Consider the following 57504-nt stretch of genomic DNA (forward strand, 5'->3'; position numbering starts at 1 on the left):
CTCACAAACAATCACCACCGCGATTCACATAAATCACACCCTCCCGCACCAAAATTCCCAGAAACGCACCCAAAAAAACCAAAAATCCCAGCCAATAGGCCGGGATTATTGATTCTTGGTCCAACTTTCGCGCCCTCAAAGGAATCGCTGTTCCTCTAAGAGATCAGGAAGGTCGTTTTCATAAAGCACAACATCCTGCGCCGTTATGTCTGCGTCGATCTTGGCGCGTGCCTCATAAAAGGACGCCACTTCGATTACATTCACACGGCCGCTATCCAGCCCATCCGCAAAGGCACGAATGCGACTTGGGTTCACTATATATATAGTGTCGCAAAATTCATTGCAGGTTTGTGCGAGCCGCGCGTGCACCGCGTCATGTTCCATCCCAAGTTCCGCGACGCCCGGCGTGACCAAGATAGCACGCCCCCCGCGTTCCTTTGCAAGGTCATGCAATGTGGCGACCGCAGACTTAAAGCCCAGCTCGTTCGCATTATATGCATCATCAAGGACCAGTGGCGCGCCGAGGCTTTCGACTTTTTGGAGGCGGTGCGGGATTTGCGAGACAGTTTTGGTGAAATAGGGCAGATCACCCAGCAACCCCGGATCAACATGTAATGTCAGCACAACAGCCAAAGCCGCGTTCATCACGTTATGATCACCAAGCAGTGGCAATTCAAAACTGACACCGCCATGTGCGCCATCGGCCCAATGCAGACCAATTGTCCAACCACCGCCTGCGGCAGGCTGTGCATTCACGATTACATCAGCGTTTTCGGCGGCGACCGTGATAACCTGTGCACCGTATTTTTCCTTCAGCGCTGCAAACGGCGCGTGGCGCAACACCTCGGCATTGATCACAGCAGTGCCGCCGTTGCCACAAACATAAGCAACCAGTTCCGATTTCGCGCGCGCAATCGCATCAATACTGCCAAAGCGTTCAGTATGCGCATCGCCTACTGCCGTCACGATACCCAGTTTGGGCTGCGCAAAATCGCAGAGTCGGTCAATCGAGCCTTCGCCATATGCCCCCATCTCGGCGATGAAGTATTTATGCGACCATTGCAGACGCCCGCGAATATGACGGGTCAGCCCCAAGACAGTGTTAATACTGCCGCGGCTATAAAAGACGGGTGCAGAGCCTTCGAGGATTTCGGCCAGGATATGTTTCACCGTGGTTTTGCCAAAGCTGCCGGTGATCCCAATCCGCTGCGGATCCATCCGAGCCAGTTTCTCGCGCGCCTCTACTATATACTTGTCATTGATGCGCTGCTGGAAAGGGGTCAGCACTTGGTTCGCGGCGATCAATGCAAATGGGGCCAGCTGAATGGCGACCACCGCAAAAATGATCCAGTAAAAGCTGATTAGAAGCGGCAAGATCAGGAACCCACCCGCAAGCAGGTAAATTCGCCGCGCCCGCTCGGTCATCGCCAGAGGTTTCTTAAAACGATACTGGTTTTCCGACCACGCGATCACCCCCAGCGCGCCAGCCGCGATCAAAAGCACAACGGAGGGGGCATTCAACAGCATCAGTCCAAAGGCGACCAGAATGACCACGCTTGCGCGGACATCATAGAGGCGCACCGTTTGCAGGGCACCCACATAGCGCGCGCCGTCGTATTCCTCTTGCTGGAAATAGGCGAGCAAAGTGCCCAAGCGGACCTTCAGCAAATACCCCAAAGCCCCAAGAAATATCAGTTTCACGAGAATAATCATGTACGGGCCTCGGTCAGGATGTCTTTGATCACGTTAGCGATCTGGTGGCGGCCACGGGTGAGGATCGACAGATGATCAAACGCGGGACACTCTATATAGACGGAATTCGGAATATGCGCATGTAGCACCCGCCCTTCGGCAGGTGGGGTGGCAGTATCCTTACCGCCGTAAATCAGATGGGTTGGGGCGATAATGCGGCCAACCTCATTTGTTTGGTCTTCTTTGACAGTCTGCAAAAAGATGTCACGCATACCAATCTCGCGACTATGTATATAGTCAGCGCTGCCATAAATCTTTTCAAGCGCGATGATCGCGTCTTCGTCACCGGTGACCTGCGCCTTTTTACGCTTGAACTGGGCGCTGCGCCATTGGCCACGCAATTGCTGCCATAGCGGGCGGGGCAGTTTCACCCCTGCCCCGGCGGCAACAACCAATTGCGAAATCGGGCTGTTTGTTTGCGCTGCAAGCCGCAGACCGACCCGCGCACCGAAACTATGACCGACCCAAATACAATGCCGATCACCGATTTTTTCGATCAGCACATCACGCATATAGTCTGCATAATCAAGCGTATCCCATGCATTATCAGGGCGTGGGGTGTCGCCAAAGCCCGGCAGATCAAACAAAATGCAGCGCGCTTGCCCCGCGATCAATTCGGCAACAGGCAGGAAATCTTCATGGGTACGCCCCCAGCCATGGGCAAATACAACAACTGGCCCGTCAGGGTTCCCCAACTCGACGCTTGCGATTGGCTTCATGCGCATTCACCTTTTATCTTCTTGGCACCGGTTGTGTGGTGCTTGCCTGCCCGTGCCCCTACAACTATCACTGAGCCAAATGATATTCTAGGACAGTAGACCGTGACCAAGCTAAATATCGCAGTTGTCTTTGGCGGCCCCACCCAAGAACATGACGTAAGCGTTGTCAGCGCCCAACAGCTGATGGATGCCGCCGATTTACGCAAACTCAACATCATACCCGTCTATCTCGATTTCGAGGGCCGGTTTATGCATGGCGACCGTCTGCGTGACTTAGGCGCGTTTCGGCCACGCCCCGGCGGGTTGAAACAGATCGATTTTGCTTGGGGCGATAATGGCCCCTGCCTGCGCCATATGGATGGCAGCGATTTTCAAAATATCGACTGCGTTCTGCCGGTGTTCCACGGGCCTTACGGCGAAGATGGCCGCATCCAAGGCATGATGGAACTGCTTGGCATTCCTGTCACAGGGTTTAATGCCACAAATTCCGCCATCGCCATGCGCAAAGACGCGACCAAGGCGATTGTGAAAACCGTGGGCGTCAATGTCGTGGACCACGTGGTCGCGAACCACGACACGCTGCAAAACCCCGAAGCGTTCTGCCAAAAAGTCGCCCAAGAGATCGGCTACCCCGCGATTGTGAAACCCGCCAACCTTGGGTCCAGCATTGGCGTTGGGATTGCCACTGACGACGAAACGCTCATCGCGCTTAGTCAGGCCGTGCTGCGCCAAGATGGGTTCGCGCTGGTAGAACCCAAGGTGCAAAACCTTGTGGAATATAACATCGCTCTGACCTACCGCGACGGGCAAATTTATCATTCCGCGATCGAGCGCCCCAAATCATCGGCCGACTTGCTGGACTTTAAAGAAAAATATCTGGCCTCTGGTGACGGCGGCCCGCCTAAAAAAGGCGGCAAGTTGGGCAATGGGCCGGTGCCTTCGCAAGGCATGCTGTCACTGACCCGCGATATTAACCCGGATATTCCAGCGGGGCTGCAAGCACGCATCTATGAATACGCATCCGCCGCGTTTTCGGTTCTAGGGCTGCGCGGCGCACCGCGCATCGATTTCATGGTCGACGATCAAACAGGCGAGCTGTGGTTCAACGAAATTAACCCGATCCCCGGATCATATGGGTTTTTCTTATGGGAAGCCGCCGATCCGCCGTTGTTGTTTTCCGAACTGATCCAACACCTTGTCGAAGAAGCGATCAAAGACAGCTTAAAATCATTCGATGATCCGGTGCCCCAAGGCGCGCATCTACTTCCGCGCTAGATCGAAATAATGAAACCCATCGTGAAAGCTGTCGCCGTCAAAGGTCGACAGTTTTTTGCGGTTTTTGTCGGCGGTGCAAGACACATGCACCCAGCCGTATTCGCCGCAACGCGGATCAAACTTTTCGAGGATAATTTCATCAAAATCCGTATTCTTAGCCAACCAAAATGCCAGTGTATCATTGGCAATCCCACCCATCATGATATCTGCGGCCTCACCATATAGATGTTGCGACTGTGGCAAGCCGCCAATCTCGACATTCAGTTTTGGGCAACGATAGCCGCTGGTCACAAATAGCGGCAGATCAAAATGGGTGATCGCGGGCTGCAAAACCTCTTTGCATAGCCGGGTCAGGTTTGTGATGACGGCGGCATCTTGCGGTAGGTTATTAATCTTCAGTTCAGCCGCAGTATCACTATGACACAGCGTAAACAGATCAATATCTACGCTGAGCATCGGGTTCAGCGGGTTGGTCTTATACATCGCGATTTGTCCTATGGCTTACGCGCAGCATAGCGGGCGGGCCATCGTGGGCAAGTCAGCGTGTGCCAAAGTAATCTTGCTGAATGTTCTGCCAGATTGGGTCATCCAAGATGGTCAGCAATGTGAGATTGATCGGTTCGCGCAGCGCACTATTTGGTGGCAAGGCAACAGCGTAGCGGTTCGGCGCAACGGTCAAAGGGGCTAGCTTCACACCCGTCAAAATCCGATCATTCACCAAATACCGCAAAACCGCATCATCATGCATAAAGGCGTCAATCGCACCTTCGTCAATATCACGCTGCACCTGAGAAAACGCACGCATCGATTTTACGGTGATACCCGCCTCATCGGTCCATGCGGCTGCTTCGCTTTGGCTAATCACCGCAATGCTACGGGTTTCAAGATCGGCAACGGTGTTCAGCTCTGGCTCAAGCGCCTGCAAGGTCAGGCTTGACGTGATAATCGCTGTGAAACTGGAAATAATCGTAACCCCGACAAACATCAGCAGCAGCACGAACAACTGCCCAAACCGGGACCGCAGTTCAAACGGGTTGCCCTGCCCCTGAAACACCAAAAGCGCGGACCATATCAGCGCCCGGTAAAGTCCCGAAAGCGGCCCTTGCGTGAAAAATTCATTGCCGCTGCGTCGCTCCATCCACCAATAGATCAACGCAACAAAGACCATAAAGCCAAGAAGGCCCGCGACAATCATCAAGATATTGGAGTGGAAAATACGCCCAAGAAGAACTGCAAAATTAGCGCCCCTGCTCCGATCAGGCACGATTAACCCAAGCGAGGCTTCGAAATAGGGAAATGCAAAATCAACGATCTGTTCGTGCGCAACGTTCAGCGGCAGATTCGACAGCGCCAAATCCACGTGCCCCGCAGAAGTTGCCAGAACGAGTTCGGCGTTGGTGCCGAATTCCACATAAGAATAATCAGACGGCCCTAACCCCAAGCAACCCGCAATAAGTTCCCAAAAATCAACCGAAAGCCCTTCGGGCGCATCTTTTGATCCCATCACAAATGGCGGCGCAAATTTGGTCCCGATAATCAGCGGCCCATCTGAGACATCCACCGCGACATCCGGGCAATGCTGCTGTGCCACCGCAGGCCCTACGGTGACCATGAACGCGGCGCAAATCGCAAAAATCCATTTCATCTTTGGGCCCATTCTTGTGAAAGCACCATCGGATCAAGCTGCACCTGCGCATCGGCTGGGCTGTCAAACACATAGGTGGGGCCAAGCGCGCAAAGCGTAGATCGCGCTGTGTAGCCCCAAGCCGCGGCAGCCGTGCGGCACCCAGCAGCTTGACCGCACCGAATATCCGCAGAAGCATCGCCAATAAGAATGAAATCCGACATCGTCAGTTGATTATCGCGCGCGAACCGCTGGGCCATTTCGGGGGCCGGTTTAGGCGCCCCCACGCGATCGCTCGCATAGACCGCACAAAAATAGTCGCGAATGTGTAATTGCTCGAGCAGTTCAATAGTGCGCTCGTAATCCTTGCCCGTCGCAATACCCATCAGCAAACCTTTACCGTGCGCCCATGAAAGCAGATCGACCGCGCCATCGTAAAGCCGCACATTGGGGGCTAGTTTACGACTGTGTTTGCGAAACGGCTCGAACATGTCGTGCGAAAGCCCAAGGTTCCGCATAATTTGCGGAAATCCCATACCAAGATAGTTTTGATACTCCGCGAATAACGCCTCATGCGGCATGGTTCGGTTTGGATAAACCTCCTCCAGCGCCGCGAAAAACGCGCGCTTCATCACAGGAAGACTGTTTATCAGCACCCCGTCAAAATCAAAAAGCAGGGCTTTCAAATGCATCGGTGGGATCGGGTCAAGCGCGCTCATTCACTGTCTCCATCTTGTACGACATAAAGTTGGGCAACGACGGGCACAAAGCTTCCAATTTCACGGCTAAATGCCTCGTAAATTGCGGGCAGTATCAAACCGCGCTTGCGAACCAGGCTTTGGTTCATTCCAATCAAGAATTGCTGGGCGTCGCGTTGCGGCCGCGCTGTTGCGCCATTCAAAGCCGCCAAAGCAAGCTCCATCGCGACCTCTCCTTGTTCTGATCCCGCGATTGCCACGGTCATCATGCCGCCATCCGCCACAAATCGGGTGTTCACCCCTAACACCGGCAAATTCGCATGCAATTCGGTCCATGCGATCAGATCTTCTGCTGCGACTGGCTGACCATTCGCGTCCGACACGTTTTGATAGTTCGCGATCAACAGCATTAGATCACGCTCATTTGCCAGTGCGACAGCATCCTCCCATTCTGCAATACTGGCAGCATTGACTGGCGGCTCAGCGACGAAGGGCGACCAATCTTCCGCCCGGTAATTTTGATTTTCTGTGATCGCCGTCGGGGAGGCGTCGTTAAGCATCATGATTCCCGCCACATCGCCCGGATATGCCTGTTCAAGCGAGATAAGCGTTTCGATCAAAGCGGCGTAATTTTTACGTTCAAAAATGCCCGATACATTGCTTGCCTGATCGTAACCGTAATGCGCAACGCTGCCGTTGACCCCCGCAAAAACAAGCTCGGGCAGTGGCGTGTCGCCCGGATCATCAAGCCCAAAGAAATCGAGTGCTGGCGTGGCACAGCGCCCGCCGGAAATCCAATCGTTCAAGTCTTGAGCCAAGGCGTAACGGTCCGCGGTTTCGTCCAGCATTAGCTGGTTAAATCCAACGAGGGCCTGCGCAAGATCATCAACCAAAATGATGACTTCTGGCTTCCAATCATCTAGCGTAAACCGCACTTCGGCCGCTGCGTTTTTATAGAAATTGCAATCCGGGTGATTGCGCAAATTCATATAGTGGGTGCGCACGTTAAGCCGCGGGCCATCCGATGCTTGGGCGGCCCCAATGGCACGGCGAATGCCACCATCCACATCGTTCACCCATGCAAGGTCGTTGTTATAGGAATGCACGACCAATATTTTGGCCTGCTCACTGTTTTGCGTCAGCACGAGCCGCCCAACCACAACCAGTAGGGCTGCAATCACGACGTATTTTGCAACGGCGAAGAATTGTTTCATCGGGGCCTCTAGATCAGGTTCAGCGCTTTCCAAAATGGAATGCTTAGGAAAACTGCTCCGCAACGGAGCAGGTAAAAGAAAATATTGAAGATAATGAGCGACGACATCCGATACGCGGTGCGCTCGGCGTCAAGCGTCGTCACATTTTGCGAAAAAACGCCGTGCTGATAAGGCCAAATGAACCCTTCGGACACGGTAAGAATCGTAAAGCCAAGCACCCAAGGGGATATCCCTATGGTTTCCGCAAACGGCAGCAAGGCGCTGGCAAGAATGATAAAGGCAGGTGCGCCCGGTACGGCAAGCCGGATCACAAAAACACCCGCCATTGTAATCGCAAATCCGAGGTAAAGATTACGCTCAAAAATGGGAACGAGAATTGGCATTTGGTCAGCCAACCATTGGCTAAGCCCAAGGTGATCTAACATCGGCCCCCAGGCGACAACCGTGGCGACAAAAATCAGGGTGGGCCAGTCAAACCGGCTCCGCAGGTTTGCCAAAGTAAGCCCCGAGAAAAAGAACACAGCCATTGCAAGTGACAGCACAATCCATTCAAGCGGGACCTGATGGATAGGGCGTGTCAGGATCGCAACCAGCAAAAATGCATAGAGCCCAAGTGTTGCCCAATCTCTCATCGGGTTCGCCTGTACGTCGATTGCGGCATCGGCCGCTTGCGCGCCTGTACCGGCCCCACGTTTGACAGCAAAGACAAACAGCGCAGCCGCAAAGCCAACCGCGATCACCAATCCTGCGACGCTCGCCGCTTGCAGCCAGCCTAACCATTGATACCGATTACTGGTCTGGTCATCGAGCATGCCAAGCAGCACAAAGTTTAGCGGATTCCCGGTCAGGATGATGGTCGAAAGCAGCGTCGCGCCATGGATATGCGCCAACGCGAGAAAGCTATTGTTCCCCGCACGGTTGGCACGAAAAAACCGATGCACGAGCGGCTGCACCATGCTTGCCCGCCCAAGCGGTGACGGCACCACGAGTGTGAGCAAAACTCCTGATGCAACAACAGCCAACAGCCGGGTCGGAAACGACGCGTTTTTGCGCACCAACACCGCTTCTAACTTGTTCAACCACGAGGTTTCGGCAAGCAGCGCCGCCAGCACAAATATGCCAAAGATCAGAAAAAAGACCTGCGAATAGAAACCGCTAAACGCGATTTCGCGCGGCACGATCCCAAGCAGCACCACGATCAATAGTAAGGCAAGCCCGGGCACAAAATCCGGCGTCAATCGGAATATCCACATGACAATTGCCGCAAGCGCAAAGCACAGGAATTCTGTCTGATGCAGAGGCAAAACATGCGCGAGCTGCAAATAGAGCAACCATGGAAGCAGACCAACAAGGCTCCATGCGACAAAGTCGCGAAAGGCATAGCTGGTAGACTGCATCCCCAAGGAATGATTGGTGTCCGACACTGTAAAATCCCGATAAATTATGCCCAAACGATAGTTCGGGCATACGTAATATCAAGAACTGAATTTCACGTTAAACGTGTCCAAACGCACTTTCGCGGCTTCCTTTACGTGCTCAGCTAGCTCTGCAAATTGCGCCGCAAGCGGGTTCGTTTTACGCCAGATCATGCCAACAGTGCGGGACGGCTCGGGGGTCTGGAAACGGCTGATACACACTGGGGCGGCTCGGGTTTCGACGGGGATTGCCATCTCGGGGATCAGTGTCACGCCAATGCCCGCACCAACCATTTGCACCAATGTCGACAGGGAACTCCCATCTAAGCCGTCGCGCGGGACGGAGGTTTGGAAATTGCAGAACGACAACGCTTGGTCGCGAAAGCAATGCCCCTCTTCGAGTAGCAACAACCGCATCAGACGCAGCGCTTCGACATCTGGACAAGGACGACCATCTTGTGATTCGTGGCGCACCAAAACCAAGCGCTCATCGAGCAGTGGAATTTCTGTCATCCAAGGCTCAGAAACCGGCAAGGCAACAATTGCGGTGTCGATCCGCCCCTCTGCGAGCTCTTCAATCAGGCGCGGCGTCACTGTTTCGCGGATTTGTACGTCAAGATTCGGGTAGGTTTTGTCCAACCGCGCGATCAGTTGCGGCAAAAGATACGGAGCAATTGTGGGAATCACCCCGATACGCAAACGACCGCTCAGCTCTCCTTGTGCCGCGCGCGCCATTTCGCCCAATTCGTCAACCGATTGCAGAATCGCGCGTGCGCGCCCTGCAAAATCTTGACCAAACTGCGTAAGCTGCACGTGCCGCGAGCTACGCTCAAACAGTGCCGTACCTAAGCTTTCTTCAAGATCTTTAATTTGCACGGATAGCGCGGGCTGTGAAATTGCGCATGCCTCGGCCGCGCGGCCAAAATGGGCGTGACGCGCCAAGGCCTCGAAATAGCGCAATTGTTTAAGCGTGAGATTATTCATAACTTTAAATTATCACTTCAATTAAAAAATGCAACTTAAACTAATTCTAAAACCATGCTAACCTACCCTTAACAGCGTCGATTCATCGACGCCGTAACCAGCTAAATCTAAAGGCTCAGCCAGAATCGGAGAAGAACATGGACGGAGACAACGTCGGGAAATGCCCAGTTGCGCATGGTGGCGCAGCCCACACAACGGTTTCAGGTCGCGCAAGCCGTGAATGGTGGCCGAACCAGCTAAATCTACGCATTTTGCACCAAAACACACCAGCGGCTGATCCAATGGGCGCTGATTTCGACTATGCTGAAGCATTCAAAGCGCTTGATCTGGATGCGATCAAGGCCGATCTGACGGCGTTGATGACAGATAGCCAAGACTGGTGGCCTGCCGACTATGGCCACTATGGCCCACTCTTTATCCGCATGGCCTGGCACAGTGCTGGGACTTACCGGAATGCAGACGGTCGTGGTGGGGCGCGCACAGGGACACAGCGCTTCGCGCCGCTCAATAGCTGGCCTGACAACGGTAACCTCGATAAGGCACGCCGCCTGCTTTGGCCCGTCAAACAAAAATACGGCAACAACATCTCTTGGGCGGATTTAATGATCCTTGCCGGTAACGTAGCGCTCGAATCTATGGGTTTTGAAACCTTCGGATTTGCGGGCGGCCGCGCTGACGTCTGGGAGCCTGAAGAAGATATTTATTGGGGCGCAGAAACCGAATGGTTGGCGACATCTGACAAAGAAGGCAGCCGCTATTCTGGCGATCGCGAAATGGAAAACCCACTGGCCGCCGTGCAAATGGGTCTGATCTACGTGAACCCCGAAGGGCCAGACGGCAACCCTGATCCGCTTGCCTCTGGCTTCGACATCCGTGACACGTTTACCCGGATGGCGATGAACGATGAAGAAACCGTCGCGCTTGTTGCTGGCGGTCATACGTTTGGAAAGTGCCATGGCGCTGGTGACCCCGCGCTTGTTGGCGCAGAACCAGAAGCGGCCCCGATGGAAGCGATGGGCCTTGGGTGGGCCAACAGCTTCGAGGATGGCAAAGGCGTTCACACAACAACCAGTGGCGTCGAAGGAGCATGGACCCCAACGCCGATCACGTGGGACATGAGCTATCTTGAAACATTGCTGAACAACGAATGGGAACTGACCAAAAGCCCTGCCGGTGCACACCAGTGGAAGCCTGCAAATGGCGCCATGTCAGACGCCGTGCCCGATGCACATGACGGATCTACACATGCGCCAATGATGACGACTGCCGATATGGCGTTGAAACTTGACCCAATCTACGCACCGATCTCACAGCGGTTCTTGGACAATCCGGCCGAATTCGCAGATGCGTTTGCACGTGCTTGGTTCAAGCTGACACATCGTGACATGGGTCCAAAGTCACTTTACTTGGGTAACGAAGCCCCTGCCGAAGACCTGCTGTGGCAAGATCCGATCCCTACGGTTGACCACGATTTAGTTGATGCTGCGGATATCGCATCTTTGAAAGCCGCAATCTTGGACACTGGTCTGAGCATCTCAGAGCTTGTTTCAACGGCTTGGGCCTCTGCCTCTTCGTTCCGTGGATCAGATAACCGTGGTGGTGCAAACGGCGCACGCATCCGTTTGGCCCCGGCCAAAGACTGGGCGGTCAATGAGCCTGCACAATTGGCAAAGGTTTTGACAGCACTGGAAGGCGTCCAAACCGCGTTCAACGCTCAGTCAGGCAGCAAAAAGGTCTCAATCGCTGATTTGATTGTTCTGGGTGGCAGCGCTGCCGTTGAGCAAGCCGCAAAAAATGCAGGCCATGATATCGAGGTGCCGTTTACCCCCGGTCGCATGGACGCATCACAAGACGATACCGATGTCGAAAGCTACGCCGTTCTGGAACCTGAAACAGATGGTTTCCGGAACTTCCACCCAAAAGATTTCAACGTCCCAGCCGAGAAACTTCTGGTCGACCGCGCGCAGCTTTTGACCCTTTCAGCCCCAGAAATGACTGTTCTGGTCGGTGGGTTGCGCGTGCTAGGTGCCAATACCGGCGGCAGCAAGCACGGTGTGTTTGGTGATACGGCTGACACGCTAACCAACGCGTTCTTCACAGGTATGCTTGACGCGAGCATCGAGTGGAAACCCGTTGCAGGCGAAAACAATCTGTATGAGGCCATCGACCGCGCCACAGGTCAGGTCGCAGCCACAGGGACACGTGCCGATCTGGTCTTCGGGTCAAACTCACAGCTGCGCGCAATTGCAGAAGTCTTTGCACAAGACGACGCAAGCGCACGTTTCGTAGGCAGCTTTGTCGCGGCGTGGGTCAAAGTGATGGAACTGGATCGCTTCGATCTGAAATAGGTTGCAGGACACTACAGAAAAGGGGCGCGACCATCACTGGCCGCGCCCCTTTTTTGTTATCACGATGCGGCGCCAAATAGTATTGACCGAGCCCCAAGTATCACATCGCCCAAATGGCCGTCCATCTTAGCTCGCGCCTATGTCGGCTGTGCGGAAAAACGTACTGGAGTTCGCCAGTAATCGAGTTCCACAACCTTTGTCATAGAGGTAGAGTGTAACCTTGCCGGTTTTGGCCTCTGCCCACATTATGGCCTCGTGGAGAGAAATGTTCTCTTTCGCATCATAAGCTGGTGCATTTTCATTTTCTTCATAAAAGATATCGGTGTCTTGGCAACTATTGTCATGTGCTACATCTTCGATGATAGCATTGATTTCTTTCCATCTATAAGGACGCTTCCGCTTGTCCACGATATTCCAAATCATCTACGGCCTCTCTTTTACCCAAGTTGCAAGACATAGATACTTTGAGGCTTGGGTCGGCGAATAACCCTAATGGTCAAAATCATCAGGCGTCCGACGAACCTCACCTCATTCACCAAGTATCAATGGTCCATTCCCAACAAACCGCTTTGCACGCCGTTCGCCGAGCATCAGCATTGCCGGGGTCACCAATAGCGTTAGCAGTGTCGCGAAAACCAAACCGCCCGCGATTGCGCTTGATAGTTCGGTCCACCATTGGCTAGACGGTGCGCCATAGACGATTTCGCGGGTGAAAAAGTTGATGTTCAACCCGATTACCATCGGCATAAGCCCAAGCGCCGTTGTGACAGAGGTCAACACAACCGGACGCAAACGCTGCGCACCCGTGCGCAGGGCCGCTTCGAGCGATGACAAGCCGTCGCGCTTGAATTCGTTAAAGGCATCGATCAGCACGATGTTGTTGTTCACAACGATCCCGGCAAGCGCAATCACACCGATCCCGCCCATAACAACGCCAAACGGACGCCCCGTCACCATCAGACCAACCAAGACGCCAGCGATGGAAAAGATGATCGCGGACATCACGATGAACGCCTGCCAATAGCTGTTGAATTGCGTCAGCAAGATCACAAACATCAGCCCAATCGCGGCTACAAACGCGCCCATCAAAAAGATCATCGATGATGCTTGATCCTCGGCTTCGCCGCCAAATTTGACCTCAATCCCAGCAGGAACGCCCAAGCTCGGTAATGCTTCTTCAAGCGCAACTGTCTGATCATTGGCAAGCACGCCCGGTGCGACATCCGCAGAGATCGTTACAACGCGTTCTTGGTCGATGCGTGTGATGATCCCGCTGCGCGGCGCTGGAATGAACGACACAAAATTCGAGATTGGCACAAGCCCTGATGCCGTCGGCACGCGCAGTGATTCCAATTCGGCCAATGTCCGGTCAACGGCAGGAAAACGCACAACGATATCGACTTCTTCATCGGTGTCATCAGGACGATAATCCGCGACCGTAATCCCACGCGTCAGAAGCTGTACCGCTTGCCCAAGCAAGGCAACATCGGCGCCACTGCGCGCCGCCTCAGAGCGGTCCACGCTGATTTGCCATTCCACGCCGGGGCTGGGGCGGCTGTCGACCACGTCGATAAACCCGCCCATACGTTCCATCTCATTCAAGATGATTTGCACCGCAGCCTCTTGATCGGCCACGTTGCGACCGCGCACCTCAAGGTTAATTGGCTTGCCGCCGCCCGGGCCACCGGAATCGGTTTGCACCTGAATATCGATGCCTGGAATTTGTGCCATATCAGCGCGAATATCTTCGGCAATGAGCGCAACAGGGCGACGCGTGTCCCATTCTTGCAGCTCAAGCTGGATCGACCCGATCACATCGCCCGTGCTGCTAGACGAACCAGACCGCGCATAGATGCTGGCGACTTCGTCATAAGTCTCAAGCTTGTCTTCGACCTGACGCACCAATGCGTCTTGTTCGTAGACCGAAAAATTGTCTTTCGCGCGCACTTCGACTTGGGCGTAATCCGGTTCAACCGACGGGAAGAACGTCAAGCCGTTGCCAAAGGTGCCATAAGCGACAAACGATCCGACCAGCGCCATAATTGCAAAGCTGAGCGTGACCCACGGGCGCAGCAGCGACCATTCAAGAACACGGACATAGCCCCCCATAAAGCCAGTCATATCGCGTGGATCACCACGTTCCGCCGCATACATCTGTGCTTTGGCTTTCTTAGATTGGGGTTGGCGTTTGCCAATCAGGCCTCCCATCACAGGGATAAACACCAGCGCCATAAACAGCGATGCCGCCAATGTGGCAATCACGGTAATCGGCAGGAATTTCATGAATTGGCCGACAATATCTTGCCAAAACAACAGGGGTAAAAACACACATAGCGTTGTTGCGGTCGATGCAATGATCGGCCAGGCCATCCGCTTGGCTGCCTGCGCATAGGCCGATTTAGGGGATTGCCCTTCGTGCAGGTATCGATCAGCCAGTTCAACAGTCACAATCGCACCATCCACCAGCATCCCCACCACGAGGATGAGCGAGAAGAGCACAACGATGTTCATCGTGTAGCCCATCAAAAACAATGCCGCGACGCCGGTCAAGAACGCGCCGGGGATTGCAAGCCCGACCAAGATCGACGACCGAAACCCAAGCGCATAAACCACGACAACCATCACAAGGAAAATCGCCGCGATCACGTTGGCTTCGAGATCCGACAACATCGAAACCACTGTTTCGCTTTCATCCAGCGTATAGCGGATTTGCACGCTTTCAGGCCATGCTTCGGCGGACTTGGTGACAACCTCGCGCACGGCGGCCACGGTTTCAATAATATTCGCGCCGGACCGTTTCTTGATCTCAAGCGCAAGCGCGGGCTGGCCGTTGATGCGCGCAAATCCGGTTGGGTCCACAAATGTACGACGGATTGTGGCGACGTCAGCAAAGGTCACAACCGTCTGGTCGCGCACCATCACTGGTAGTTCCATTACGTCTTCAAGGTCTTCAATCAACCCCGGGACCTTCAACACCAACCGCCCTGCTTCGCTTTCGATGGCGCCTGCGGCAATCAACTGGTTGTTGCGGGTGATCGAACTGATCAATTCATCAAAGGACAGGTTGTAGGTCTCAAAAACCGTAGGATCGATGAGAACTTCTAGCAACTCTGTACGTTTGCCACCCACGTCTACCTCAAGCACGCCGCCCAGCGCTTCGATATCGTCTTTGAGGTCTTCGGCGATGGTGTTGAGCGTGCGTTCGGGCACTGGACCGGACAGGATCACCGTCAAAATCGGAAACAGCGCGGTGTTGATTTCGGTCACCGTGACGTTCGCGTCTTGAGGCAGTTCGTTTTCGGCTTTGTCAGCGGCCTCGCGCACCTTGTCCAAAGCGTCGTCAGAATCAAAGCCCGCTTCGAATTCAAGCTGAACACTTGCATGGCCTTCGCTTGCGGTCCCAGTCATGGACTTCAAGCCCGTCAGCGAAGCGAACTCGACTTCCATCGGGCCAACAAGAACGTCTTCTGAATCCTCAGGCGAAATCCCGTCGAGGCTGGTCGAAACATAGACGACGGGGATCGGGATCTCTGGGTTACTTTCCTTAGGGATTCCCACATAGGACGCGGCCCCTACGATCAGCAGGAATACGAGGATCAGTTGAACGACTTTGCTGCGTTTGAACGCCGCATCGATGAGCGCGTTCATTGTGACGCATCCGCGGATTGTGCCGCAACAGGCGGCTGCGGGTTCACCCTGTCACCTGCCGTCACAAAACCCTGCCCGACAGAAATGATGTCGGCCGCTTCTGGCAAGCCTGTCACCCAAATGCCATCGGGTTGCGCCCGGACGATCGTTACGGGGCTAAAGGCCACAATATTGCCTTCGGCCACGGTCTTTACACCAAGATCACCGCTGGTGCCCAACGACAAAATCGCCGGTGAAATAAAGTGACCACGCGCCTGCCCGGTTGGAATTTCGATCCGTGCGCTCAACCCAGCAGGCATTTCGCTATTTGGGTTATCTACTGTTACCTCAACACGGAATGTGCGCGTCTGCGCATCAGCGTTACTGCCGATGAAGCCAATGACACCCGTGCGCTCTTCGCCAGTGATGAAAGACACCCGCGCGGCGTCACCTTTGTTCAATCGCGACAGCGCTTGCTGCGGGACCTGCACAACAACGGTCAACGGGTCGTTATCGAGAACTTCGGCCACGGTATCGCCATTGTTCACAAATTCGCCCTCGTCCAAGGTCATATCGTTCAAACGGCCTGCAAATGGCGCGGTGATAATTGTGTTATCAAGCTGTTCGACCGCTGCAGTGACCGCAGCTTCTGCTGCGGCCTCGGCAGCGCGCGCGGCAGAAACGCGGTCTTCGGTGGCAAGACCGCGATCTTGTAGCGCGACAGCATTATCATAGTCGCGCGTGGCTTGGGCTAATTGCGTTTGCGCCTGTAAGACCTGCGCCTCAATTGTTTCGGCATCGATGCGGCCAATTTCTTGGCCCGCAGTCACCAGATCACCGCGTTCGACAAGCACCGACATGATTTGGCCGTCTGCCTTCGCGCGGATTTGGGTGGACCTATCTGGCGTTGATTGCCCTTCAGCGGTGAGCACCAACTGTACATCTTGCGCAGCAGACGGAATTACGGCCACGGTCACAAGGCTCGGCGCTGCGTCTTCGACGGTTTCTTCTTCTGAGGTCTCTGGCGCGAATTGACCGCTGCCCATCCAACCGACCATCGCGAGCCCCATCGCAATGGCAACCCATTTCGAACGCCCGGCTCCCTTATCGCCATCAAACCGTAGTTTCCCCGTCAAATCCGGCGCACCATCTTGTGACATGTTGTATTCCTTTTGGTCCAATAGTGGTTTCGGTGGCCATCGCGGCGCGCGTAATTTTGTCTTAATTAGGGGCACGCGTCCGTTGTTACCAGTACGTCCCCCTAGAAAAACCTACGTATTTTTGCATATCATCTATACGCAATTCGTAGATTGTGTCCCTAAGGGGCACGTATTTCGCGTAAACGCCTATGCTTCGCACTAGATAAAGCAAATTTTTAGTATTTCAAAAAAGTGATTTCAGCGCTTGTCATTTTTCGCGGCAACCCTCCTATTCGGCACATGACTGATTTCCCAAACACACCTTCGCTTGACCCAGAAAACTGGGACAAATTTCGCGCGCGCGCGCATCACATGCTGGATAGCGCCATCGATCAAATGGCCCGCAGTGGCACAGGAAAAGTGTGGACGGCACCGCCGGAAGATCTAAAAAAATGCCCGCCGGTCCCCGTGCAAGGCGATTCAGCGGCGACCGATGCGCAGATGACTGCGCTTTTGCCTTATGGTGTTGGCAATACCCATCCGCGTTTCTTTGGCTGGGTCCACGGGTCAGGCACCCCGTCGAATATTATCGCAGATATGGTCGCGGCGGCGATGAACGCTAATCTTGGTGGGCGCGACCACGGCGCAATATATGTCGAAAAGCAAGTCGTCAGTTGGTGTAAAGCCATATTCGGGTTTCCCGATACCGCCAGTGGGTTGGTCGTCTCTGGCACCTCTATTGCCACGCTAATCGCGCTCAAATCGGCGCGTGACCGGATGAACAATTTTGCAGCGCGCACATCCGGCGTGCAGCCCGGATTGGTCGGCTATACATCGACCCAGACCCATTCTTGTGTCGCACGGACATTTGATATGTTGGGTCTTGGTAGCGATGCTTTGCGCAAAATTCCGGTGAACGATGCGTTTGAAATGGACACTGTTGCACTACAAGCCGCGATTGCGTCAGACCGGGCCGCAGGTCTGAAGCCTTTCGCAATTATCGGCACTGCCGGTGCGGTAAATGTCGGAGCGATCGACGATCTTGATACGCTGGCGGATATCGCGGCGACTGAGAACCTGTGGTTCCATGTCGATGGAGCCTTTGGCGCCACCGCAATCCTAAGTGATCAGATCAAGCCGCGCCTGTCAGGGCTCACCCGCGCCGACAGCATCGCGTTCGATTTCCATAAATGGTTGCATGTGAATTACGATGCTGGGTTCATCTTGATCCGCGATGAAGATGCGCACCGCCGCGCCTTTTCTGAACGCCCAGACTATCTTGCCGCGGCCGAGCGGGGGCTGGCCGCTGGCAACCCGTGGCCAACCGAATACGGGCCCGAATTGTCGCGCGGGTTCCGCGCACTGAAAATCTGGGCGCAGTTAATGGAACATGGCACCGATAAACTGGGGCAATTGATCAGCCAAAACTGCGAACAAGCACAATATCTCGCGGATCAAGTCACCGCGCATTCTGCCTTTGAACTCTGTGCGCCGGTGGCGTTGAATATCTGCTGTTTCCGGTTCGTCGCCCCGGACGTAGACCTGTGCAAGCTCAACGCAGAAATTGTGGTGCGCCTGCAACTTGATGGGGTTGCAGCCCCCTCGACGACCATCCTAAACGGCAATACTGTGATCCGGGTGAATATCACCAATCACCGGACTGCGTATACCGATCTTGATGTTCTTCTGACAGCAACACATAAGATTGGGACGCAATTGCTGCAGGAGAGGATCTTTGCCACAGCTTAAGGTAACCGCCGCCCAAATGGTGGCCGCCGCCCGTGCTAAAATCTCCGAAATCGACACTGTCGATGCCATCGCCATGGTCGATGATCCTCAGGTCATTTTCGTCGATCTACGCGATGTGCGCGAACGCCAGCGCAGCGGTGCTATTCCCGGCAGTTTTCACTGCCCACGCGGCATGGTCGAATTTTGGGTTGATCCCGACAGCCCCTATTTCAAAGATATCTTCGCCCAAGAGAAACGCTTTGTCTTCCACTGCGCCTCTGGCTGGCGGTCGGCGCTGACGGTCGCCAAGCTCAACGAGATGGGGTTTGAGGCAGCGCATTTAAAAGATGGGTTTATCGACTGGGCCAAACACGACGGCCCGATTGAGCCCTGCACATGACCGAACCAGAAATTTGCCCGCTTGGCGTTGATGGGGTCTTGGTACGCTTTGCCCGCACCCTCAGCGAAGCGGCAAACACACGCGCAATCGCTTTTGCGACACGGCTCAAATCGGCGAAGCTCACTGGCGTGGTTGAGGTCGCATCCTCCCTGACCTCGGTCAAGGTCGGGTTCGACCCAGTACTGATTACCCGAGACGCGCTTGTGCAGACCCTATCTGAACGGCTCACGCAGCAAGAGGTCACAGACAGCGGACCGCGCCGTCTGTGGCAAATTCCTGTCGCCTTTGGCCCCGATCACGCCCCGCAATTGGCCGAAGCCGCCGCATTGGCAGGTGTCACGCCCGATCAAGCCGTGGCTGAAATCACCGCACAACGCTTGCGTGTTATTGCGCTAGGGTTTGCGCCCGGCCAGCCCTATCTGGGCATGTTGCCACCCCATTGGGACATCGCCCGTCAATCAAAGCTCACCGCGCAGATGCCCAACGGGGCCTTGGTCGTCGCAGTCCGACAATTGATTATCTTTGCAGCTGATGCACCGACAGGCTGGCGTCACATTGGGCAGTCGGCTTTTCGTGTCTATCAGCCAGACACCCCTGACCCATTTGCCTTTCAACCCGGCGATGCCGTGCAATTTTGCGCGGTAGGAGACGCTGAACTCATGAGCCTCAAAGACCGCAGCGACACGAATGGTGGCGCGCAAGTTTCGGTGACCACCTAATGACGCAACTGACACTCCATAGCATCGGGCCCGGCGTCACGCTCCAAGACCTCGGCCGCCCCGGCTGGACTGCCCAAGGCCTGTCGACTGGTGGCGCAGCTGATCGCCTGGCCATTCTTGAAGCTGCCGCAATTCTGAACGCCCCCATCCAAGCCGGGCTTGAGATGATGGGCTATGGCGGGGTGTTTAGTGTAGACAGCGACATGCGGATCGCGCTGACGGGCGCAGAAATGCAAGCAAGTATTGATGCAACACCCGTGCCGCAAAACACCAGCCTGCTATTACGCGCGGGACAAAAGCTGACGATTGGCGGCGCAAAGCAAGGGGTTTACGGCTATCTTTCTTTTGCAGGAGGCATCGACACCGCGCAGATCATGGGCAGCCGCGCCGCGCATCTGACTGCGGGCATTGGTGGGCTTTTACAAGCTGGGACGACCGTGCCACTTGGGAAAGACACTGATCCGCTGGCACCGCCCATGCGGTTAACCGTGGCGGAACGGTTCGCCGGTGGAACGGTCCGTGTGATGCCCGGCCCCCAGACTGATTTCTTTGATCCCGCGATGCTGACACGCTTTGCCGCAACTACGTTTACGCGCAGCCCGCGTGGCAACCGACAAGGCATGCGGCTTGATTATGATGATGCCCCCTTTGGCCTCAGCGGCGGGCGCAACATCACCTCTGATCTGATCGTGCCGGGGGATATCCAAATGACGGGCGACGGTGTACCTTATGTGTTGCTGGCAGAATGCCAAACCATCGGCGGCTACCCAAGGATCGGTAGCGTTTTACCCGCAGATCTGCCGATTATTGCGCAAGCAGGCCCCGGCGTGAAGCTACAGTTCGCTTTTGTGACCGTACAACAGGCCGATGCGACAGCGGTGTCTGATAAGACCACATTGGCCGCGCTGCGGACGCAAACCGCACCGATCACCCGCGACCCGCATGACATCGCTGATTTGCTCAGCTATCAATTGATCAGCGGCGTAACCGCTGGCAACGATCTATAGCTTGGGGGCATTATGACACGCACCGTCGATTTGAACGCCGATATGGGCGAAGGTTATGGGCCTTGGACAATGGGTGACGATGCTGCCTTGCTTGAGATCGTGACCTCCGCCAATATTGCCTGCGGATTTCACGCGGGCGACCCCGACGTGATGGCGCAAACCATGGGCCGTGCGATAAAAAACGGCGTCGGCATCGGGGCGCATCCGGGGTTTGCCGACCTCAAAGGGTTCGGACGGCGACAATTGCCTCTTTCGCATACGGAAATCGCGAATGCCGTCGCCTATCAACTCGGCGCGGCCCAAGCCATCGCCCGCCGCGCAGGCGGCACTGTCAAACACCTGAAACTACACGGCGCGTTGTCGAATATGGCCAGTGTCGATGCTGATCTGGCACGCGCCTGCTATACTGCGGCCCTCGCGGTCGATCCTGACATTACCATCATGGTGCTCGCAGCCACAGCGATGGAAACGATCGTGCGTGATCTCGGCTGTGCATGGGCTGGCGAGATTTTCGCGGATCGGGCCTATAATGACGATGCCACGTTGGTAGACCGCAGCAAGCCGGGCGCTGTCTTGCATGATGCCGCCATCGCCGCGCCGCGTATCCTTGATATGCTCAACGCTGGTGCGATTATTGCGGAAAGCGGCAAGCACATCCCCTGCCAGATCGACACGATCTGCCTGCACGGCGACACCCCCGCAGCGGTCGATATGGCACGCGACATTCGCGACCACCTGCAAGCGGCGGGCGTCACTCTCAAAACCTTCTGACGCGACCTTCAAAGAAAACCGAACGAACCTATGCGGCGCTTAGCTCTTTCGTTTGGGCTGCCGGTCGCGTTAACTGCCCTTGAGGGAGATCATCCATGTCAAACACACCATATTACAGCCCCAAGGGCGGCCTGCCACCGCAGACACAATTGTTGACTGACCGCGCGATGTTTACAGACGCTTACGCGGTGATCCCCAAAGGAACGATGACCGATATTGTCACCAGCAATCTGCCGTTTTGGGAAAGAACACGCGCTTGGGTGATCGCACGGCCCATGTCTGGGTTTTCTGAGACCTTCAGCCAATACATCATGGACGTCGCCCCCGGTGGCGGCAGCACCCGCCCTGAACCTGAAACAGATGCGCAAGGCGTTATTTTTGTTGTTGATGGTGGGTTTTCCCTGCGGATTGGCGATGAAACCCATAGGCTGCAAACAGGCAGCTACGCTTATCTGCCAGCGGGTGCCGATTGGGCGCTAACAAATGACACCGACGCGCCCACCACATTCCACTGGGTGCGCAAACTCTATCAAGCCGTTGATGGGATCGCCGCGCCAGAGCCATTCGTGACCTCTGACGCCGATGCAATCAAAGTCGAAATGCCTGACACTGATGGAAAATGGGCGACGACCCGTTTCGTCGACCCCACAGATATGCGTCACGACATGCATGTGAACATCGTCACATTAGAACCCGGCGGGGTCATCCCCTTTGCCGAAACACATGTGATGGAACATGGGCTATATGTACTGGAAGGCAAAGCGGTCTACCGCCTGAACCAAAACTGGGTCGAAGTCGAAGCCGGAGATTTCATGTGGCTACGCGCCTTCTGCCCCCAAGCCTGCTACGCAGGCGGGCCTGGGCCATTCCGGTATCTGCTCTATAAAGACGTGAACCGGCACATGCCGTTGGGGCGAGTGAGATAGCCCTACCGCCGAAACCTCCTGCGACTGATCAAGGCGTTCACATAAGCAACTGGAATAATAAAATGACCGCTGTGCTAGACGCAGTGTGCGTCTGTTATAAATGAAGGATGACCGCTTTTCCATTTCTGCCATCCCAGACTTTAAACGCTATCAGCGAGAACACGCAGAATGCATCCAACGGTAGACCCTTGACATAACATGCGTATAACAAGGGCTAAAGACTAACACGAAAAACATATGGCGGTAATATGCACGGCATAGAGTGCGAGACCATAAAGAGTTGGGAGAGGTTTATCGATGATAACTGATTATAGCGACGGGGCGACAGGTACATTTACCGTTGACGGGGTTAGTGTTGGTTATACCGTGTCCAACGACAACACCATTTCGCCGACTTCAACGTCTGATGGCCTCACTTGGGGCTCGGTCCGGTTTTCGGGTGAAGACCTTACAGTTGATTTTGACACACACATAGACGAAGCCGTTATTTATATTGCCGATTTCAACAACGCTGAATCAATTGCAATCACACTGGATGGTGTTGTCATTGATTTGAACGATGCGATAGCTGATGGAGCAATTGAGATTATTTCATTGCATCCGGACCATAGCATCAACCCGACAAGTGGAGAGCTGGAGGGATCGGGATCTGCTGCTTCGATTTCGTCTTTTCGCATTAAGACCGGTTTTGATTCATTTGGTATTAGTGACACCGGTGCCGGCGATGCTGCGCCGACGCAAGTTCGATTTTCTATTGAAGCCGATATTAACACGACAACTGTTTGCTTTGCACGTGGAACACTTATTCAGACGGACGACGGAGAGGTCCCAGTAGAAACATTGCAAGAGGGGACGCTTGTTAAGACCCTCGACGAGGGGTTTCTCCCGCTTCGTTGGATTGGGTCATGCGCGTTTGACAGTATCGATCTGACACTTAATCCCAAGCTAAAACCAATTCGAATACGATCAGGTGCGCTCGGTGAGAACATCCCCAAGCAAGATCTGTTGGTGTCGCGGCAACACCGCGTGCTTGTCCGTTCTGCTATCGCACAACGCATGTTTGGAACCGACGAGGTTCTCATTCCTGCTGTAAAACTTTTGGCATTAGATGGCATCGATACCGAAGAAGGAAGTTCTGCTAGCATCGAATATTTCCATATACTTTTCGATACCCACCAGATTGTATTTTCAAACGGAATGCCGACCGAAAGCTTATTGACCGGGCCAGAGGCTCTCAAGAGTGTGTCACCAACTGCACGTAAAGAACTACAAGAAATCCTGCCGCGTCTTAAAGATGAAGGAGGTCACCCCATACCGGCAAGGCATGTGCCGCCGCATGGCAAACGCATTAAAAAATTAGTAGACCGTCATCAGGCAAATAATAAGCCAGTCTATTCCGCTTGATGTAACCCAAACACAGCGTTTACCAAACAGATGATATTTGTGCGTCTGAATCAGGCGTTATCCACATCGCAGACTGCTTATTTCACTTTGGGTTGGCACTTGCCGTTCGTCATCTACATCCCCGCTACACAACATCCGCCCAGATTGGCAAATGATCTGACGCATGGCGCGCAGGGCCTTCTTGTACGACGCCCGCATCGCGCATCTCAATCCCTTTTGACATCGCGATCCGGTCGAGTGCGGCGATGGGGCGGGCAGCGTGGAAGCTGTGGCCGGGGGCGTGGACGGTGAAGTCGCCCAGGGCCTCTAACCCTTTGCGCGGGGACCATTCGTTGAAATCCCCTGCAACAATCACCCGGTCAGCGCCGTCACATGCTTTGGCAATAGCATGAAGTTGCCGCACCCGGTGCCGTCGCATCAACCCCAGATGGGCCGCGACAAAGCTAAAGGCAGGCAGATCAACGCGCACAGCCCCGCGCGGCTCTAATCCCGGCAGGTCGATATGGGTCACCTTGCCTGCTTTGATCCCTTTGCGGACCAATATGGCATTGCCGTGCCAGCCTAGGCTGACGGCGTTGCGCGCCACTGGCACAATTTCAAAATCCGTCTCGGTCTCGATCACGCTGCGCGCAATTGCGCTGGGACGGGCGCCGAGCCGCAGATCGGCCTCTTGCAGGGCGATCACATCGGCGTCCAGACCGTTCAAGACCTGCACAATGCGCATTGGATCGCGCTTGCGGTCGAGCCCTTTGGCCTTTCGAATATTGTAACTCGCGACCCGCAGGCCCTTATTATATGCGTCCATGCTATGATAGATGGGGATACGCGTGCGTTAAGAAAAGGCTTGGCTATGATCACAGATAAGGTTTTTGAACAAAACCGCGTGCTTTTGGTGCTCTGGGGGTTACTTTTTGTGGCCGCAATTGTCGCAGTGTTCACCGGCCGCTGGTCGCTGGCCTTTGTCGCCTTAAGCACCTTGACGCTTGCGATCGCGCCCGTGTTCTTGGCGTCGCGATTGCATCTTACGCTACCGCTCCCGTTTTTGGTCGCCACCACCTTGTTTACCTATGCCACCGTGTTCATGGGCGAAGCCTTTGATTTTTATGAACGCTATTGGTGGTGGGATATCGCGCTCCACGGCGGATCGGCTGTTGGGTTCGGGCTGATGGGGTTCTTGTTTGTCTTTATGCTGTTCGAAGGTGACCGTTACGCCGCCCCGCCCAGCGCAATCGCTGTCATCACGTTTTGCGTGGCGATGACAGTTGGCGCGACTTGGGAATTGTTCGAATTTGCGATGGATCAGATCTTTGGACTGAACATGCAAAAATCCGGCCTGATGGACACGATGGGCGATTTGATTGTCGATGCGATTGGCGCGTTTTTCGCAGCACTTTCAGGCTATGTGTATCTGCGCGGCGATGATTCTGGGATCATGGCGCGCTTGATTGGGCAGTTTGTCACGCTGAACAAGCAACTGTATCGAAAATCCAAAGACCGCCTAAACAAGTAGCTGCGCTTAGGGTCGAAACCCATCTGGGACACGGTCAAGCCCGTCCAGCACCAACTCAGCCATCACGTGACCAACTTTTGGGGCCATTCCAAACCCGATCTTAAACCCGCCATTTGCCACAAATTCACCGGGCCGATTGGGATGATACCCCAAGATAGGCGCACGGCTGCGGCTGCGCGGGCGCACCCCGGCCCAGCGCTCTATCACAGGTGCATCGCGCAAAACCGGAAAGGCCGCCCGCGCCCGCTCCACCACATCGTCAAGCTGGTTGTCGGTCGTGGTCGGGTCGTCAAAATCGCGTTCTGTCGTTGATCCGATTGCCACGGTGCCATCGCAATGCGGGATGATATGTAAAGCATCTGCAAACAACTGCGGCTGGTTTTTCGCATCAAATGCAAGCAGCGCTGCCTGCCCTTTAACCCCGCCACCGCCAAGCTCCACCACCCCAGCGTATCCGGTTGCCCATACGATCCTGCCTTGTGGATCACCAGATGCACCAACCATCCCGCCCAGCGCAATCACAGCATCCGCCAACGCCCGCGTCGCGCGACGTGGGTGCACCAGCGCCGACAGCGTATCGCGCACAATAAACCCGCTGGGCGACGGCGGCATCCATGCGTCATCGGGTGTGGCGATAACCTCCCATATGGCTTTGCCTTCCCATAGTTGTGCGGCGGTCGTAGCCCGCCGATGCGCCAGCGCAACTGCGCCTGCGTCCGCCAAGGGCTGCAACCGTCCAGAACGGGCATAGCCGACATCCACCCCCGTTAACTCTGAAACCTCTGCCCAGAATTGTTCCGCATTGATCAGGCTGTCGAATTGGAACGCTTTCTTTTCGTTCCAGTTTTCAGGAACATGTGGGGCCAGTGCGCCCACGACGCCGCCGCTTGATCCTGCTGCCACACCGTTCGGATCGATCACCTGCACGCGCGCACCACGCCGCGCACAGGCGAAAGCAACCGAAAGCCCAAAAACGCCCGCGCCCATAACTGTCACATCAGCCGTTGCCATTCTTGATCCTTCCGCCCAAAGATGGCGCAAGCTTTAAGGCATGATTCAATGACAAACCAGACCGCAGACCTTGACTGGCGGGACGGCCGTGTGCCGATCTCAACACAGTTTGATGACCCCTACTATTCGCTCGACAATGGGCTGGCCGAAACGCGCCATGTTTTTTTGGACGGCAACGACCTGCCCGCGCGGTTTGTGGGTGATTTCCAGATTGCGGAATTGGGATTTGGCACAGGGCTGAACCTGCTGGTGACTTGGGCGCTTTGGGATCAGGCGGGGCGGCCGGGCAGATTAAAATTCACGTCCTTTGAAGCCTTTCCAATGGAGGTTGAGGATATGCGCACAGCGCTCAAACATTTCCCCGAAGTGGCCGAGTTCGCGGCCTGCCTATTGGCGCATTGGGTGCCCGGCGCGGGGCCAACGCAGCTTCCTGATGGGCCGATCTTAGATGTCATCATCGGTGACGCGCGCCAGACGGTGCCCGCATGGGATAACGCGGCAGATGCATGGTTTTTGGATGGGTTTTCACCCGCGAAAAACCCAGAACTTTGGGGGACAGATTTAATGCGTGCGGTGGGTGAACACACGCGTCCGGGCGGCACTGCGGCAACCTATAGCGCAGCGGGCCACGTCCGCCAAAGCCTTGCCCTTGCCGGGTTCACCGTGAACCGCACCCCCGGCTTTGGACGCAAACGCCATATGACACAGGCAAGGATGCCCAATGCAGAATAACGCCCGCCTTGGGATCATGTTGATGATCGCAACGACATTTGTGTTTGCCGTCCAAGACGGGATATCCACCCATCTTGCTGGGCAATATAATGTGCTGATGATCGTGATGATCCGGTACTGGTTTTTTGCGGCTTTTGTTATCACGGTCGCGACCCGGCAAACGGGATCGATCAAAGCGGCAGCGGCAACAAAGCAACCGATCTTGCAGATCACGCGCGGGCTTTTGCTTGCGAGTGAAATTTGCATCCTGATCACTGGGTTTGTGATGTTGGGGCTGGTCGAAAGCCATGCCATTTTTGCGAGCTACCCGCTGTTGATCGCCGCACTATCTGGCCCGGTTCTGGGCGAACAGGTCGGTTGGCGACGCTGGGCGGCCATTGCAATCGGGTTCGTCGGCGTCTTGGTGATTTTACAACCAGGCTACGGTGTTTTCGCGCCTGCCGCCGTGATTCCAGTCATCGGGGCGCTGATGTTTGCGCTTTACGGATTGCTGACCCGCTTTGCTGCGCGCAAAGACAAAACCGCCACCTCGTTCTTTTGGACCGGTGTAGCGGGGGCAGTATTGATGACCATTATCGGTGCGCGGTCATGGGAGCCAATGTTGTCCCACGATTGGGCGTGGATGGCTGCCCTATGTGTCACAGGCGCCGTAGGTCATTGGCTCTTGATCAAAACCTACGAGGTCGCGGAGGCGAGTTCAGTCCAGCCCTTCGCCTATTTGCAACTTGTCTTTGCAAGCGCGATTGGCGTGTTTGTTTTGGGTGAAACCATCCGCCCGAATGTCGCCTTGGGTGGCGCGATTGTTATTGGGGCTGGGTTATTCACCTTGTGGCGCGCCCGGCAAAAGGCCTAATTGTTCGGGACGGGCGACCGGGCGCAACAACGGCTTTTTGCCAATTAGTAAGTCTGTAAAGGCGACTGGGCCTGTCTCACCCGTCAATCGGGCCTCGTAAATCGGCAGGCTTTCTGTGACGCGCATGACGTAATTTCGGGTCTCGCGGAACGGGATGTGTTCGATCCAATCAATGACATCCATTTCGCGCAGGCGCGGATCGCCACGTTCTTCCATCCATGTGCGCGGGCGCCCCGGCCCCGCATTATAGCCCGCCGCAATCATCACGGGCGTCGGGCCAAACTGTTCTTGCAGACCCGCTAAATACTGCGCGCCAAGCGTCGCGTTATAGCGCCAATCGTTGATCACTTTGGCCCGCGCGTAAGGAAGACCCAATTCACCCGCGACCTCTTCGGCGGTGCCGGGCATCAGTTGCATCAGACCAAGCGCCCCGACGGGGCTGCCAACAGTCGTGTTAAATTCGCTTTCGCGCCGTGCAATCGACAAGGCCAGTGCAGGTTCAACAGGTAAATCCATCTGCGCAAGATCATGAATCGGGTAGTAAATCGTCGGGATCACGATCCCACGTGTCACCGCCACCTTACCCAGCAAGAGCGTGTAATACTGTTCGTCAAGGTGATCGAGATAAGCGCCAATTTGCGCCAATTCTTCTGGGGGTAAAGTCTTGCCAAGATGCGCAAAAAACGTCACAGCCGCGCCACGTTCACCACCTGCAAGCAAGATAAACGCGGCTTTCACAAGCGGTTGGTCAAAGACAGGCGCGCCTTCCCAATCGACGGGGGTGCCAGCGAGCGTCGGGTCAAGCGGACGCCCAAGTTTTTCAGCGGACAATAATCCATAAAACGCCGTTTGATGATTGGCTGCAGCACCATAAGCCAGCGCCGCTAAATCAGCATTCTCCATCACCTCTTGGGCACGCCCCTGCCAATATTGCATCCGGCTGATCGAAATTGGGGTTGAAACCGCATCCGCCGCCTTTTCAAAATGGGTCAATGCGCGGGCGGGATCGCCAAGATAGGTTAGCGCGATATATCCAGACAGCCATTCCAAATCCGAATAGGTGGCACCTTCGTCTAAATAATGCCGCGAGGCCAAAGCATAGGCTTGATCGGCGCGCCCTTCGCGCATTTCCCACCGGGCAAGCACCCGCCGCCAGCCAGCCCACCGAAACGGCTCGCCCAAGGCGGCGCGGCTGGTGGACCGATCGACGAGCATCGCCACAGCATCAGTCCAGTCCCCGCGCTGCGCACGCCAACTATAGCGAGCGTATGCAAAACCGGGATCTTCGCGCAGGGCGGCGGGCACATCATTATAAAGCGGCAACATGTTCCGCGTGCCCGCGATGTAGCCGATCCGCGCAGCAACAGCGGCACGTTGATCTGGCGCTAACAAAGGCAACATCCGCCTAGCGTCACTGCGCCGCGAACGCCACAGCATCGCATCTGCGCGCGCGGCGTGGTAGGGGGCAAGTTGTTCAGGGAAGGCGTTCATCAGCGCCGCATGCCCGTCATCCGTCAAGCCTAATTCAAGCCAAGCTTTGCGTAAAATCTCATTGGCGCGTTCATCTTCACCGTTTGCGAACAACGCCGCCGCTAGCCGCTGCGCCCCTTCGCCCGTTTGAGGGGCATCCTCTGCGAACCATACAACCACGGTATCTGCAGGATGATCTGACGGGATCATTGGCTCGGCGACTTTGCGAAGGCGATCCAATCCGGGCCAATCAGGGTGGTCCGCAACAAAGGTCACATAGTCCGCAAATGGCGCTTCGCCGTCTAACAAACGCAGCCAAGACAAGACATCAACGGTCACCAAATCTGCTTGCGCCGCCAATGTCTGCGCGGCGTCCCAATCGACGTCCGCTGTCGTGATCGCTGCCACAGCAGTTGGATCAGCCTCTTGCGCAGCAACGCCAACGGTCGCGCAGGAGAACGCAAGAGCTAAAGGTAAATATCGCATCAAAACCGCCGTATTGCCTGTTCAAAAAATAAACTAACGCAGGTAGCCGCAATAACAACTCACAAACTTGGCAATCGGCGCAAACCCGTCTAGTGTCCGCGCGATTTTACACGGGCGATTCAGCCCCCACACACAAGGAAGCGCGTTATGTTCAAAGGGTCACTCCCCGCCCTCGTCACGCCGTTTGACAACGGCCAAGTGGACATTGATGCGCTCAAGAAGCTCGTCAATTGGCATATTGAACAGGGATCAAACGGTTTGGTCCCCGTCGGTACAACGGGCGAAAGCCCAACGCTGACACATTCGGAACATGATGCCGTTGTTGCCGCCGTCGTCAAAGAAGCCGCTGGACGCATTCCTGTGATCGCGGGCGCCGGGTCCAACAACACAGTCGAAACAGTGCGTCTTGTCGAAGCCGCCAAAGCTGCGGGTGCGAACGCGGCCCTTGTTGTCACGCCCTATTATAACAAGCCGACTCAAGCCGGTCTGATCGCGCATTTTAGCGCCGCCGCTGCCGTGGGGCTGCCTATTATCATCTATAACATCCCGGGCCGTTCAGTTGTCGATATGACACCTGAAACGATGGGTGAGCTGGCCAAACTGGACATGATTGTCGGCGTCAAAGATGCCACTGGCGATCTGTCACGCGTGCCGGCCCAACGTATGACTTGTGGCACAGATTTCTTGCAGCTGTCTGGCGAAGACGCAACCGCACTGGGCTTTAACGCCCATGGCGGACTAGGCTGCATTTCGGTCACGGCCAATATCGCACCCAAGCTTTGTGCCGAATTCCAAGCCAGCACATTGGCGGGCGACTATGCCACCGCGCTAACCCAATTGGATCGCCTGATGCCACTACACGAAGCCGTCTTTACCGAACCCGGCGTCGCTGGCGCAAAATATGGCATGTCCTTGTTGGGGTTGTGCAGTGAAGACGTCCGGTCTCCGCTCACCCCGTTGACGAATGAAACCAAAGAAAAGCTGCGCGCCGCAATGGTACATGCAGGTTTGTTGAACTAACGAAAGGCGGGGGTTAGCCCCGCCTGCCTCACACGCCCTTCAACTGTCCCAAGATATGCGTGTAATTCTCAACCCCTTGCGCCCCAGTCACGAGGTGCTTTTTATTGAACACGGCCGCTGGGACGCCGCGGATTCCTTGTTGCATCCAGAAACGTTCCTGTTCACGCACGGCGTTCGCAAACCGACCGTCTTCCAAAACGGCCAACGCCTCGTCATGGTCCAATCCTATCTCACTCGCGATATCTGCAAGCACCTTTATATCTGACAGATCACGGTGATGGGTAAAATGGGCAGTAAATAGCGCCATTTTCAAATCATGCTTACGACCCTGCTCGCCCGCCCAATGCAACAGTTGATGGGTCGCAAAGGTGTTGTGCATGCGCTTGTCGTCCGAAAATGCAAATTCAAAGCCAAGCGCATCGCCCAACTGTTTCATCTGCGCGCGCGATTGAGCCGATTGCTCTGGGGTTGATCCATATTTTTCGGCGACATGCTCACGCATGTTTTGCCCTTCGGCGGGCATATCGGGGTTCAGCTCAAACGGATGCCAATGGATTTCATGCGGGGTGCCAGTGTCTTTTAGCGCCTGTGCCAATTGGCGATAGCCGATAATGCACCACGGGCACATGACGTCAGAAATGATATCGATACGTAAAGGATGTTGGGACATGTTGCACGCTTTTCCGATTGAGAAAGATCAATTGCCTACATGGTGCGGTGGGGCAAAGATTCCAATCAAATTACCAAGATAACACAATGATGTGTGTAAAACGGGGTAGGCCGTTGACTCTATCAAGCAGTTTTTTGGCAATCCGATCACGGGTTCAGGCCAAGAAAAACTGACCCAATATCCAGTATTTTTGACCTAATCCGGACATTGCGCGCAACCGGCCTCTATGTCTGCTGTGCGGGACAAAGTGAGATTTCGCTGCAGTTGCACCAATGTCCGGTTCTGCTAGTTTGAGTTAGAAATGGACTATCTGGAAAATAAGATGCTGCATCTTAAACCATGGCATAAAAGCGTCTCGTATCGTGGTAAAAACTTAGTAGTTGCGATTGCCGAAAATAATGCGCGCGTGGCTCACAAAAGCCGCTATGTGGCCTCGGCAGACGGCTTCTATGCAGTCTATCCGGAGGGCTGGTTTTTTATAGCTCTTGATGAAGGAGGACGAACAGTAGCGGGCTGGAAGCATGCATTACTTTCGCTCAGTGAGGTAAACAGGATTGCTCGGTCTCAAGGACTTTTTTGCCGCGAGTTCTCTGCCGAAGTTGAAGGCAACCCAGTAGCGACGTTTAAATACCGCACCCTATTTCGCCAGCCATGGCGAATTGTCACTGACCTAATCGTGCCGGATGACGACTGGGGGCTGGTGTGCGATTTACCGGGTTGGGTCTACACTATTTCCAATGAGGATGAACCGAGCCAAATGTTAGCTAAGGCGCTCGATCATGTAGCCTAACGTCTTCAGCAGAACTGCGTGGAATGCCGGAATTTGAGCAGGTAGCAGTGCCTAAGGCTTCAAGAAAAGTGCCGTTCGCTGCACTTCAGAAAACTGACGCTTTGGGCTTAAACCTGACATCCGCTGCGCGTTGCGCAAACGTCTGTTTTTCGGGTTTGGGGTCGTTTGTGACGCACAGGGTCAAATGTGTCTGACGTTTCAAATTGTGAAATTGCCCTAGGCACGCAAGATCCACCTACTGCAACCATCCCTCCACATAGATGACCCGATTACAGCCACCAAATGTAGCCGCCCGCTCTAACTCACACCCCAACGCCCGCACGCGCCCTACCCCCATACGCACATCTGGTTCGGGCCAGAACGCCCGCACGACCAGCACGTCTTTGTCACGTTTCATGTCGATTCGACCGATCATTTGATCGCCTTCCATCACTGGAAAAACATAGTAGCCGTATTTGCGTTTGGCCGCGGGCACAAATATTTCGATCCGGTAGTGAAACCCAAACAGCCGTTCCGCGCGTTTACGGTCCCGCAGCGCAGGATCAAACGGCGATAAGATACGCAAGCGCGGGCTGGGCGCTGTGATCTGGTCCATCACATCCGGCCATGCGAATGAGCGGCGCAATTTGCCGTCCGCGCCTTCCACGTCAATTTCTATGAGCCGCCCATCCGCAAGGGCGGCCGCACACCAGGCTTTGGCCTCTGCTGGGGTGACGTTATCCCAAAAAGCAGCCAATTCACCGCTTGTCGCAAAGCCAAGCCGGTCCATCGCACCGGCGCAGCACCAGTCAATCGCATCGTGCAGATCTGGGTGCGGGGCGCGGTAGGCTTCGGGGATCACCCGTTCGGTCAAATCATAGACTTTAGTGAACCCATCGCGGCGTAGAACCGACAATTGCCCGGATCGCCATAAGAATTCGAGCGCAGTTTTCGACGGATGCCAATCCCACCAGCCCCCGGACCCACGGCTTTCATCTTTGCCGACCTGACCCGAGGTGCAAGGGCCATGATCGGAAATGCGGTTCATCACCTCTTGGGTCTTTGACATAAAGTCGTCGCGCCGCCAATCTTTCCACCTGTCCGCAAGCCGGGCCTCATCACGGGCAAAACGCATGCGCCAGTATGGAAAGCTGGCGATAGGTATTGCCGCCGCATCATGGGTCCAATGTTCAAACACAGCGCGGTCGCGGTGGAGTAGGTTTTGCAAGCCAGACGGGCGGTACTGTTGCCGCCGCGACCACAAGATCAGGTCATGCGCGCGTGCGAATGTGTTCACACTATCAAGCTGCACAAACCCAAGGTCGTCAATCACAGCGGCAAGATCAGTGCCTTTGCCTGCGCCAGAAGGACGCGACGACAGCCCATGTTTTTGCAAGAACACATGGCGAGCTTGAATGTTGCTAAGAACCGGAACGTTCAATGTTTTGGCTTTCGCACGGCAAGCTGTTGTAGCCGTACTTGGCGTAATGCCTCGACCAACAAAGCTGTCACCATTCCGATATTGAGCAGCCCGTTTGCCGCAGCCAACCCTCCCAAAAGACGCCACTCCATCGGAAGCAAAATATCACCAAAACCCAACGTCGTGAACGCAACAAGCGAGAAATAGACAGCCGGTTCCATCGCGTCGAACACGCCCAAGCCGCGCAAAGTCAACGCCCAAATCCAGACACCCACGGTCATTTGCACCATGACCCAAACCGCCGCAACGCAAAGCACAAGCATCAGTTTAATTCGGTGCGGTTCGCGCGAAAGCCAGGGGTGCATCCGCACGGTCATCCCCTCCATCGCCCAAAAACTAAGTCCAGCCACAAAAATGGACGCAAGAAGTAAGGCGGTGCCGAGGGCAAGTTGAACGAACATGATGGTGGTCCTGAAAGCTGTGCGAATTTGCAGCATAACGCCATGACGCGCAATGCAAAGCGGCAATCCCTTGTTCCGCGCAGCAACATGCCCTATCTCGGCCGGACTATGGCAAAGAAACCTGAAAACAAAAATTACAAAGTCATCGCTGAGAACCGGCGCGCCCGGTATGATTACGCGATTGAAAGCGATCTAGAAGTCGGGATCATCTTGCATGGCTCCGAGGTGAAATCGCTGCGCATTGGGCAATCCAATATCGCTGATAGCTATGCGTCAGTTGATGACGGCGAGCTGTGGCTGACGAACGCCTACATCGCACCCTATGACCGCGCGATGTTCAGCCATGAAGAACGCCGCAAACGCAAGCTTTTGGTCAGCCGTAAAGAACTTTCGAAACTGTGGAATGCGACCAAGCGCGAGGGTATGACGCTTGTGCCGCTGGTGATGTATTTCAATGACCGCGGGTTGGTGAAGCTAAAGATCGGCATCGCCAAAGGTAAGAAAAACCACGACAAACGGGCGACCGAGGCCAAGCGTGACTGGGGCCGCCAAAAGCAGCGGCTATTGCGCCACGGCGACTAACTGTCGCAGGAAACCCTTTGCGGTTCGTCGAATTGTAGTTAACCTCCCTTCCAAGCGCAGCTTTTGGATCGCGCTGACGCGTCAAACATAACGATCCATATGGGAGAGAGAATTTATGGAACAGATGATTATTCAGCTTATTTCCGGTGCAGTTGGCGGGAATGCCGCCGGGACGGCAATGAAGGGTCTTTCGCTTGGGACCATTGGCAACACGGTTGCAGGGCTCATTGGTGGCGCAGGTGGCGGCCAACTTATCGCGCTGCTAGGTAGCGGCGCGGCGGCGGCAGGCGGCAGCGGCGACATCATGGGTATGGTCACACAGGTTGCCGGTGGGGCTGGCGGCGGCGCGATTTTGACAGCCATTGCTGGCATGATCAAATCTAAGATGTCTAGCTAACACAGACTATTATCTGGCGTCCCGCATAGTCAATTGGGGCGCCATAACAAACGTATCGCCTGTCATTTCGGTGATAAAACACAATCAGAACCCGCCAATCACAGCGGTTCTACTTGTCATAATTCCCTGCGCACGTTACCTCTGCGGCAATTGCCACGAAAGGTGAATGCCATGACAAACTCTGCGCCCGATGACCCCAAAACACTGGTCAGCACAGATTGGCTTTCCGCGCACCTCAAAGACCCAGACCTGCGGATTTTTGATGCAAGCTGGTATTTGCCCGACGCAAACCGCGATGGGCGTGCTGAATTTGACGAGGCGCATATCCCGGGCGCGCGCTTTTTCGACATTGATGATGTCAGCGACCAGCGTTCTGAATTACCGCACACGGCCCCACCTGTTGAAAAATTCATGTCCCGCATGCGTGCAATGGGCGTGGGTGACGGGCATCAAGTCGTTGTCTACGACGGCAGTGGGCTCTTTTCCGCAGCCCGTGTCTGGTGGCTGTTTCGCCTTATGGGCCAAGAAAACATCGCCGTGCTGGATGGCGGTCTGCCCAAATGGCTGGCCGATGGGCATAAGACCACAAAAACCCCCGCGACAATTCGCGACCGCCATATGACGGTGAAACAACGCCCGGACTTGATCAAGGACGTCACCCAAGTCGCCCGCGCGGCCAAACTACGTGACCATAATATCGTTGACGCCCGCGCACCAGCCCGGTTCCGCGGCGACACCGAAGAACCCCGTGAAGGGCTGCGGTCCGGTCATATTCCGGGGTCGCGCAACGTGTTTTACCAAGATTTGTTCAACGCCGACGGAACGATGAAGCCTGCGAATGCGCTGCGCACCGTGTTCACCGACGCGGGTGTCGATATGCAAAAACCAATTATCACCACCTGCGGGTCGGGAGTCACTGCTGCGATCCTATCGCTCGCGCTTGAACGGATCGGCAAGACTGATCATTCACTTTACGATGGCTCATGGTCCGAATGGGGCATGTACGCCGACCTTCCAATCGCTACCGGAGCTGCTTAATGCTGGAAAACCTGACCGCCCTGCCCGCCGATAAAATCTTGGCCCTGATGGCTAAGTTCAAAGAAGACCCGCGCACCGATAAGGTCGATTTGGGCGTTGGCGTCTATAAAGACGCAAGCGGCAACACCCCGGTAATGCGCGCCGTCAAAGAAGCCGAGCGTCGGATATTGGCCGACCAAAGCAGCAAAGCCTATACTGGCTTGGCTGGTGATCCCGCATTTAGCAAAGCCATGCGCGAACTCGTGCTTGCTGACAGTGTCGCGGCAGACCGCGTGGCAGCAGTGGCCACACCCGGCGGCACGGGCGCCATTCGCCAAGCGCTTGAACTGATTAAAATGGCAGCGCCCAATGCGACTGTTTGGCTGTCAAACCCAACATGGCCAAACCACCCGTCGATCATCAAATATCTTGGCATGAACATGGCCGAGTATCGCTATTTCGACGAGGCAACACGCGGTGTTGATTTTGACGGGCTGCTTGCAGACCTCGACGATGTGGCTGCAGGTGACGTGGTGCTGTTGCACGGCTGTTGCCACAACCCAACCGGGGCAAACCTGACCCTGGACCAAATGAGCGAAGTGATTGCCAAGCTGCAAGAACGTGGTGCGGTGCCAATGGTCGACATCGCCTACCAAGGGTTCGGTGACGGGCTCGAAGAAGACGCCGTGATCACGCGTTTGATTGCAAGCAGCTTTGATAACGTGCTGATCGCCGCAAGCTGTTCCAAAAACTTTGGCATTTACCGCGAACGGACCGGCGTGTTGATGGCCATCGCCAAGGATGCCACCCAACAAGCGCTTGCACAGCAGACGCTCGCGTTCTTGAACCGCCAGAACTATTCCTTCCCGCCCGATCACGGTGCCCGCGTTGTCACCACGATCTTGAACGATGCCGACCTGCGCGCCGATTGGGAAGCCGAGCTAGAAGAAACCCGCAACGGCATGCTAGAACTGCGTGCCAAACTCGCGGCTGAGCTGAAACGTTTGACCAATAGCGACCGGTTTGATTTTCTCGCACATCACCGTGGGATGTTTAGCCGGCTTGGCACGAGCCCCGAAAACGTCGAAAAGCTGCGTGCAGAGCATGGGATTTACATGGTCGGCGATAGCCGGATGAATATCGCTGGGCTGAATGCACAAACCGTGCCGATCCTTGCCAAAGCGATTGTTGACGCGGGCATTTAAGCACGCCGCAGGAGTTCCGAGAGGGTCCTGCGTATCTTTGATCTTTTGCGCGCGCAGCATGATTTGCTGCGCGCGCATATTTTTGTTGCGATCCAGTGCGCAACATTATACCCACGAACTGAAAATATCCGTAATTTTAATTCGCAGGGAAATTCAATGTCGTTCCGCATCCAGCCAACACCGCCCGCACGTCCGAACCGCTGCCAGCTATTCGGCCCCGGCTCAAACACCAAGCTTTTTGCCAAAATGGCGGCCAGCGCTGCGGATGTGATCAACCTTGATCTTGAGGACAGCGTATCACCATCGGACAAAGACGTTGCACGTGCAAACATCATCGAAGCGATCAACACGATCGACTGGAATACCAAATACCTGAGCGTGCGGATTAACGGGCTTGATACGCCTTATTGGTACCGCGATGTGGTTGACCTACTGGAACAAGCGGGCGACCGACTAGATCAAATCATGATCCCCAAAGTGGGTTGTGCTGCTGATGTCTATGCTGTTGATGCCTTGGTCACCGCGATTGAAACGGCCAAAGGGCGCACAAAGCCAATCAGCTTTGAGGTCATCATCGAATCTGCAGCAGGTATCGCCCATGTCGAAGAAATCGCGGCCAGCTCACCGCGTTTGGCGGCGATGTCACTGGGCGCGGCTGATTTCGCGGCCTCTATGGGTATGCAGACAACCGGGATCGGTGGCACCCAAGACAATTACTATATGCTGCAGGGCGACACCCGGCACTATTCAGACCCGTGGCACTGGGCGCAAACCGCGATTGTCGCAGCCTGCCGCACCCACGGCGTTCTGCCTGTGGACGGACCGTTTGGTGATTTCTCGGATGACGAAGGCTACCGCGCACAGGCGCGCCGTTCGGCCACATTGGGCATGGTCGGCAAATGGGCAATCCACCCCAAGCAAATCGCGCTCGCCAACGAGGTATTCACCCCATCAGAAGAAGCCGTCACAGAGGCCCGCGAAATTTTAGCTGCGATGGAAGAGGCCAAAGCCCGCGGCGAAGGCGCCACAGTGTACAAAGGCCGCTTGGTCGATATTGCATCGATCAAGCAAGCCGAAGTCATCGTGCGTCAGTCCGAGATGATCGCGGGCTGACGCGTTTTCTTTATTGACCTGCGATGGTCAGAAGGCCTGCGTTAAATGCAGTCTCACAGTCAGTGGCATCGTGCATGATATCATCGTTCAGCAATGGCGTTGTTGTCATGCCCGGTCCCTCAAAGCGCATGTCGTCGCATTCGCTGTCATGGACCCATTCGCCATTATCATCGCCAAAGTCGACCGACCCATCAGCGCCAATACCGATCAGCGTCAATGTCCCAGCCGCATAGCCCGCGCTACAATCGCTGGCGTCATGCATCAGGTCATCAAATAGCAGCGGTGTCGTGGTCATTCCCGCGCCAGTAAAGCGCGGATCATCGCATTCGCCGTCATTGCTCCATTGGCCGTCATCATTACCAAAATTGATACCGTCAATGACGAGGTCAGGCCCCGCAGGCACGGTTTCGACCAGTGACAAAAGCCCTTCGTTAAACGCATTCCGACAATCGCTTGCGTCATGCATGATATCGTCGTTCAACAGTGGTGTAGACGTCATACCCGGCCCCATGAACCGCATATCGTCACATTCGTTGTCATGAACCCATTCGCCGTTGTCATCACCAAAGTCGATGCTTCCGTCAGTACCGACACCGATCTGCGTCAACGTGCCTGCAAGGTAGCCCGCGCTGCAATCGCTCGAATCACGCAAAACATCATCGCTGAGTAACGGTGTCGTGGTCATGCCTGCGCCAGTAAAGCGCGGATCATCACATTCGCCGTCATTGCTCCATTGGCCGTCATCATTACCAAAATTGATCCCATCAACAATCAGATCGTCGGCCATTGCAGGGGCAGCAGAAACAATTGCCAGAATACTTACAAGGTTCAGAATACGCATCATTTTCTCCAAAATACTGAAATGCACAGGCTCGTGTCGCGCAACTTTGATGTAATTGCAATCACCTCTGGCCTCCCGTTGCCAACGCGGCGAGGTTACGCCATATATCGTAGAGCTATCGCAACAAGGTTTGAGCCCCCATGACACAATATCTCGATTTCGAAAAACCGCTGGCCGAGATTGAAGGCAAAGCAGAAGAATTGCGCGCCATGGCCCGCGACAATCCCGAAATGGATGTTGAAAAAGAAGCAGCAGCGCTTGATAAAAAAGCGGCTGACCTGCTGGTATCGCTTTACGCGGATCTGAGCCCTTGGCGTAAATGTCTGGTGGCACGCCATCCCGAGCGCCCGCATTGCATCGACTATATCAACGCGCTTTTTACCGAATACACCCCACTGGCTGGCGACCGCAATTTTGCGGATGACCACGCCATCATGGGCGGCATAGCCCGTTTGAATGGCAAGCCCGTCATGGTGATCGGCCATGAAAAAGGCAATGACACCAAATCACGGATTGAACGTAACTTTGGCATGGCCCGCCCCGAAGGATATCGCAAAGCGATCCGCTTGATGAATTTGGCCGACCGTTTTGGCATCCCCGTTATTACGCTTGTGGACACCCCCGGTGCCTACCCCGGCAAAGGCGCAGAGGAACGCGGCCAGTCCGAGGCCATCGCACGCGCGACCGAAAAATGTCTAGAACTCGGCGTGCCTTTGATCAGCGTGATCATTGGTGAAGGTGGCTCTGGCGGAGCGGTGGCTTTTGCGACGGCAAACCGCGTCGCGATGCTGGAAAACTCGATCTATTCGGTCATTAGCCCAGAAGGTTGCGCCTCAATTCTTTGGAAAGATGGCGGTAAAATGCGCGAGGCGGCCGAAGCCCTGCGCCTTACCTCAAAAGAACTGAACGAGCTGGGTGTTTGTGATACGATCATCACAGAACCCAAAGGTGGCGCACATCGCGACAAGGAAAAAGCAATCGCTGCGGTCGGTACGAAACTGACCACGCTTTTGGCAGAACTTGACGGAAAATCAGCGAAAAAACTGCGTACAGATCGCCGCAACAAATATCTGAAACTAGGGTCCAAAGGGCTCGCGGCGTAAACCACATGCGTGCGTTCGTCCGCGGCCATTGGCAATTGATCGTGCTCACGGTCATCGTCTTTGCGCTATGGCAAACGCCCGTTATGACGCCGCTTAAAATATTGGTCGTGTTTTTGCACGAGGCATCCCATGCAATCGCCGTGCTGTTAACGGGCGGTGAAGTCGTGAGCTTTTCGGTCAATCAAAACCAAGGTGGCATGGTCTGGGCCAGAGGCGGAAACCGATTTGTCACGCTTACTGCGGGCTACCTTGGGTCACTGCTAATCGGCGTGGGCTTATTAATTGCGGCCCTACGCACGACTGCCGACCGTAAAATCATAGCCGGGCTGGGCATCGCGATGCTGCTGATCGCCGCCTTCTATATCCGCAGCGCATTTGCGCTATCGTTTACCGTAGCGACGGGTGGTGTCATGCTCTTGCTTGCGTGGAAATTCGGACATGGCATCAACGATCTGTGCCTGCGCATCATCGGATTGAGCAGCATGTTCTACGTGCCCTACGATATTATCAGTGACACGATTCTGCGCGCCCAGTTGCAGTCCGATGCCCGGATGCTCGCCGAAGAATTTGGCGGGACAACCATGATTTGGGGCGGCATTTGGCTGATCGTCAGTGTGGCCTTAATCGGGCTTTGCCTGCGCTACGGATTAGGGCGCAACAGCAACCTGCCGCTGCCGTGGGCCAAACCTACCACATCGTCTTAGCGGCCCGCGCACCCCAGCTTGCGTCGTATTCAGCACCGTCAAAACCGGCTTCTTGTTCGGCAAGCATTTCACCCACACTGGGCAGGTCAGTGCTTTCGTCCTCGGCGGCCCAGACCCCTGCGCGCATCAAGGCGCGTGCGCATTGGCTGTAGACTTCGGCGATGGTAATGACCGCGACGCTGCGCGGTTGGCGGCCCTTTTGGTCAAAGCGCCCCAGCATATCGGGAGATATGGTCACGATAGCAGTCCCGTTTACACGGATGACATTGTTGGACCCGGGAACAAAAAACATCAGGCTAATCCGCCCGTCAGCGACGATATTGCGCAAGGTATCCATACGGTTATTGCCGCGCCAATCGGGCAGCAACAGGGTTTTTGCGTCCGCTACGGCCACCACGGGGCCGTCGTCACCACGCGGGCTACCGTCCGTCCCTTCGGGCCCAACTGTCGAAACGACGCAAAACCGCGAGGCGGCGATCCACTTGTGATATAGTGGCGTTAGATGGTCCGCGACTTTAATCAAAGAGGCTTTGCCCGGTTTGCCATAAAGTGCTTCGAGCGCTGCAATATCCGTAATCGTATCACTAACCATGAAACCCGGCCTCAGCATTGAGACGGTCACACGCTGTCTCGATTTGCTCTTCGAGCAGCGCCATGAATTCCGGGATCTCTAACCCAGGCTCAATCCGTGGCAAGAATTCAAAAATGGCGACACCCGGTTTGCGGTAAATCCCGCGTTTGGGCCAATATAGACCCGCATTCGTCGCCACAGGAACAACCGGCTGATCCAGCTCGCGGTACAACAGCCCGGTGCCGACTTTGTACTTTGCTTGCGCGCCCGGCGCGATGCGCGTTCCCTGAGGGTAAATGATTAGCTGACCAGGTAATGCGCGCCCGGCTTGCACATCTGTCAGCATTTTCTTGATCGCTACGCCTCGTTTCCCACGGTTTACCGGGATACATCCGATGCGCAGACCAAACTGACCGATGATCGGCGCGTATTTTAGAATCGCCTTCATGATGAATTTTCCACGTGGGATTGCCCCGTAGATCGCCAAAACGTCCATGAAAGACTGGTGTTTCGGGGCCACCATGACTTCGTCAGTTGGCGGCGTGCCACGCACTTCCCACTTGAGCCCAATCATCCAAGACGCAGACCAACGCACATAGCGCACATAGGTATGACAGGCGGCGATCGCACCACGCGGCGAGACAATCGCTGCAGGTAAAAACAAGACCCCGACAACCAACATTGCAACATAGATCTGGCCAACGAAGAAAAGGGACCGCAGCCATTGGATCGCATAGCTCATGTTTGTTCCTTCAACCTTTTCATTGCAGCCGCACGGGTGGCGAAGAGCGCGACGCCCGCCGCGAGCACTGGAACAAGCACGAGCCATATCCAGCCCGCGCCCGAAAAACCGATCTCGGCGAAAAAACCGCCGCCATCGGGCAAAACCTGCACCACAATCACGCCCATTACAACGCCCACAATTGCACCTGCACCTGCACGCAACGTAAAACGTCGTACAAAGGCGCGCGCGATATAGACATCACGCGCCCCAACAAGACGTAGCACCCGGATCACTTGCACATTCGCAGCTAGCGAGGCTTGGGCCGCAAGCGTGATCATCGCCGCAACGCTCGCACCAATCAGCAAAATCACCAATCCCCCGATCAACCGCACACGCGCGGCTGCCGCCAAAAGCGGATCGCGCCAATCCCCATGATCATCAAAGACGGCTCCGGGGATTTCAGCGTCAAACCGTGCCTGAAGCCCGGCTGGATCATAGGGCGGGTCATCTGCGATGACCTCAATCAGCTGGGGGATCGGCAAACTATCAAGCGGTATTTCCGTGCCGAACCATGGGGTCAGCAAAGCCTCTTGTTCATCGGCGGTAAGCGCATGCGCGCTGGCCACTCCCGGCGTGGTTTCTAGAATTTGCAGGGCCTTTTGCAGCAGGTCCGCATCCGCAGGAAGCCGCAATGTTGCCGCTTGCGCTAATTCATCGGCCCAGCGATCCGCAATACGCCCCGCAGACATCGAAAGCGCCAACGCAATCACCGCCAAAAACGCCATCACCGCCGCCACAAATATGGTCAGTCGTGCGGTCAAACCTGTCGGTGGAACCACCCGATCCGCCTGCGGGTCACCGATGATCAGGTCCAAAAGCAGTTTCATAAAACCGCCCCCGCGCTGGTCAATTGCCCGTCTTTCAACCGCAAGACCCGCGCGTCGACGTCAGATTTCAGCGATCGGATCATCGCTAAATCATGGGTCGCGATCAGCACAGTCTTGCCCATCCGGTGCAGCTCGACCAAGAGGGCCAGCAGCCGCTGCGACATCTCCCAATCGACATTGCCTGTCGGCTCATCCGCAATAATTACATCAGGCGACATGATCACCGCCCGCGCAAGTGCGGCGCGCTGACGTTCGCCGCCAGACAGTTCAGGCGGGCGCTGGCCGGACTGCTTGGAAAGCCCGACCCAGGCCAGCAACTCCTTGAGGTTTTCACTGGCTTCAGACGCGCGGTCGGCCACGGTCAAAGGCAGCGCGATATTTTCAGCGACGCTCAGGTGATCAAGGAACTGGCAATCTTGGTGAACCACCCCAATGCGTCGGCGGGACATCGCCACCGCATCGCGATCAAGTGTATGTGCGTCCTGCCCAAACAGGCGGACTTTGCCGCGTTGCGCCTGCAAATCGGCGTAACACAACCGCAACAGTGTGGTCTTTCCCGCGCCAGAGGGTCCCGTCAAAAACTGGAACGAACCCGGCGCAAGTGTCAGGGATAGTTGAGAAAAAAGGGCTGTGCCCCCGTGGCCATAGGACACATTATCCAATTCAATCACGGCTTTTCCTTTGCGTCATGCGCCTGTATTGCCTAAATCAACGTGAGGATACAATGACCGCCCGGATCACATTCGTGCAAATGCTTTGCGTTTGTGCCGATTATTGTTAGATTACAGGTAGTTTTGTGAATTGAGTAATTGTTTTTCGGGCTGAAGGATAAGAATAATGCGGCTAATTTGCCCCAAATGTAATGCACAATATGATGTGTCTAGCGACGCTATTCCCGCGGGTGGGCGCGATGTGCAATGTTCCAGCTGTTCGCACACTTGGTTCCAAACCGAAAAAGCGCCCGAAGCTGCTAGTGTCGTCACTCCCGCAGAGCCATCGCGGGTCGCCGCTGAAGTTGAAAACGCTGTAACCAAACGTAAGCCGCTCGATTCTTCGATTGCGGATATCCTGCGCCAAGAGGCTGCTCGTGAACAGGCAGAGGCAAATGCCACCAGCGAAGCGCCCGCCGCCGAAGAACCCGCGCAACCGCGCCGGAATGACCCGGTTGCCGCCGAAGAAACACGCCGCCGTATTTCGATGATGGCCGAAGAAGAGGCGCATACGCCCGCGGCTGTGGCTGCCGCAGCAACAGGTGCCGTATCCGACGACACAAACATGCGCAGCGTGCCAAGCATTGACGAAATCAACCAACAGCTACGCGCGCGGTCGCAATCTGGCGATGGGGCCAATCTGACCGAGGCCGAACAACAAGAGGTCGTGCAGCGCCGCGGTTTCCGTCGCGGCTTTGCCTTTATTCTGATCTTGATCGCACTCGCGATTGCGCCCTATATCTTTGCCGATCAAATCGTTGCGCAATTCCCGCAAGTGGCGGAACCGATGGCAACCTACATCGAAGTCATGGATAATCTGCGGCTGTGGTTGAACGACCAGTTCCAGACAGTTCGTGGCCTGATTGCAGAATACACAGGGTCAGCGGCAGAAACAGCTGAACCCGCCGTGCCTGGCCCAGCGGTTGAAAGCACAGCACCGGCAGCGCCCGTCGCACCGTCAGAGTAAGCCGCTAAAACTGGTCGAGCAGGCGGCGCAGGTAGTCGCGCTCGATCTCTGGGCGCTCTTGTTCACCTGACCGGCGACGAATTTCGTCCAACAGCTCTTCTGCACGTCGATTGACATCCACGCCGCCTAGCAACTCTTGCTCGGTCCCGGATTGCCCGGTGTTGCCAATTTCGCGCCCCAAAGGATCGCGCGCACCCGGAACGGGACGTCCTGATGCTTCGCCTTGTTCGGTGCCTTGGCCCGGATCATCATTCCCGTTTTCCGCCAACGACTTCCCCAGTTCACGCATGCCATTACGTAAGGCGTTCATTGCCTCGGCTTGGCGATCGATTGCTTCGGCCAGATCCCCGTTGCGCAGCGCCTCTTCGGCCCCGTCCATCGCGCCTTCGGCCTGTTCTAGCGATTGGCGTGCAATTTCACCTGCTTCGCCATCCAAGTTTGGCAGCCCGTCGCGTTGCCGTTGCAATTCATCGCGCAATGCTTGCTGACGTTCGGCAAGGCCCTGCCCGCCGCCTTGACCGTCTTCGCCGGTATCACCGGCTGATCCGCTATTGCCCGGCTCTTGCCCTTGCGCGCCCTGCTCGCCCGGTTGCTCGCCCGGTTCTGTGCCGTCTTCGCCCTGCTCGCCTTGCTGTCCCTGCTCACCCTGCTGGGGTTGCTGCCCTTGGGGGGCGGGATTGAACTGTTCTTGCAGCTCACGGAAGGCATCATCTGACAGATCTTCTTGGTCGCGCAGGGTTTCTGCAAGGTCTTGCATCGATTGCTGACCCGGCGTTTGTGGGCCGTCGCCGCCTTCGCCTTGGGTGACGCGCATGTTTTCCATCATCTGGTTGAGCTGTTCCATCAGCTCTGCAGCTTCTGCCATACGGCCTTCTTGCATGAGCTCTTCGATGCGATCCATCAAGGCTTGGATTTCATCCATGGACAGTTCTGTCGTATTTTCGCTGTTGTCGGCCTGATCCGTGCCATTGCTCGGCTCTGATTCTTCGGCAAGCAAGCGCATATAGTCATCCGTCGCTTCGCGCAGCTCTTGCATCAGCTCGGCAATTTCGGCGTCCGATGCACCGTTGCGCATCGCTTCTGCCAGCCGTTCTTGCGCCCGCTCAAGTCGTTTGCGCGCGTCCGCCAGCCGTCCATCTTCAAGCTGCACGGCCAAGTCCCACAGCGCCTGCACAATCTCGCCCTGACCGTCATCATTCATGCCGAATTCGGACATCCGATCCAATTGGCGAATGATTGTGCGCAAGCGCAAATAAGACGTTTCTTCAATACCAAGTTCATCAGGCCGGTGCGCCATCGCGCGCAACACTTGATTTACGCGCACGACATTGGCCTTGGACCACATCAAATCACGCCGCTGTTCGATCACGGCTTTTGCGAAAGGACGGAAAAACCGCCGCCCCGGCAGGATCATCTGCTCGGCCGTAGCATCTGTCACCTGTCCAGCCGCATCCACGACCTGAACTTGCATCGTAACCGGAAGATTGGCGAGAATATGTTCGCTCAAATCATCAATGAGCAGCGCATCAAAATCGGTACGCGATCCAGTATAAGGCATCGGCAGGTCGATCACCAATGGATCAATCGGATCGGGGTCGATCGTCAGCCCGTATTCGCGGTGCACCTGCGTCAAATCAAGCGTGATCGTCGCGGTCCCTGTTTCGACGCCGTGGTCATCAAATGCCATGAACGGTTGCGAAAATTCGCCCATTGCATCCGCTTCAATCGGCCCGGTTAGCTCTACCTCTGGGGCCTCGTCTGCGATTGCGGTGATGTCCCAGGCGATCCCGTTGTCACCCAATACAGACAAAGTGCCAGACTGGGTGATATCAAATTTTTGTTGTGGATCAGACGCCGCCGCGATTTCGCCCGTGCGCCCAGATACGGTTTCAGCCAAGGTCAGCGCGCCGACTTCACCGTATAACCGCAGCGTGACTTGGCTGCCCGTAGGAACAGACAAATCGCCCGCGGGCACATCATTTAGATAGATCGCAGGCTTGCCTGTGTATGCTGGCGGTTCGACCCAGCCTTCCCAGACCGGGCCCGCAAGAAGGGTATCATTGCTTCCCGAAACCACATCGCCCACTGATGTAATCCGCAAAAGCGATCCGAACAAAAGCGCCACGACAAAAAACAAAAGCGCCATAAACCGCAGCCCGTAAGGATCACGATCCGTCAGCGTAAGATCTGGTTCAACCGCATGCGCTGATTTGGTACGTTCCGCCATACGGGCCAAATGCGCCTGCCACACGGCGGTCGATGCGGGGTCATCGCCGCCAATCGCTTGGGTATCGGCAATAGCCGCAATCGGGCGGCCCGGCATAGCGGCATCAACGCGTGCAATTGCTTCCAGTCGCGAGGGAACCCGAAACCAGCGCAACCCCCAGAACAGCGTGCTAAACAGCGCGACCGCGCCGATGACAACCGCGCTCCAGAATGCTTCAAGTGAGGCCGTCTCGTGCCACCCCATCATCATCGCCGCCAGAATCACTAGTGCGACGGTCCAAAGCGGCCAAAAAGCCCGCATGAGCTGCTCTGCGAGCATACCCGACCGCGTGAGCGTGATAGGCAGCCGCAAGTGGCGCAATTGATCGCTAGGGTCGGTCAGCGGGGCTCTCCCATTAGTCTGGCGTCGACAGCCATGGGGGGAGTGTATCGCGCGCGATCATATCTTCATAGGTCGGACGTTGGCGGATAACCGCAAATTGATCACCATCCACCAAAACTTCGGGGATAAGCGGTCGTGAATTATATTCCGATGCCATTACAGCCCCATAAGCCCCGGCAGAGCGGAACGCGATCAGATCATCCGCTGCAACCGCAGGCATTTCACGCGCCTTGGCAAAGGTATCGCCACTTTCACAGATCGGGCCGACGATATCATATTTTGCAGGTTCATTCCCCGGTGCTGGTTCAACAACGGGCACGATATCGTGCCATGCCTCATACATCGCAGGACGAATCAAATCGTTCATCGCGCCATCAATGATCAAAAACTCGCGGTCTTCGCCGGACTTTACATAGATCACCTTCGACACCAGCAACCCGGCATTGCCTGCAATCAAGCGGCCCGGTTCAATCTCAATCTCGCAGCCCAGATGACCAACAGCGCGCTGCACCATCGCGCCGTAATCGGTCGGCAAAGGTGGGGCATCGTTTGACCGCGTATAAGGAATGCCCAAACCGCCGCCCAAATCTAGGCGGGTGATTTCATGGCCATCGGCACGCAACTGTTCGGTTAGCTCTGCGACCTTGGCATAGGCGGCTTCAAACGGGGCTAGCTCGGTCAATTGCGATCCGATATGCACATCGATCCCAATGACTTTCAGACCCGGCAATTTGGCAGCCATCGCGTAGACTTCGCGGGCCCGCGAAATTGGGATACCAAATTTGTTTTCAGATTTCCCCGTCGCAATTTTTGCGTGGGTTTTGGCATCTACATCAGGGTTTACCCGCACGGTAATCGGCGCGACCTTGCCCAGTGATTGCGCAACTTTGTCGAGCACGATCATCTCAGGCTCGCTTTCGACATTGAACTGACGAATACCACCTTCCAGCGCCTGACGCATTTCGTCGGCGGTTTTACCGACGCCTGAAAACACAATCCGGTCGCCCGACACGCCAGCGGCCTTGGCGCGCAGATATTCACCGATGGACACAACATCCATCCCCGCGCCCTGATCCGCGAGAATTTTCAGAACGGCCTGGTTAGAGAGCGACTTCATCGCAAAGCAGACCAGATGATCACCCCAAGACAGGGCGTCATCAAACAAGGTAAAGTGACGTTTCAGCGTGGCCGTTGAATAGACATAAAATGGGGTGCCCACGGCAGCTGCAATGTCAGCGACGGGTACATCTTCGGCGTAAAGCGCGCCATCACGATACACAAAATGGTCCAAACCAGTTTTCCTTGTCCAAAATCAGTATTGGACATAGCAGATCAGCCCCAAAGACCAACCCTGATTTATAGCCTAAAGGTTGCGATTTATGGAGCCGTCGCGCGCGTAAACCACGCGATCACGTAAATAGAGATATAGCGGCAAACCACAACTCACCCCGATGCAGATTGTGGCCACAATCGCCCAAAGGCTGCGCAAATTACGCGTTATGGCGACCTCGGACAGGATCCATATGATCAGCACCACGGCGCTGATCACAATGTCCCACGTCAAACCTGTCGATGCCAAATTGGCGCGCCATGCGTCCACCAGCGCAAAGAGGCTCCAACCTTCGGCCAGAAACCATTGCACAAAGAAATACATCGGATGCACGGCACCCCAAATCGCAAGGATCAGGAAGACGAAACGCATTAAAGGTTCGCGCCGACAGATACAGTACCGTTTGTTGCGCCCAATGTTGTCGATGTGCTTACGCCACCTGAACCGGCGCTTAATCCGACGTTCGCGGACGGTGTCCACGGCGCCGCATCAGCACCACAACTGGCAAGGGCCGCAACGGCCAAAATCAATGCAATATTCTTCATTTTAATTTCTCTCTCCAATAGGCGGCTTGGGCGCGGACTTGTGCAGGGGCAGTGCCGCCCAAACTCATCCGCGAATCCACCGAATTTTCGACGCCCAATACGTCGAATACGTCTGCGCGAATGTCCGCGTGAACCGTTTGCATATCGTCTAACGTCAGATCAGGAAGATCACACTCCTTGCCTTCGGCCATAGCGACAAGCGATCCGGTCACATGGTGCGCATCACGAAATGGTAGCCCAAGTTCACGTACGAGCCAATCGGCAAGATCCGTAGCCGTCGAAAATCCGCTGGAAGCCGCCTGTTTTAGGCTTTCACGGTTGGCCGTCATGTCGGCAACCATGCCCGACATTGCCGCAAGTGCGAGCATCAAATTGTCAGCCGCATCAAAGGTTTGTTCTTTGTCTTCTTGCATGTCCTTAGAGTAGGTCAGCGGCAACCCCTTCATCACGGTCATCAAGGCGACATTGGCGCCGAAAATCCGGCCAATCTTGGCGCGAATCAGCTCTGCGGCGTCGGGGTTGCGCTTTTGCGGCATGATGGACGACCCGGTCGACCATTTGTCTGACATCTTCACGAAACGGAACTGCGCAGATGACCAGATCACCAATTCTTCAGCCATCCGCGACAGGTGCATCGCACAAATGCTGCTTGCCGCCAAAAATTCGAGCGCAAAATCGCGATCAGACACGGCGTCCAGAGAATTCGTCATCGGGCGATCAAAACCAAGCTCTTTCGCCGTCATTTCACGATCAATCGGAAAAGACGTGCCTGCAAGCGCCGCGGCACCCAGTGGCGATGTATTCATTCGCTTACGCGCATCGGCAAAGCGTGACCTATCACGGTCAAACATTTCAACATAAGCCAGCATGTGATGGCCCCAAGTCACAGGCTGCGCGGTTTGCAGGTGTGTAAATCCGGGCATGACCCAATCGGCCCCGACTTCGGCCTGTCCCAACAGCGCTTTTTGCAGGCCGGCAAGTGCCGCATCTGCCAGGTCACATTGATCGCGCACCCAAAGCCGGAAATCGACAGCGACCTGATCATTGCGCGACCGTGCCGTATGCAAACGGCCCGCTGGTTCGCCAACAATTTCTTTCAGTCGCGATTCGACGTTCATATGGATGTCTTCAAGCGCAGCAGAAAATGCAAAGTTTCCTGTTTCAATCTCTGACAATACGGTGACCAAGCCTTCCTTAATCGCGGCGGCATCGGTATCTGTGATGATGCCTGTGGCGGCCAACATGGTGGCATGGGCAAGCGATCCGGCGATGTCTTGTGGCGCTAGGCGCTGATCATACCCGATTGAGGCGTTAATCGCCTCCATAATCGCGTCTGGTCCGGCGGCGAAACGTCCGCCCCACATCGTATTTGCGGTCTTGGTCATGAGGAAAAAGCCTATGCGAAAGTTAAAGTCAGCCCTGCTTTATACGGCCCTTGCCGTTGTTGCAAACACGGCCCAAGCCGATATGTCCGCGATCGAGGCTCTGCGCGAGGGTAATATGCGCAAGCTTATGTTTCACGAAACCGCCGTCGCCGGTTCTGACGCGCCTTTTTTGACCGAAACCGGTACTGAAATGACCCTCGCAGCCTATGAAGGACAGTTTGTTGTCCTGAATTTCTGGGCGACGTGGTGTGCGCCCTGCCGCCAAGAAATGCCCCAGCTTGCCGCGCTTCAGGCGCAAATGGGCGGCGACGACATGCAAGTGGTCACCGTCGCAACAGGGCGTAACCCTGCCCCAGCGATCAACCAGTTCTTTGATGAGATTGGCGTTGATAACCTGCCCAAACACGTTGACCCGCGCCAATCGCTGTCGCGCAGCATGGGGGTCTTGGGCTTGCCTGTAACCGTCGTGCTAGACCGCGAAGGTAATGAAATCGCACGTATGCAGGGTGAGGCAGATTGGTCCAGTGATAGCGCTGTCGCCGTGATGCAGGCGCTGATCGCAGGCGGGACCTAGGCCCGCCCGGCAGTATCTGACAGCAACAGCGGGTCGATCCCCATGTGTTTAAGCGCGCCGGCCCATTTGTGTTCATTCGCGCGGCCAAACACGATGTCACTGCGCGCATCGCACGTCAGCCATCCGTTGTGCGCGATTTCAGATTCGAGCTGCCCGGGCGCCCAGCCAGCATAACCCAACGCCAGCATCGATGTGTCTGGCCCAGCACCACTGGCAATATCTTCGATCACATCCAATGTCGCGCTCATGGATATTTCATCGGTAACTTTAAGCGTCCCAATGGCCGCTGCGTAATCGTTCGAATGCAAAACAAACCCGCGTGTCTGGTCTACGGGCCCCCCAAAATGCACCCGAATGTCGCGTACACCCGCCGCCTTATTGACGCCCATTTGATCCAGAAGGTCCGAAAAGAGCAAATCAGCCTGCGGCTTGTTCACAATCAGCCCCATGCCCCCGTCATCCGAATGGGAGCACATATAGATCACACTTTTCACAAACCGCGGGTCATCCATTCCGGGCGTCGCGATCAGCAACTTACCCGTCAAATTTGCGTCTAATTCTTTCATGTCGGCTAAATTGTTCAAGATATGTCTTCAATGCAAGCCCACATTGCAGCGGATCGCTTGAATGTGACTTCCTATTGCAGCGCAAATGCATAATGACAACCATATGTATATGAAAAAAATGATCCCCTTTGTCCTCGTGGCCTTGACCAGCGCAGCAACAGCCGCCCCCTATGATGACCTTGCCCAAATTGAGGTGCTTACAGGTTGGCGCAAGGCAAATGGCGATCATGTCGCAGGTCTGCGGATCACGCTTGCGCCGGGGTGGAAAACCTATTGGCGGGCCCCCGGTGATGCGGGTATCCCGCCTATGTTCACATTCACCGGATCGCAAAATATTAGCGCCATCGCGCCACATTGGCCGACGCCAGAAATCTTTGACAGCGCCGGGATGCAAACTATCGGGTACCACGACAGCGTGGTCTTTCCGCTAACAGTGCATAGCGACGCACCAGACCAACCCATGCAGATCAGCGGTCAAATCGACATTGGCGTCTGCGAAGAAATCTGTATCCCCATCAGCCTTGAATTCGACGCTTCGCTTCCCGCGAGCGGCAGCCGCGATAGCGCCATTACCGCCGCATTGGTCGATCGCCCGCTCACCCAGGCCGAGGCCGGCATTGACCACGTCACCTGCGCCATTGATCCGATCAGCGACGGTTTGCGGGTCACGACGGCCTTTGACCTTGCACCACTGGGCGGGGATGAAGTCGTTGTGGTGGAAACCGCTGATGCCAATGTTTGGGTCTCACAAGCGCAAGTCGACCGCCAAGGCGACCAACTGCGCGCCAGTGTTGACATGGTGCATAGCGCGGGCACCGCGTTTGGATTGGATCGGTCACAGATGACGATCACCGTACTCAACGGACATCAAGCCGTTGAAATTCGCGGCTGCACGGGCAGCTAGACACGAATTGCGCATAAGGTCACTTAGATCTTTGCGTCATTAACTGACTTGAACCAGCATTCTGATAGCCCTTTGGCGTCATGCCAGTTTCACGTTTGAACGCCTTGTAAAATGCTGAGCGCGAATTGAAACCAACCTCTAGCGCAACTGCTAGCACCGATAGGTCGCCTGCCATGATCAGTGGCTTTGACGCCCCTATCCGCCAACGTGCCACATAGTCAAAAAAGGATGCGCCGATCTCTTGGTTCAGCGTTTGTGACACTTGGTTTGGAAGCGCACCCACGTGACGTGACAGTTTTTGCAGCGACAAGCTGGGGTCGAGATATAGTGTATCTGTGCGCATCGCTGTCTCAACTCTGGCAGCCAATTTCGCCGCGTGGTCGTCGGTTAACGCAGAGCGGGCATATTTGTGGTCCGGCGCATCAATTTCAGCCACAGAGGTCAATTCTGGTGACGTGATCGGAGCAAAGAAGTTCAATGACAACAGGCCGCCAGCGATCAGCGCAAGAAACAACTCTTCGACGAACAAAGTGCCCCCTGCGAGGTTGTCATCTGCAAGAGAAAACGCCCCGACGGCCCAGATCAATACGAGCAAGACGATCATCACATCGACCCAACGCAAGTCTCGTTTTTCGACGTCCGAATAAAGCTGACGGATATGGGCACGGTAGGCAGTGAGGCGGCGCAGTATCGCGACAAGGTAGAGGAAGGAGGCGATCAACCAGATCATAATCAGCGCAAACGTCGTCACGGTGAGCGCAATTGGCAAAACCCCCGGAGGCAATTCGCCTGTTATGAATAGTGTTTTTTTGGCCTGCGCCGGGAGAATCCAAAACCCAAGACACACCACGCCGCCGATCAAGGGCAGCGCTTTGTCGCGCCAAAGGATTTGGACCGGTGACGCCATAGCGGTCTTGGCCGCGATGTAGTGATAAAGGGCTGGCGGAAGTACCAGCAGCATGAAAAGCAAAAGCGGCATGTAATTGATCACCGCGGCTTCGGCGAAAGTTTTAACCAGCGGCAGCGCGATCATTCCAATGAATGCGATGTAGACCAAACCAAGGCTGCGCCGTTCGCGCCGACTGCTTCGCCCCATTACAGCGGCAAGGAGACCGGTTAGGGCAATGCCAAGACAAAGCCCGGCGAGTGTCAGAACGGACGCGTTTTCCATACCCCCTTATTATGCTGGAATCATCCGCCTTATCAACGCAGCTAGGCGGTCAAAAAAATGCGACAGAACTGTCCTCGCCGTCATGCGCGGACGACAGGACACCGTGAGACTGCGCATAGCTGGGGTAAATCAACCAACTGGAAAGAATACGTTATGCCTACCTTCGATATCGTCACACTGATTGCGCATGTAGCGCTTGGCACTTTGGCCGTTGTTGTTGGCGCCATTGCCCTTGGGTCGCGCAAAGGGCGCAAAACCCACATAAGCGCTGGCCGCATTTTCGTCATAAGCATGGGGCTGGCATCCGTGCTTGGCGCGCTTCTTGGTGCACTTAAGTATGAGACCTTCTGGATCACCTTTCATGCGGGCGTCCTTGGCGCGACTTTGGTGGCAAGCGGTGTTTTGGCTGTGCGCATACGTGCGCACCGTGCTAAACAATTGTTCATCATCGTTGCGGGCATCAATTTCGTGAACGCAGCGGGTCTTATCACTGCAGGCTGGTACGCTACGACATTACCGGACGCGCGTTTGTTTGGCTTCGCGGCGGAAGACTACTTTTTCCTATTTGGCATGGCCGCCATTGCCTTGGGCGGTGATGTACACATGGTCTTTGGGGCGCAAATGTCGCATAAATTGCGGATCGCCCAACATCTTGTACGGATGTGTATCGGCTTTTTCATCGCGGCTGGGTCAGCATTCACCGGACCGGGCGCGTCGGCGTTTCCAGAAGCAGTACAACGTTCCGGTGTATTATCACTGCCTGAACTGATAATTATGCTTCTCATGCTGTATTGGCTTTGGAAAACACTCCGCCGCCATCAACCGTTGGCTGCTAGCCATTAGGCCACTGTCGCATCGCGCACATCATGAGCGACGGGCCACGGCCCTCCCGCTCTGAAACCCAGCGACGAGCATACCGATCGCATAAATTCCGACCAGCCAAACAACCACTGCCAGCACATAGCCCCCAAACGCCAGACCGAATCCTGCGTCCGCTAGCATTGGCAGGGCCGCAGCTACCGGTGGCCAGGCCGACCCGGTGATCAAAACCGGTGCGATCAGCGCCGCGAACAACCCGACAGCGCCCAATGCCCCAAGGCCAGCAGGCACGAACATCGCCATACGTCGCCCGCGCAGCGCCCGTTTGGCCGCAGCAATCTGGCGCTGGAAATCGGCTTGCATTGCCATCACAGAGGGTACCACCAGCAATACCAGAACAAATCCGAACGCGAGGCCAAAGACCAAGGTAATCACCGTCGGTTTCAAAAATTCAGCTTGGGTGGATTGTTCGTAAAGCAACGGCATAAGCCCCAAGACCGTCGTCAAAGTCGTCAACAAAACAGGCCGCAACCGATCAACCGTGCCGTCGACAATGGCCGGAATCAGACCCCGACTTTCGGCGTATTCGTCAATTGTCGTTACCAACACAATGCTGTCGTTAATGATAATCCCCACCATCCCAATCAAGCCGATCACGGTGAACATGCTCATGGGAATGCCCCACGCATTATGTCCGTAAATCGTGCCAACAAGTGCAAACGGAATGACCGACATCACCACGACCGGGCGGGTCCAGCTGCTAAATATCCATGCCAGCGTCAGGTAAATCCCCAAAAGCGCGAGGATCAGCCCCGTCTTCGCATCCGACAAAAACGCGCGTTCCTGTTCGCTTTGCCCGGACAGCTCGGTCTCAATCCCGAAATTGCTTTCGACACGCGGTAAGATATCTTCGTTGATCAGCGTCTGAATTTCAGTGGCACGCGCCGCATCGTCGCTATCAAGGTCACCTGTCACCGCGATCAGCTGGATCCCATTTTCACGACGGACCGTTGAAAACCCGGTGCGCGTTTGGACGGTCACAACGTCCGCCAGCGGCACATAGGCACCTTCGGCCGTTCTGATTTGCATCCGGTCTAGAAAATCTGCGGAAAGCTCATCATCGGGCAAAGCCACCTGAATGGTGGCAGAGCGCGTGCCGTCGGGATAAGTCGCCGCCTCAATCCCGGCGAGCCGGTTACGCAAAATCGTGCCAAGCCCATCAATGCTCAGCCCAAGCCGTTCCCCTTGCGGGGTCAGCTCTAGGATCATTTCTTCTTTGTCGTAAGACAGCGTGTCTTCCAGCCCTGATATCTCGCCAAACTGCGCCAGTTCTGTCTTGAGCGCTTCGGCAGCGGCCTTGAGCGTTTCACTGTCTGATCCGAACATTTGAATGGAAAGACCATCGGCGCCCGGACCACCACGGAACCTGCGGAAACTCACGGTTTCGGCCATTGGATGCTGCTGGATGCTCTCTTGCAGCGCACTTACAAAACTAGCGCTGGAATAGGGGCGGCTATCGCGGTCAATCAATTCAATCGTAATCGCCCCAAGCTGATCGGCGTCTTTGGTGTCGGACCCCGACAACCCGCGCCCGGCGTTGCCGCCAATTTCAGCCGCGACAAACTTCAGCGGGTTTGCTCCATGTTCAGCTTCATACTGCGCACCAAGAGCCTCCGTCGCGCGCTGCATTTCACGCATCATCGCCATGGTGTCTTCGCGTGTCGCCCCCGGCAGCATCGCAAAGTTCCCAGTTACTTGGCTTTGCTCTGGGGCGTTAAAGAACCGCCAGCTGACGTCACCGCGAATGAACAGCGCCATCTGTGAGGCAAGCGTCAAAAGCGTCAAGGCAAACACCGGATAACGCGCCCAAACCACAAACCCCATAAAGGGACGAAACAGAACCTCGCGAAACCAGACAAACCCACGGTTCACAATGCGCGAAGGGATGTCATACCAATGATCTTTCGCTGAATGGCCGATACTATGTGATAGATGGTTTGGCAGAATAAGAAAACATTCCGCAAGGCTCGCCGCCAATACCATGACCACTGTGAACGGAATATCCATAATAAATTGGCCAAAGCGACCACCAATCGTCGTCAGCGCATAGAATGCGATAATCGTCGTGATTGTCGCAGAAAGCACAGGGGTAAACATCCGCCGCGCCGCATTCTCTGCCGCGATAACGGGCGTTTCGCCCAGCTGGCGCACCCGAAAATCCGCGTGTTCGCCCACAACAATCGCATCATCGACGACAATCCCAAGCGTAATAATCAGTGCAAAAATCGAAATCATATTAAACGTAATACCGAATACATACATCAGCGCGACCGCTGCCAGCATCGCCACGGGGATACCAGCCGCAACCCAAAGTGCGGTGCGCGCGTTCAAGAATAAGAATAGCAATGCGACGACCAAAAGAAGTCCGCTGGCTGCGTTCTTCATCAAGATTTCTAGCCGCGCGCTAATCAGTTCGGCACGCCCGTTGGTGAGGTCAATTTTCACGCCTGCGGGCAAAGATGCCATAAACTCTTGGGCGACTTCTTGCACCGTGGCTTGTAGCTCAATCGCGTCACCCTGTGCCGACCGCGTGACCTTCAGCTTGATCGCCGGGTCATCGCCAACGAAA

Annotated in this window: 55 protein-coding genes (1 of these 55 only partly in view); 25 read left to right on the forward strand and 30 right to left on the reverse strand. The window is 55.5% G+C overall.

All coding sequences use genetic code 11. The features are described 5' to 3' along the window. Positions 1-135 precede the first annotated feature (135 nt). A complete protein-coding gene (locus Yoon_RS16265; RefSeq protein ID WP_238113652.1) occupies positions 136-1701 on the reverse strand; it encodes a UDP-N-acetylmuramoyl-tripeptide--D-alanyl-D-alanine ligase in 1566 nt (521 codons plus the stop codon). A gap of 8 nt (positions 1702-1709) precedes the next feature. Continuing rightward, a complete protein-coding gene (locus Yoon_RS16270) occupies positions 1710-2471 on the reverse strand; it encodes an alpha/beta fold hydrolase (RefSeq protein ID WP_238113654.1) in 762 nt (253 codons plus the stop codon). A 102-nt stretch (positions 2472-2573) separates the two neighbouring features. Between Yoon_RS16270 and Yoon_RS16275 the strand changes: the two genes are divergently transcribed. Then, positions 2574-3746, forward strand: a complete 1173-nt coding sequence (locus Yoon_RS16275; protein WP_238113656.1) for a hypothetical protein — start codon at positions 2574-2576, stop codon at positions 3744-3746. On the opposite strand, the gene Yoon_RS16280 is transcribed toward Yoon_RS16275, so the two are convergent. The 6 genes from Yoon_RS16280 to Yoon_RS16305 are packed head-to-tail and all read right to left on the reverse strand — an operon-like array spanning position 3732 to position 9681. Continuing rightward, positions 3732-4229 (reverse strand): D-Ala-D-Ala carboxypeptidase family metallohydrolase, encoded by a 498-nt coding sequence (locus Yoon_RS16280; RefSeq protein ID WP_238113657.1) that lies wholly within the window; start codon positions 4227-4229, stop codon positions 3732-3734. The genes Yoon_RS16275 and Yoon_RS16280 overlap by 15 nt on opposite strands. A 55-nt stretch (positions 4230-4284) precedes the next feature. Continuing rightward, positions 4285-5391: a transporter substrate-binding domain-containing protein gene (locus Yoon_RS16285; protein ID WP_238113658.1), complete on the reverse strand. Its 1107-nt coding sequence runs from the start codon at positions 5389-5391 to the stop codon at positions 4285-4287. Continuing rightward, the gene (locus Yoon_RS16290; protein ID WP_238113659.1) at positions 5388-6089 is read right to left on the reverse strand and encodes an HAD family hydrolase; all 702 of its coding nucleotides are present in this window, start codon (positions 6087-6089) and stop codon (positions 5388-5390) included. The genes Yoon_RS16285 and Yoon_RS16290 overlap by 4 nt, the downstream gene beginning before the upstream one ends. Further along, complete coding sequence (locus Yoon_RS16295) at positions 6086-7282, reverse strand: hypothetical protein (RefSeq protein WP_238113660.1); 1197 nt, start codon at positions 7280-7282, stop codon at positions 6086-6088. Before Yoon_RS16295 ends, Yoon_RS16290 begins: the two co-directional genes overlap by 4 nt. An 8-nt stretch (positions 7283-7290) precedes the next feature. Then, positions 7291-8706: an SLC13 family permease gene (locus Yoon_RS16300; protein ID WP_238113661.1), complete on the reverse strand. Its 1416-nt coding sequence runs from the start codon at positions 8704-8706 to the stop codon at positions 7291-7293. A gap of 51 nt (positions 8707-8757) precedes the next feature. After that, positions 8758-9681, reverse strand: a complete 924-nt coding sequence (locus Yoon_RS16305) for a LysR substrate-binding domain-containing protein (protein ID WP_238113662.1) — start codon at positions 9679-9681, stop codon at positions 8758-8760. Positions 9682-9818: 137 nt separating this feature from the next. On the opposite strand from Yoon_RS16305, the gene katG reads away from it, so the two are divergent. Continuing rightward, positions 9819-12029 (forward strand): catalase/peroxidase HPI, encoded by a 2211-nt coding sequence (gene katG / locus Yoon_RS16310; protein WP_238113664.1) that lies wholly within the window; start codon positions 9819-9821, stop codon positions 12027-12029. Between the two features lie 126 nt (positions 12030-12155). Here the strand turns inward: katG and Yoon_RS16315 are convergent, their stop codons facing one another. From Yoon_RS16315 to Yoon_RS16325, 3 genes are all read right to left on the reverse strand, one after another. After that, on the reverse strand, positions 12156-12452 hold the full coding sequence (locus tag Yoon_RS16315) for a hypothetical protein (protein ID WP_238113666.1): 297 nt from the start codon (positions 12450-12452) through the stop codon (positions 12156-12158). Positions 12453-12557: 105 nt separating this feature from the next. After that, complete coding sequence (locus tag Yoon_RS16320) at positions 12558-15677, reverse strand: efflux RND transporter permease subunit (protein WP_238113668.1); 3120 nt, start codon at positions 15675-15677, stop codon at positions 12558-12560. Then, the gene (locus Yoon_RS16325) at positions 15674-16816 is read right to left on the reverse strand and encodes an efflux RND transporter periplasmic adaptor subunit (protein WP_238113669.1); all 1143 of its coding nucleotides are present in this window, start codon (positions 16814-16816) and stop codon (positions 15674-15676) included. The genes Yoon_RS16320 and Yoon_RS16325 overlap by 4 nt, the downstream gene beginning before the upstream one ends. 279 nt (positions 16817-17095) lie before the next feature. Between Yoon_RS16325 and Yoon_RS16330 the strand changes: the two genes are divergently transcribed. The 7 genes from Yoon_RS16330 to Yoon_RS16360 all read left to right on the forward strand — a co-directional run bounded on the left by Yoon_RS16330 (position 17096) and on the right by Yoon_RS16360 (position 23750). Next, entirely contained in the window at positions 17096-18544 is a 1449-nt protein-coding gene (locus Yoon_RS16330; RefSeq protein ID WP_238113670.1) for a pyridoxal-dependent decarboxylase, read from the forward strand. Then, positions 18531-18923 (forward strand): rhodanese-like domain-containing protein, encoded by a 393-nt coding sequence (locus Yoon_RS16335; RefSeq protein ID WP_238113671.1) that lies wholly within the window; start codon positions 18531-18533, stop codon positions 18921-18923. Before Yoon_RS16330 ends, Yoon_RS16335 begins: the two co-directional genes overlap by 14 nt. Then, the gene (locus Yoon_RS16340; protein ID WP_238113672.1) at positions 18920-19642 is read left to right on the forward strand and encodes an allophanate hydrolase subunit 1; all 723 of its coding nucleotides are present in this window, start codon (positions 18920-18922) and stop codon (positions 19640-19642) included. Before Yoon_RS16335 ends, Yoon_RS16340 begins: the two co-directional genes overlap by 4 nt. After that, on the forward strand, positions 19642-20649 hold the full coding sequence (locus tag Yoon_RS16345; protein ID WP_238113673.1) for a biotin-dependent carboxyltransferase family protein: 1008 nt from the start codon (positions 19642-19644) through the stop codon (positions 20647-20649). The genes Yoon_RS16340 and Yoon_RS16345 overlap by 1 nt, the downstream gene beginning before the upstream one ends. Before the next feature lie 12 nt (positions 20650-20661). Then, positions 20662-21420: a LamB/YcsF family protein gene (locus Yoon_RS16350; RefSeq protein WP_238113674.1), complete on the forward strand. Its 759-nt coding sequence runs from the start codon at positions 20662-20664 to the stop codon at positions 21418-21420. A gap of 95 nt (positions 21421-21515) precedes the next feature. Then, positions 21516-22346, forward strand: coding sequence for a bifunctional allantoicase/(S)-ureidoglycine aminohydrolase (locus Yoon_RS16355; RefSeq protein WP_238113675.1), 831 nt, complete (start codon positions 21516-21518; stop codon positions 22344-22346). A gap of 297 nt (positions 22347-22643) precedes the next feature. Continuing rightward, positions 22644-23750 (forward strand): Hint domain-containing protein, encoded by a 1107-nt coding sequence (locus tag Yoon_RS16360; RefSeq protein WP_238113676.1) that lies wholly within the window; start codon positions 22644-22646, stop codon positions 23748-23750. Positions 23751-23874: 124 nt separating this feature from the next. On the opposite strand, the gene Yoon_RS16365 is transcribed toward Yoon_RS16360, so the two are convergent. Further along, positions 23875-24555: an endonuclease/exonuclease/phosphatase family protein gene (locus tag Yoon_RS16365; RefSeq protein WP_238113678.1), complete on the reverse strand. Its 681-nt coding sequence runs from the start codon at positions 24553-24555 to the stop codon at positions 23875-23877. A gap of 45 nt (positions 24556-24600) precedes the next feature. On the opposite strand from Yoon_RS16365, the gene Yoon_RS16370 reads away from it, so the two are divergent. Beyond that, a complete protein-coding gene (locus Yoon_RS16370; RefSeq protein ID WP_238113680.1) occupies positions 24601-25260 on the forward strand; it encodes a hypothetical protein in 660 nt (219 codons plus the stop codon). A 6-nt stretch (positions 25261-25266) separates the two neighbouring features. On the opposite strand, the gene Yoon_RS16375 is transcribed toward Yoon_RS16370, so the two are convergent. After that, on the reverse strand, positions 25267-26271 hold the full coding sequence (locus tag Yoon_RS16375; protein WP_238113683.1) for an FAD-binding oxidoreductase: 1005 nt from the start codon (positions 26269-26271) through the stop codon (positions 25267-25269). Positions 26272-26319: 48 nt separating this feature from the next. On the opposite strand from Yoon_RS16375, the gene mnmD reads away from it, so the two are divergent. Both mnmD and Yoon_RS16385 read left to right on the forward strand, forming a co-directional pair. Next, positions 26320-27003: a tRNA (5-methylaminomethyl-2-thiouridine)(34)-methyltransferase MnmD gene (gene mnmD / locus Yoon_RS16380; protein ID WP_238113685.1), complete on the forward strand. Its 684-nt coding sequence runs from the start codon at positions 26320-26322 to the stop codon at positions 27001-27003. Beyond that, entirely contained in the window at positions 26993-27856 is an 864-nt protein-coding gene (locus tag Yoon_RS16385) for a DMT family transporter (RefSeq protein ID WP_238113687.1), read from the forward strand. Before mnmD ends, Yoon_RS16385 begins: the two co-directional genes overlap by 11 nt. Here the strand turns inward: Yoon_RS16385 and Yoon_RS16390 are convergent. Then, positions 27821-29812, reverse strand: coding sequence for a lytic transglycosylase domain-containing protein (locus tag Yoon_RS16390; protein WP_238113689.1), 1992 nt, complete (start codon positions 29810-29812; stop codon positions 27821-27823). The two genes, Yoon_RS16385 and Yoon_RS16390, sit on opposite strands and share 36 nt — an antisense overlap. Positions 29813-29959: 147 nt before the next feature. Between Yoon_RS16390 and dapA the strand changes: the two genes are divergently transcribed. Beyond that, entirely contained in the window at positions 29960-30832 is an 873-nt protein-coding gene (dapA, locus tag Yoon_RS16395; RefSeq protein ID WP_238113691.1) for a 4-hydroxy-tetrahydrodipicolinate synthase, read from the forward strand. A gap of 28 nt (positions 30833-30860) precedes the next feature. On the opposite strand, the gene Yoon_RS16400 is transcribed toward dapA, so the two are convergent. Continuing rightward, positions 30861-31502 (reverse strand): DsbA family oxidoreductase, encoded by a 642-nt coding sequence (locus Yoon_RS16400; RefSeq protein ID WP_238113693.1) that lies wholly within the window; start codon positions 31500-31502, stop codon positions 30861-30863. Between the two features lie 301 nt (positions 31503-31803). Here Yoon_RS16400 and Yoon_RS16405 point away from each other — a divergent pair, with 301 nt between their 5' ends. Further along, a complete protein-coding gene (locus tag Yoon_RS16405) occupies positions 31804-32292 on the forward strand; it encodes a hypothetical protein (RefSeq protein WP_238113695.1) in 489 nt (162 codons plus the stop codon). Positions 32293-32527: 235 nt separating this feature from the next. Here the strand turns inward: Yoon_RS16405 and Yoon_RS16410 are convergent, their stop codons facing one another. Together Yoon_RS16410 and Yoon_RS16415 are read right to left on the reverse strand one after the other, a co-directional pair. Further along, complete coding sequence (locus Yoon_RS16410) at positions 32528-33712, reverse strand: winged helix-turn-helix domain-containing protein (protein ID WP_238113697.1); 1185 nt, start codon at positions 33710-33712, stop codon at positions 32528-32530. Beyond that, complete coding sequence (locus Yoon_RS16415; protein ID WP_238113699.1) at positions 33709-34152, reverse strand: ion channel; 444 nt, start codon at positions 34150-34152, stop codon at positions 33709-33711. Before Yoon_RS16415 ends, Yoon_RS16410 begins: the two co-directional genes overlap by 4 nt. 108 nt (positions 34153-34260) lie before the next feature. Here Yoon_RS16415 and smpB point away from each other — a divergent pair, with 108 nt between their 5' ends. The 5 genes from smpB (at position 34261) to Yoon_RS16440 (ending at position 38466) form a co-directional block, all read left to right on the forward strand. Then, positions 34261-34734: an SsrA-binding protein SmpB gene (gene smpB, locus Yoon_RS16420; protein WP_238113767.1), complete on the forward strand. Its 474-nt coding sequence runs from the start codon at positions 34261-34263 to the stop codon at positions 34732-34734. A 115-nt stretch (positions 34735-34849) separates the two neighbouring features. Beyond that, positions 34850-35131 (forward strand): hypothetical protein, encoded by a 282-nt coding sequence (locus tag Yoon_RS16425; RefSeq protein WP_238113701.1) that lies wholly within the window; start codon positions 34850-34852, stop codon positions 35129-35131. 171 nt (positions 35132-35302) lie between these two features. Then, positions 35303-36169, forward strand: coding sequence for a 3-mercaptopyruvate sulfurtransferase (sseA, locus tag Yoon_RS16430; protein ID WP_238113703.1), 867 nt, complete (start codon positions 35303-35305; stop codon positions 36167-36169). Further along, positions 36169-37353, forward strand: coding sequence for an amino acid aminotransferase (locus tag Yoon_RS16435; RefSeq protein ID WP_238113705.1), 1185 nt, complete (start codon positions 36169-36171; stop codon positions 37351-37353). The genes sseA and Yoon_RS16435 overlap by 1 nt, the downstream gene beginning before the upstream one ends. 156 nt (positions 37354-37509) lie before the next feature. Next, positions 37510-38466 carry an L-malyl-CoA/beta-methylmalyl-CoA lyase gene (locus tag Yoon_RS16440; protein ID WP_238113707.1) on the forward strand — a complete coding sequence of 319 codons (957 nt, stop codon included), beginning with the start codon at positions 37510-37512 and terminating at the stop codon, positions 38464-38466. A 10-nt stretch (positions 38467-38476) separates the two neighbouring features. Here the strand turns inward: Yoon_RS16440 and Yoon_RS16445 are convergent, their stop codons facing one another. Continuing rightward, complete coding sequence (locus Yoon_RS16445; RefSeq protein ID WP_238113709.1) at positions 38477-39310, reverse strand: hypothetical protein; 834 nt, start codon at positions 39308-39310, stop codon at positions 38477-38479. Positions 39311-39447: 137 nt separating this feature from the next. On the opposite strand from Yoon_RS16445, the gene Yoon_RS16450 reads away from it, so the two are divergent. Both Yoon_RS16450 and Yoon_RS16455 read left to right on the forward strand, forming a co-directional pair. Beyond that, positions 39448-40410, forward strand: coding sequence for an acetyl-CoA carboxylase carboxyltransferase subunit alpha (locus tag Yoon_RS16450; protein ID WP_238113711.1), 963 nt, complete (start codon positions 39448-39450; stop codon positions 40408-40410). Between the two features lie 5 nt (positions 40411-40415). After that, positions 40416-41114 (forward strand): M50 family metallopeptidase, encoded by a 699-nt coding sequence (locus tag Yoon_RS16455; protein WP_238113713.1) that lies wholly within the window; start codon positions 40416-40418, stop codon positions 41112-41114. Here Yoon_RS16455 and Yoon_RS16460 read toward each other — a convergent pair. Genes Yoon_RS16460 through Yoon_RS16475 form a run of 4 tightly spaced genes read right to left on the reverse strand, consistent with a single transcriptional unit; the run spans position 41098 to position 43967 of the window. Next, the gene (locus tag Yoon_RS16460; protein WP_238113715.1) at positions 41098-41706 is read right to left on the reverse strand and encodes a pyridoxamine 5'-phosphate oxidase family protein; all 609 of its coding nucleotides are present in this window, start codon (positions 41704-41706) and stop codon (positions 41098-41100) included. The two genes, Yoon_RS16455 and Yoon_RS16460, sit on opposite strands and share 17 nt — an antisense overlap. Next, positions 41699-42427 (reverse strand): 1-acyl-sn-glycerol-3-phosphate acyltransferase, encoded by a 729-nt coding sequence (locus Yoon_RS16465; RefSeq protein ID WP_238113716.1) that lies wholly within the window; start codon positions 42425-42427, stop codon positions 41699-41701. The genes Yoon_RS16460 and Yoon_RS16465 overlap by 8 nt, the downstream gene beginning before the upstream one ends. Continuing rightward, positions 42424-43296: an ABC transporter permease gene (locus tag Yoon_RS16470; protein WP_238113717.1), complete on the reverse strand. Its 873-nt coding sequence runs from the start codon at positions 43294-43296 to the stop codon at positions 42424-42426. Before Yoon_RS16470 ends, Yoon_RS16465 begins: the two co-directional genes overlap by 4 nt. Continuing rightward, complete coding sequence (locus tag Yoon_RS16475; RefSeq protein WP_238113718.1) at positions 43293-43967, reverse strand: ATP-binding cassette domain-containing protein; 675 nt, start codon at positions 43965-43967, stop codon at positions 43293-43295. The genes Yoon_RS16470 and Yoon_RS16475 overlap by 4 nt, the downstream gene beginning before the upstream one ends. A gap of 166 nt (positions 43968-44133) precedes the next feature. Here Yoon_RS16475 and Yoon_RS16480 point away from each other — a divergent pair, with 166 nt between their 5' ends. After that, complete coding sequence (locus tag Yoon_RS16480) at positions 44134-44973, forward strand: zinc-ribbon domain-containing protein (protein ID WP_238113719.1); 840 nt, start codon at positions 44134-44136, stop codon at positions 44971-44973. Positions 44974-44977: 4 nt separating this feature from the next. Here the strand turns inward: Yoon_RS16480 and Yoon_RS16485 are convergent, their stop codons facing one another. The 5 genes from Yoon_RS16485 to argH form a co-directional block, all read right to left on the reverse strand. Beyond that, entirely contained in the window at positions 44978-47560 is a 2583-nt protein-coding gene (locus Yoon_RS16485) for a DUF4175 domain-containing protein (RefSeq protein WP_370642207.1), read from the reverse strand. A 34-nt stretch (positions 47561-47594) separates the two neighbouring features. After that, entirely contained in the window at positions 47595-48872 is a 1278-nt protein-coding gene (gene lysA, locus Yoon_RS16490; RefSeq protein WP_238113721.1) for a diaminopimelate decarboxylase, read from the reverse strand. 72 nt (positions 48873-48944) lie between these two features. Beyond that, positions 48945-49283 (reverse strand): DUF2834 domain-containing protein, encoded by a 339-nt coding sequence (locus tag Yoon_RS16495; RefSeq protein ID WP_238113722.1) that lies wholly within the window; start codon positions 49281-49283, stop codon positions 48945-48947. Then, entirely contained in the window at positions 49283-49456 is a 174-nt protein-coding gene (locus tag Yoon_RS16500) for a hypothetical protein (RefSeq protein WP_238113724.1), read from the reverse strand. The genes Yoon_RS16495 and Yoon_RS16500 overlap by 1 nt, the downstream gene beginning before the upstream one ends. After that, entirely contained in the window at positions 49453-50841 is a 1389-nt protein-coding gene (gene argH / locus Yoon_RS16505; RefSeq protein WP_238113726.1) for an argininosuccinate lyase, read from the reverse strand. Before argH ends, Yoon_RS16500 begins: the two co-directional genes overlap by 4 nt. A 13-nt stretch (positions 50842-50854) precedes the next feature. On the opposite strand from argH, the gene Yoon_RS16510 reads away from it, so the two are divergent. Then, a complete protein-coding gene (locus Yoon_RS16510) occupies positions 50855-51415 on the forward strand; it encodes a TlpA disulfide reductase family protein (RefSeq protein WP_238113728.1) in 561 nt (186 codons plus the stop codon). Here Yoon_RS16510 and Yoon_RS16515 read toward each other — a convergent pair. Beyond that, entirely contained in the window at positions 51412-51981 is a 570-nt protein-coding gene (locus Yoon_RS16515) for a YqgE/AlgH family protein (RefSeq protein WP_238113769.1), read from the reverse strand. The two genes, Yoon_RS16510 and Yoon_RS16515, sit on opposite strands and share 4 nt — an antisense overlap. Positions 51982-52084: 103 nt before the next feature. Here Yoon_RS16515 and Yoon_RS16520 point away from each other — a divergent pair, with 103 nt between their 5' ends. Further along, positions 52085-52885 carry a protein-disulfide reductase DsbD domain-containing protein gene (locus Yoon_RS16520; protein ID WP_238113730.1) on the forward strand — a complete coding sequence of 267 codons (801 nt, stop codon included), beginning with the start codon at positions 52085-52087 and terminating at the stop codon, positions 52883-52885. 19 nt (positions 52886-52904) lie between these two features. On the opposite strand, the gene Yoon_RS16525 is transcribed toward Yoon_RS16520, so the two are convergent. Further along, positions 52905-54056: an AraC family transcriptional regulator gene (locus Yoon_RS16525; RefSeq protein WP_238113732.1), complete on the reverse strand. Its 1152-nt coding sequence runs from the start codon at positions 54054-54056 to the stop codon at positions 52905-52907. Between the two features lie 153 nt (positions 54057-54209). Between Yoon_RS16525 and Yoon_RS16530 the strand changes: the two genes are divergently transcribed. Beyond that, complete coding sequence (locus Yoon_RS16530) at positions 54210-54899, forward strand: hypothetical protein (protein WP_238113734.1); 690 nt, start codon at positions 54210-54212, stop codon at positions 54897-54899. 21 nt (positions 54900-54920) lie between these two features. Here the strand turns inward: Yoon_RS16530 and Yoon_RS16535 are convergent, their stop codons facing one another. After that, positions 54921-57504, reverse strand: partial view of an efflux RND transporter permease subunit gene (locus tag Yoon_RS16535; protein WP_370642209.1) — the 3' portion only. 830 nt of this gene lie beyond the right edge of the window; the window shows 2584 of its 3414 coding nt (coding positions 831-3414); its start codon lies off the right edge, out of view; it ends in the stop codon at positions 54921-54923.

It is taken from the genome of Yoonia sp. I 8.24 (assembly GCF_022096995.1).
Lineage (GTDB): Bacteria > Pseudomonadota > Alphaproteobacteria > Rhodobacterales > Rhodobacteraceae > Yoonia.

Excerpts from the sequence above, each read along its gene's own strand:
- Yoon_RS16465 (WP_238113716.1), bottom strand. The coding sequence starts at position 42,427 with ATGAGCTATGCGATCCAATGGCTGCGGTCCCTTTTCTTCGTTGGCCAG.
- Yoon_RS16370 (WP_238113680.1), top strand. The coding sequence starts at position 24,601 with ATGATCACAGATAAGGTTTTTGAACAAAACCGCGTGCTTTTGGTGCTC.
- sseA (WP_238113703.1), top strand. The coding sequence starts at position 35,303 with ATGACAAACTCTGCGCCCGATGACCCCAAAACACTGGTCAGCACAGAT.
- katG (WP_238113664.1), top strand. The coding sequence starts at position 9,819 with ATGGACGGAGACAACGTCGGGAAATGCCCAGTTGCGCATGGTGGCGCA.
- Yoon_RS16295 (WP_238113660.1), bottom strand. The coding sequence starts at position 7,282 with ATGAAACAATTCTTCGCCGTTGCAAAATACGTCGTGATTGCAGCCCTA.
- Yoon_RS16405 (WP_238113695.1), top strand. The coding sequence starts at position 31,804 with ATGGACTATCTGGAAAATAAGATGCTGCATCTTAAACCATGGCATAAA.
- Yoon_RS16455 (WP_238113713.1), top strand. The coding sequence starts at position 40,416 with ATGCGTGCGTTCGTCCGCGGCCATTGGCAATTGATCGTGCTCACGGTC.
- Yoon_RS16280 (WP_238113657.1), bottom strand. The coding sequence starts at position 4,229 with ATGTATAAGACCAACCCGCTGAACCCGATGCTCAGCGTAGATATTGAT.
- Yoon_RS16495 (WP_238113722.1), bottom strand. The coding sequence starts at position 49,283 with ATGCGTTTCGTCTTCCTGATCCTTGCGATTTGGGGTGCCGTGCATCCG.
- Yoon_RS16385 (WP_238113687.1), top strand. The coding sequence starts at position 26,993 with ATGCAGAATAACGCCCGCCTTGGGATCATGTTGATGATCGCAACGACA.
- Yoon_RS16360 (WP_238113676.1), top strand. The coding sequence starts at position 22,644 with ATGATAACTGATTATAGCGACGGGGCGACAGGTACATTTACCGTTGAC.
- Yoon_RS16325 (WP_238113669.1), bottom strand. The coding sequence starts at position 16,816 with ATGTCACAAGATGGTGCGCCGGATTTGACGGGGAAACTACGGTTTGAT.
- Yoon_RS16305 (WP_238113662.1), bottom strand. The coding sequence starts at position 9,681 with ATGAATAATCTCACGCTTAAACAATTGCGCTATTTCGAGGCCTTGGCG.
- Yoon_RS16400 (WP_238113693.1), bottom strand. The coding sequence starts at position 31,502 with ATGTCCCAACATCCTTTACGTATCGATATCATTTCTGACGTCATGTGC.
- Yoon_RS16500 (WP_238113724.1), bottom strand. The coding sequence starts at position 49,456 with ATGAAGAATATTGCATTGATTTTGGCCGTTGCGGCCCTTGCCAGTTGT.
- Yoon_RS16355 (WP_238113675.1), top strand. The coding sequence starts at position 21,516 with ATGTCAAACACACCATATTACAGCCCCAAGGGCGGCCTGCCACCGCAG.
- Yoon_RS16460 (WP_238113715.1), bottom strand. The coding sequence starts at position 41,706 with ATGGTTAGTGATACGATTACGGATATTGCAGCGCTCGAAGCACTTTAT.
- Yoon_RS16435 (WP_238113705.1), top strand. The coding sequence starts at position 36,169 with ATGCTGGAAAACCTGACCGCCCTGCCCGCCGATAAAATCTTGGCCCTG.
- Yoon_RS16415 (WP_238113699.1), bottom strand. The coding sequence starts at position 34,152 with ATGTTCGTTCAACTTGCCCTCGGCACCGCCTTACTTCTTGCGTCCATT.
- Yoon_RS16375 (WP_238113683.1), bottom strand. The coding sequence starts at position 26,271 with ATGGCAACGGCTGATGTGACAGTTATGGGCGCGGGCGTTTTTGGGCTT.
- mnmD (WP_238113685.1), top strand. The coding sequence starts at position 26,320 with ATGACAAACCAGACCGCAGACCTTGACTGGCGGGACGGCCGTGTGCCG.
- argH (WP_238113726.1), bottom strand. The coding sequence starts at position 50,841 with ATGACCAAGACCGCAAATACGATGTGGGGCGGACGTTTCGCCGCCGGA.
- Yoon_RS16520 (WP_238113730.1), top strand. The coding sequence starts at position 52,085 with ATGTATATGAAAAAAATGATCCCCTTTGTCCTCGTGGCCTTGACCAGC.
- Yoon_RS16440 (WP_238113707.1), top strand. The coding sequence starts at position 37,510 with ATGTCGTTCCGCATCCAGCCAACACCGCCCGCACGTCCGAACCGCTGC.
- Yoon_RS16510 (WP_238113728.1), top strand. The coding sequence starts at position 50,855 with ATGCGAAAGTTAAAGTCAGCCCTGCTTTATACGGCCCTTGCCGTTGTT.
- Yoon_RS16425 (WP_238113701.1), top strand. The coding sequence starts at position 34,850 with ATGGAACAGATGATTATTCAGCTTATTTCCGGTGCAGTTGGCGGGAAT.
- Yoon_RS16285 (WP_238113658.1), bottom strand. The coding sequence starts at position 5,391 with ATGAAATGGATTTTTGCGATTTGCGCCGCGTTCATGGTCACCGTAGGG.
- Yoon_RS16530 (WP_238113734.1), top strand. The coding sequence starts at position 54,210 with ATGCCTACCTTCGATATCGTCACACTGATTGCGCATGTAGCGCTTGGC.
- Yoon_RS16480 (WP_238113719.1), top strand. The coding sequence starts at position 44,134 with ATGCGGCTAATTTGCCCCAAATGTAATGCACAATATGATGTGTCTAGC.
- dapA (WP_238113691.1), top strand. The coding sequence starts at position 29,960 with ATGTTCAAAGGGTCACTCCCCGCCCTCGTCACGCCGTTTGACAACGGC.
- Yoon_RS16340 (WP_238113672.1), top strand. The coding sequence starts at position 18,920 with ATGACCGAACCAGAAATTTGCCCGCTTGGCGTTGATGGGGTCTTGGTA.
- Yoon_RS16330 (WP_238113670.1), top strand. The coding sequence starts at position 17,096 with ATGACTGATTTCCCAAACACACCTTCGCTTGACCCAGAAAACTGGGAC.
- Yoon_RS16525 (WP_238113732.1), bottom strand. The coding sequence starts at position 54,056 with ATGGAAAACGCGTCCGTTCTGACACTCGCCGGGCTTTGTCTTGGCATT.
- Yoon_RS16320 (WP_238113668.1), bottom strand. The coding sequence starts at position 15,677 with ATGAACGCGCTCATCGATGCGGCGTTCAAACGCAGCAAAGTCGTTCAA.
- Yoon_RS16450 (WP_238113711.1), top strand. The coding sequence starts at position 39,448 with ATGACACAATATCTCGATTTCGAAAAACCGCTGGCCGAGATTGAAGGC.
- Yoon_RS16350 (WP_238113674.1), top strand. The coding sequence starts at position 20,662 with ATGACACGCACCGTCGATTTGAACGCCGATATGGGCGAAGGTTATGGG.
- Yoon_RS16315 (WP_238113666.1), bottom strand. The coding sequence starts at position 12,452 with ATGATTTGGAATATCGTGGACAAGCGGAAGCGTCCTTATAGATGGAAA.
- Yoon_RS16445 (WP_238113709.1), bottom strand. The coding sequence starts at position 39,310 with ATGATGCGTATTCTGAACCTTGTAAGTATTCTGGCAATTGTTTCTGCT.
- Yoon_RS16290 (WP_238113659.1), bottom strand. The coding sequence starts at position 6,089 with ATGAGCGCGCTTGACCCGATCCCACCGATGCATTTGAAAGCCCTGCTT.
- smpB (WP_238113767.1), top strand. The coding sequence starts at position 34,261 with ATGGCAAAGAAACCTGAAAACAAAAATTACAAAGTCATCGCTGAGAAC.
- Yoon_RS16470 (WP_238113717.1), bottom strand. The coding sequence starts at position 43,296 with ATGAAACTGCTTTTGGACCTGATCATCGGTGACCCGCAGGCGGATCGG.
- Yoon_RS16515 (WP_238113769.1), bottom strand. The coding sequence starts at position 51,981 with ATGAAAGAATTAGACGCAAATTTGACGGGTAAGTTGCTGATCGCGACG.
- Yoon_RS16390 (WP_238113689.1), bottom strand. The coding sequence starts at position 29,812 with ATGCGATATTTACCTTTAGCTCTTGCGTTCTCCTGCGCGACCGTTGGC.
- Yoon_RS16345 (WP_238113673.1), top strand. The coding sequence starts at position 19,642 with ATGACGCAACTGACACTCCATAGCATCGGGCCCGGCGTCACGCTCCAA.
- Yoon_RS16365 (WP_238113678.1), bottom strand. The coding sequence starts at position 24,555 with ATGGACGCATATAATAAGGGCCTGCGGGTCGCGAGTTACAATATTCGA.
- Yoon_RS16270 (WP_238113654.1), bottom strand. The coding sequence starts at position 2,471 with ATGAAGCCAATCGCAAGCGTCGAGTTGGGGAACCCTGACGGGCCAGTT.